Annotated in this window: 51 protein-coding genes (2 of these 51 cut by a window edge); 22 read left to right on the top strand and 29 right to left on the bottom strand. The window is 61.0% G+C overall.

All coding sequences use genetic code 11. From position 1 onward, the window contains the following. From QMK55_RS01725 to QMK55_RS01690, 8 genes are all read right to left on the bottom strand, one after another. Positions 1-1,267, bottom strand: partial view of an amidohydrolase family protein gene (locus QMK55_RS01725; RefSeq protein WP_320328529.1) — the 5' portion only. 122 nt of this gene lie to the left of the window's left edge; the window shows 1,267 of its 1,389 coding nt (coding positions 1-1,267); it begins with the start codon at positions 1,265-1,267; its stop codon lies beyond the left edge, outside the window. Positions 1,268-1,280: 13 nt separating this feature from the next. After that, the gene (locus QMK55_RS01720) at positions 1,281-2,648 is read right to left on the bottom strand and encodes a nucleobase:cation symporter-2 family protein (RefSeq protein ID WP_320328528.1); all 1,368 of its coding nucleotides are present in this window, start codon (positions 2,646-2,648) and stop codon (positions 1,281-1,283) included. A 330-nt stretch (positions 2,649-2,978) separates the two neighbouring features. Next, positions 2,979-4,034, bottom strand: coding sequence for a GTP-binding protein (locus tag QMK55_RS01715; RefSeq protein WP_320328527.1), 1,056 nt, complete (start codon positions 4,032-4,034; stop codon positions 2,979-2,981). Positions 4,035-4,101: 67 nt separating this feature from the next. After that, a complete protein-coding gene (locus QMK55_RS01710) occupies positions 4,102-4,716 on the bottom strand; it encodes a UbiX family flavin prenyltransferase (RefSeq protein WP_262415591.1) in 615 nt (204 codons plus the stop codon). Positions 4,717-4,727: 11 nt separating this feature from the next. Further along, complete coding sequence (locus QMK55_RS01705) at positions 4,728-6,113, bottom strand: UbiD family decarboxylase (RefSeq protein WP_320328526.1); 1,386 nt, start codon at positions 6,111-6,113, stop codon at positions 4,728-4,730. A gap of 243 nt (positions 6,114-6,356) precedes the next feature. Then, on the bottom strand, positions 6,357-7,262 hold the full coding sequence (locus QMK55_RS01700; RefSeq protein ID WP_003224037.1) for an amidohydrolase family protein: 906 nt from the start codon (positions 7,260-7,262) through the stop codon (positions 6,357-6,359). A 4-nt stretch (positions 7,263-7,266) separates the two neighbouring features. After that, positions 7,267-8,196, bottom strand: coding sequence for an amidohydrolase family protein (locus QMK55_RS01695; RefSeq protein ID WP_320328525.1), 930 nt, complete (start codon positions 8,194-8,196; stop codon positions 7,267-7,269). Between the two features lie 318 nt (positions 8,197-8,514). Next, on the bottom strand, positions 8,515-9,405 hold the full coding sequence (locus QMK55_RS01690; RefSeq protein ID WP_320328524.1) for a LysR substrate-binding domain-containing protein: 891 nt from the start codon (positions 9,403-9,405) through the stop codon (positions 8,515-8,517). Positions 9,406-9,523: 118 nt separating this feature from the next. Between QMK55_RS01690 and QMK55_RS01685 the strand changes: the two genes are divergently transcribed. The 7 genes from QMK55_RS01685 to QMK55_RS01655 all read left to right on the top strand — a co-directional run bounded on the left by QMK55_RS01685 (position 9,524) and on the right by QMK55_RS01655 (position 16,301). After that, the gene (locus QMK55_RS01685; protein WP_320328523.1) at positions 9,524-9,988 is read left to right on the top strand and encodes a (2Fe-2S)-binding protein; all 465 of its coding nucleotides are present in this window, start codon (positions 9,524-9,526) and stop codon (positions 9,986-9,988) included. Further along, positions 9,988-12,201: a xanthine dehydrogenase family protein molybdopterin-binding subunit gene (locus QMK55_RS01680; protein ID WP_320328522.1), complete on the top strand. Its 2,214-nt coding sequence runs from the start codon at positions 9,988-9,990 to the stop codon at positions 12,199-12,201. The genes QMK55_RS01685 and QMK55_RS01680 overlap by 1 nt, the downstream gene beginning before the upstream one ends. A gap of 6 nt (positions 12,202-12,207) precedes the next feature. After that, positions 12,208-13,101, top strand: a complete 894-nt coding sequence (locus tag QMK55_RS01675) for a LysR substrate-binding domain-containing protein (RefSeq protein ID WP_320328521.1) — start codon at positions 12,208-12,210, stop codon at positions 13,099-13,101. A gap of 184 nt (positions 13,102-13,285) precedes the next feature. Then, positions 13,286-14,782: a helix-turn-helix transcriptional regulator gene (locus QMK55_RS01670; protein ID WP_102357206.1), complete on the top strand. Its 1,497-nt coding sequence runs from the start codon at positions 13,286-13,288 to the stop codon at positions 14,780-14,782. Positions 14,783-14,917: 135 nt separating this feature from the next. Beyond that, positions 14,918-15,175 carry a DUF1652 domain-containing protein gene (locus tag QMK55_RS01665; protein WP_320328520.1) on the top strand — a complete coding sequence of 86 codons (258 nt, stop codon included), beginning with the start codon at positions 14,918-14,920 and terminating at the stop codon, positions 15,173-15,175. Between the two features lie 610 nt (positions 15,176-15,785). Next, positions 15,786-16,007 carry a hypothetical protein gene (locus tag QMK55_RS01660; protein ID WP_146011302.1) on the top strand — a complete coding sequence of 74 codons (222 nt, stop codon included), beginning with the start codon at positions 15,786-15,788 and terminating at the stop codon, positions 16,005-16,007. Positions 16,008-16,055: 48 nt separating this feature from the next. Next, positions 16,056-16,301, top strand: a complete 246-nt coding sequence (locus tag QMK55_RS01655; protein ID WP_320328519.1) for a hypothetical protein — start codon at positions 16,056-16,058, stop codon at positions 16,299-16,301. A 180-nt stretch (positions 16,302-16,481) separates the two neighbouring features. On the opposite strand, the gene QMK55_RS01650 is transcribed toward QMK55_RS01655, so the two are convergent. Beyond that, positions 16,482-17,249 carry an SDR family oxidoreductase gene (locus QMK55_RS01650; protein ID WP_007965755.1) on the bottom strand — a complete coding sequence of 256 codons (768 nt, stop codon included), beginning with the start codon at positions 17,247-17,249 and terminating at the stop codon, positions 16,482-16,484. A gap of 22 nt (positions 17,250-17,271) precedes the next feature. Further along, a complete protein-coding gene (locus QMK55_RS01645) occupies positions 17,272-18,339 on the bottom strand; it encodes a phosphotransferase family protein (RefSeq protein ID WP_102357203.1) in 1,068 nt (355 codons plus the stop codon). 190 nt (positions 18,340-18,529) lie between these two features. Here QMK55_RS01645 and QMK55_RS01640 point away from each other — a divergent pair, with 190 nt between their 5' ends. After that, positions 18,530-18,925, top strand: coding sequence for a DUF4280 domain-containing protein (locus tag QMK55_RS01640; RefSeq protein ID WP_025111444.1), 396 nt, complete (start codon positions 18,530-18,532; stop codon positions 18,923-18,925). Between the two features lie 115 nt (positions 18,926-19,040). Here QMK55_RS01640 and QMK55_RS01635 read toward each other — a convergent pair whose 3' ends face one another. The 11 genes from QMK55_RS01635 to tssB form a co-directional block, all read right to left on the bottom strand. Beyond that, complete coding sequence (locus tag QMK55_RS01635) at positions 19,041-19,583, bottom strand: toxin-antitoxin system YwqK family antitoxin (RefSeq protein WP_320328518.1); 543 nt, start codon at positions 19,581-19,583, stop codon at positions 19,041-19,043. Positions 19,584-19,595: 12 nt separating this feature from the next. Then, positions 19,596-21,605, bottom strand: coding sequence for a type VI secretion system tip protein VgrG (gene tssI, locus QMK55_RS01630; RefSeq protein WP_102357200.1), 2,010 nt, complete (start codon positions 21,603-21,605; stop codon positions 19,596-19,598). An 83-nt stretch (positions 21,606-21,688) separates the two neighbouring features. After that, complete coding sequence (locus tag QMK55_RS01625; RefSeq protein WP_102357198.1) at positions 21,689-22,570, bottom strand: F-box protein; 882 nt, start codon at positions 22,568-22,570, stop codon at positions 21,689-21,691. A 57-nt stretch (positions 22,571-22,627) separates the two neighbouring features. Then, positions 22,628-23,590 (bottom strand): hypothetical protein, encoded by a 963-nt coding sequence (locus QMK55_RS01620; RefSeq protein WP_102357197.1) that lies wholly within the window; start codon positions 23,588-23,590, stop codon positions 22,628-22,630. Between the two features lie 30 nt (positions 23,591-23,620). Further along, complete coding sequence (gene tssH, locus QMK55_RS01615) at positions 23,621-26,161, bottom strand: type VI secretion system ATPase TssH (RefSeq protein ID WP_320328517.1); 2,541 nt, start codon at positions 26,159-26,161, stop codon at positions 23,621-23,623. Position 26,162: 1 nt separating this feature from the next. Beyond that, positions 26,163-27,188: a type VI secretion system baseplate subunit TssG gene (tssG, locus tag QMK55_RS01610; protein ID WP_320328516.1), complete on the bottom strand. Its 1,026-nt coding sequence runs from the start codon at positions 27,186-27,188 to the stop codon at positions 26,163-26,165. Beyond that, entirely contained in the window at positions 27,152-28,945 is a 1,794-nt protein-coding gene (tssF, locus tag QMK55_RS01605) for a type VI secretion system baseplate subunit TssF (RefSeq protein WP_320328515.1), read from the bottom strand. The genes tssG and tssF overlap by 37 nt, the downstream gene beginning before the upstream one ends. Continuing rightward, positions 28,929-29,372, bottom strand: coding sequence for a type VI secretion system baseplate subunit TssE (gene tssE, locus QMK55_RS01600; RefSeq protein ID WP_102357190.1), 444 nt, complete (start codon positions 29,370-29,372; stop codon positions 28,929-28,931). Before tssE ends, tssF begins: the two co-directional genes overlap by 17 nt. Positions 29,373-29,387: 15 nt before the next feature. Beyond that, a complete protein-coding gene (locus QMK55_RS01595; protein ID WP_102357189.1) occupies positions 29,388-29,882 on the bottom strand; it encodes an Hcp family type VI secretion system effector in 495 nt (164 codons plus the stop codon). Between the two features lie 182 nt (positions 29,883-30,064). After that, positions 30,065-31,549 (bottom strand): type VI secretion system contractile sheath large subunit, encoded by a 1,485-nt coding sequence (gene tssC / locus QMK55_RS01590; protein ID WP_320328514.1) that lies wholly within the window; start codon positions 31,547-31,549, stop codon positions 30,065-30,067. A 29-nt stretch (positions 31,550-31,578) separates the two neighbouring features. Beyond that, complete coding sequence (gene tssB / locus QMK55_RS01585; RefSeq protein ID WP_102357186.1) at positions 31,579-32,121, bottom strand: type VI secretion system contractile sheath small subunit; 543 nt, start codon at positions 32,119-32,121, stop codon at positions 31,579-31,581. A gap of 225 nt (positions 32,122-32,346) precedes the next feature. Here tssB and QMK55_RS01580 point away from each other — a divergent pair, with 225 nt between their 5' ends. Genes QMK55_RS01580 through tssA form a run of 5 tightly spaced genes read left to right on the top strand, consistent with a single transcriptional unit; the run spans position 32,347 to position 39,854 of the window. Continuing rightward, on the top strand, positions 32,347-32,793 hold the full coding sequence (locus QMK55_RS01580; RefSeq protein WP_025111456.1) for a hypothetical protein: 447 nt from the start codon (positions 32,347-32,349) through the stop codon (positions 32,791-32,793). 46 nt (positions 32,794-32,839) lie between these two features. Then, positions 32,840-34,171, top strand: a complete 1,332-nt coding sequence (tssK, locus tag QMK55_RS01575; protein WP_320328513.1) for a type VI secretion system baseplate subunit TssK — start codon at positions 32,840-32,842, stop codon at positions 34,169-34,171. Positions 34,172-34,189: 18 nt separating this feature from the next. After that, positions 34,190-34,954, top strand: coding sequence for a DotU/TssL family secretion system protein (locus tag QMK55_RS01570; RefSeq protein WP_102357183.1), 765 nt, complete (start codon positions 34,190-34,192; stop codon positions 34,952-34,954). After that, positions 34,951-38,775, top strand: coding sequence for a type VI secretion system protein (locus QMK55_RS01565; RefSeq protein ID WP_320328512.1), 3,825 nt, complete (start codon positions 34,951-34,953; stop codon positions 38,773-38,775). Before QMK55_RS01570 ends, QMK55_RS01565 begins: the two co-directional genes overlap by 4 nt. Continuing rightward, complete coding sequence (gene tssA, locus QMK55_RS01560) at positions 38,772-39,854, top strand: type VI secretion system protein TssA (RefSeq protein WP_102357180.1); 1,083 nt, start codon at positions 38,772-38,774, stop codon at positions 39,852-39,854. The genes QMK55_RS01565 and tssA overlap by 4 nt, the downstream gene beginning before the upstream one ends. Here the strand turns inward: tssA and QMK55_RS01555 are convergent. The 5 genes from QMK55_RS01555 to QMK55_RS01535 all read right to left on the bottom strand — a co-directional run bounded on the left by QMK55_RS01555 (position 39,851) and on the right by QMK55_RS01535 (position 43,423). Beyond that, positions 39,851-40,819 carry a 2-hydroxyacid dehydrogenase gene (locus tag QMK55_RS01555; protein WP_320328511.1) on the bottom strand — a complete coding sequence of 323 codons (969 nt, stop codon included), beginning with the start codon at positions 40,817-40,819 and terminating at the stop codon, positions 39,851-39,853. The genes tssA and QMK55_RS01555 overlap by 4 nt on opposite strands. Positions 40,820-40,991: 172 nt before the next feature. Next, the gene (locus QMK55_RS01550; protein WP_102357178.1) at positions 40,992-41,420 is read right to left on the bottom strand and encodes a hypothetical protein; all 429 of its coding nucleotides are present in this window, start codon (positions 41,418-41,420) and stop codon (positions 40,992-40,994) included. Between the two features lie 15 nt (positions 41,421-41,435). Then, positions 41,436-41,936: a DUF4822 domain-containing protein gene (locus QMK55_RS01545; RefSeq protein WP_320328510.1), complete on the bottom strand. Its 501-nt coding sequence runs from the start codon at positions 41,934-41,936 to the stop codon at positions 41,436-41,438. Between the two features lie 372 nt (positions 41,937-42,308). Beyond that, positions 42,309-42,833 (bottom strand): cysteine hydrolase family protein, encoded by a 525-nt coding sequence (locus QMK55_RS01540; RefSeq protein WP_320328509.1) that lies wholly within the window; start codon positions 42,831-42,833, stop codon positions 42,309-42,311. Positions 42,834-43,039: 206 nt separating this feature from the next. Beyond that, the gene (locus tag QMK55_RS01535; RefSeq protein WP_102357173.1) at positions 43,040-43,423 is read right to left on the bottom strand and encodes a tautomerase family protein; all 384 of its coding nucleotides are present in this window, start codon (positions 43,421-43,423) and stop codon (positions 43,040-43,042) included. 291 nt (positions 43,424-43,714) lie between these two features. On the opposite strand from QMK55_RS01535, the gene QMK55_RS01530 reads away from it, so the two are divergent. From QMK55_RS01530 to QMK55_RS01515, 4 genes are all read left to right on the top strand, one after another. Next, positions 43,715-43,909, top strand: coding sequence for a hypothetical protein (locus QMK55_RS01530; RefSeq protein WP_102357172.1), 195 nt, complete (start codon positions 43,715-43,717; stop codon positions 43,907-43,909). 51 nt (positions 43,910-43,960) lie between these two features. Then, a complete protein-coding gene (locus QMK55_RS01525; protein WP_178082144.1) occupies positions 43,961-44,131 on the top strand; it encodes a hypothetical protein in 171 nt (56 codons plus the stop codon). A 254-nt stretch (positions 44,132-44,385) separates the two neighbouring features. Then, entirely contained in the window at positions 44,386-45,666 is a 1,281-nt protein-coding gene (locus QMK55_RS01520; RefSeq protein ID WP_102357170.1) for an HAAAP family serine/threonine permease, read from the top strand. Positions 45,667-45,746: 80 nt separating this feature from the next. Continuing rightward, complete coding sequence (locus QMK55_RS01515; RefSeq protein WP_102357168.1) at positions 45,747-47,393, top strand: SulP family inorganic anion transporter; 1,647 nt, start codon at positions 45,747-45,749, stop codon at positions 47,391-47,393. A gap of 168 nt (positions 47,394-47,561) precedes the next feature. Here QMK55_RS01515 and acnB read toward each other — a convergent pair whose 3' ends face one another. Further along, positions 47,562-50,171 carry a bifunctional aconitate hydratase 2/2-methylisocitrate dehydratase gene (acnB, locus tag QMK55_RS01510; RefSeq protein WP_102357167.1) on the bottom strand — a complete coding sequence of 870 codons (2,610 nt, stop codon included), beginning with the start codon at positions 50,169-50,171 and terminating at the stop codon, positions 47,562-47,564. Between the two features lie 467 nt (positions 50,172-50,638). Here acnB and QMK55_RS01505 point away from each other — a divergent pair, with 467 nt between their 5' ends. Then, a complete protein-coding gene (locus QMK55_RS01505) occupies positions 50,639-51,109 on the top strand; it encodes a DUF1289 domain-containing protein (RefSeq protein WP_100848178.1) in 471 nt (156 codons plus the stop codon). A 137-nt stretch (positions 51,110-51,246) separates the two neighbouring features. Here the strand turns inward: QMK55_RS01505 and QMK55_RS01500 are convergent, their stop codons facing one another. Continuing rightward, positions 51,247-52,110: a universal stress protein gene (locus QMK55_RS01500; protein ID WP_102357163.1), complete on the bottom strand. Its 864-nt coding sequence runs from the start codon at positions 52,108-52,110 to the stop codon at positions 51,247-51,249. A 158-nt stretch (positions 52,111-52,268) separates the two neighbouring features. On the opposite strand from QMK55_RS01500, the gene QMK55_RS01495 reads away from it, so the two are divergent. From QMK55_RS01495 to QMK55_RS01485, 3 genes are all read left to right on the top strand, one after another. Next, a complete protein-coding gene (locus tag QMK55_RS01495; RefSeq protein ID WP_095047457.1) occupies positions 52,269-52,877 on the top strand; it encodes a tRNA-(ms[2]io[6]A)-hydroxylase in 609 nt (202 codons plus the stop codon). Positions 52,878-53,024: 147 nt separating this feature from the next. Beyond that, a complete protein-coding gene (locus QMK55_RS01490) occupies positions 53,025-53,732 on the top strand; it encodes a response regulator (protein ID WP_102357160.1) in 708 nt (235 codons plus the stop codon). Then, positions 53,733-55,019 (top strand): ATP-binding protein, encoded by a 1,287-nt coding sequence (locus QMK55_RS01485; protein WP_320328508.1) that lies wholly within the window; start codon positions 53,733-53,735, stop codon positions 55,017-55,019. It abuts the gene before it with no gap. Between the two features lie 119 nt (positions 55,020-55,138). Here the strand turns inward: QMK55_RS01485 and QMK55_RS01480 are convergent, their stop codons facing one another. Then, entirely contained in the window at positions 55,139-55,627 is a 489-nt protein-coding gene (locus tag QMK55_RS01480) for a GFA family protein (RefSeq protein ID WP_320328507.1), read from the bottom strand. Between the two features lie 583 nt (positions 55,628-56,210). Between QMK55_RS01480 and QMK55_RS01475 the strand changes: the two genes are divergently transcribed. Beyond that, a protein-coding gene (locus QMK55_RS01475; protein ID WP_320328506.1) for a LysR substrate-binding domain-containing protein crosses the window boundary here: on the top strand, positions 56,211-56,810 show its 5' portion. It continues 285 nt past the right edge of the window; the window shows 600 of its 885 coding nt (coding positions 1-600); it begins with the start codon at positions 56,211-56,213; its stop codon lies beyond the right edge, outside the window.

Raw genomic sequence — 56,810 nt, 5'->3', positions numbered from 1 at the left:
TCACTGTGATCGGTTCCCCCGCGACCACCGGCGCGACCGCACTGTCGTGGAAGCCGAAGAAGCGTGGGTGATCGAGGCTGTAGATCACCAGGTCTGCGGCTTGACCGACTTCCAGTGTGCCGACCGCACCCAATCCAAGCACCTGCGCACCACCCGCCGTGCCCCAGTGGATCACGTCTTCGGCGGTGGTCGCCGAGGCGCCTTGTTCGGCGCGGTGGATCAGCCACGCGGTGTTGGCTTCGCCGACCATGCTCCCGGACTCGTTGGATGCGACGCCATCGACGCCGAGGGAAATCGGCACGCCAGCCTCGTACATCTGCGGCACGGGGGCGACGCCGCTACCGAGGCGGGCGTTGCTTACCGGACAGTGCGAGATGCCGGTGCCGGTCTGGGCGAGCATGCGGATTTCGCCCGGTTGCAGGTGCACGGCGTGGGCGAACCACACGTCCGGGCCGAGCCATTCGTGTTCGGCGACGAACTCCACCGGCAGGCAGTTGTATTTCTCGCGGCAGAAATTCACGTAGTGCTGCGTTTCCGACAGATGCGTGTGCAAACGCAAACCGAGGCCGCGTGCGGTGTGCGCCAGTTCGCGCAGCAGGGTCGGCGGCAGTGAGAAGGTCGGCGTGGTTGGCGCCACCACGACTCGGCGCAGAGCATCCGGTGTGTCCTGGTGATACAGCGATTTCAACCGTTCGATGTCGCCGACCATTTGCTCGAGGCTTTCCGGTTGCAGCGCGGTTTTCGAGAAACCCGGATGGGCGCTGGCGGACTCCAGCGCGCCACCGCGACAGAGCACGAAGCGCAGGCCGAATTCATCGGCCAGATCGAACAGCAAGTCACCGGTCTCGGTGGTGCCGTGCGCGTGGTAGAGGTAGTGGTGATCGGCGCAGGTCGTCACTCCGGACAGCAGCAACTCGACCATGCCCAGGCGTGCGGCGATCCTTGCCAGTTGCGGGGTGAAGCGGTTCAGGCGCGGGTAGGGCACGCTCGCCAGCCAGCCCTGCAAATCCTGATTCAAACCTTCGGGCACGGCTTTGAGCAGGTTCTGGAACAGGTGGTGGTGGGTGTTGATCCAGCCCGGATAGACCACGCAGTTGTGTGCATCGATCAGCCGTTCACCGGGTTGTGGCTCAAGGTTGGCGGCCATTTCGGCAATGCGTCCGTTGACCACGCGAATGTCCACCGCACCGGCCCGGGCACGCGGGCCGCGCAGGCCGGTCATCACCGCGACGGGGCTCTTGATCAGGATGTTTTGAAGTTGAGTCATGGGCAGGCTCCAGTCAGAGAATGTGCGAGGCGGATTTGCCGGGTGTGGTGTCTGGCACGCTGACGCCGTTGAGCGCCGCGTTGAGCAGCACCGACACCAGGCAGGCGATCACCACACTGCTGTGCAGGAACGGCTGTGACCACTCGGGCATTTGTTTGAACAGGGTGGGCGCGAGCACCGGTACCAGCGCGGCGGCGATGGTGAAACCGACGATCAGCACGTTGAAGCGATTGCGTTCGTAGTCGACCTTGGCCAGGGTCTGGATGCCCGCCGCCGCGACTACGCCGAACATCGCAATGCCGGCACCGCCCAGTGCCGCAGTTGGCATCGAAGCGATGATCGCCCCGGCCTTGGGCACCAGCGCAATCGAGCACATCAACAGGCCGCTGACCGCCACCACCCAACGGCTGCGCACGCCGGTCAGGATCACCAGGCCGACGTTTTCCATGAAGGCAATGAACGGGAATGCGGCGAACATCCCGGCGATGGTGCTGGCCAGGCCATTGGCGCGCAGGCCGTTGATCACCTGCTTGTCTTCCACCGGTTTGTCGACGATGTCGCCGATGGCCACGAACAGCCCCATCGACTCGACCATCTGCACGATCATCACCACCACCATGGTCGCGATGGGAATAATGCTGAAGGTCGGCAGGCCAAAATAGAACGGGTAGGGCACGGTCAGCCATGGCGCGTCTTCGACGCTGTGAAAATTACCCATGCCCAGCGCGTACGCCAGCCCGGCGCCGATCAGCATCCCCACCAGCACCGCCATGTTGCGCAGCAGCGGGCTGCCGTAGCGGTTGACCAGCAGAATGGTCAGCAACACCACCACTGCCACGCCGAGGAATGCCGGGGCGCCGAAGTTGCTTGAGTTGCGCCCGCCGCCGACCCATTCATAGGCGATCGGGAACAGCTGCAAGCCGATCACAGTGACAATGCAGCCGGTGACCACCGGCGGGAAAAACCGCCGCAATCGGCCCACGAACGGCGCCATCAGCATGGTGAAGATACCGGCGCCGATCACCGCGCCGCAGACTCCTGCGAACCCTACCTGGGGGTCGCTGCCAATGGCGATCACCGGGCCGACGCTGCTGAACGCCACGCCTTGCAGAATCGGCAGGCGTACACCGAATTTCCAGAAACCGACGGTTTGCAACAAGGTGGCGATGCCGGAACAGAACAGCGTGGTGCTGATCAACACCACGGTGTCGGCGTGGGACATCTTCAGGGCACTGGCGACAATCAACGGCACGGCGATGGCGCCGATGTACGAGACGGCCATGTGTTGCAGGCCGAGGGTGAGCATCTGTCGCACCGGCAGAATGCGGTCGACGGGGTGGACGGTGGACGCGGTTTTCGCTGGGGATGTGGCTGACGACATGGGGAATCACCTCTAGCTGTTGTTATTCGGTACAGAGGGGTATTCGTCTGATGCCTGCTGCAGATGCCCTGTAGGAGTGAGCCTTTGTGGCGAGGGGATTTAGCGAAACGTCGCACCGCCCCGATCGGCTGCGCAGCAGCCGCAAATCCAGCACATGCGGTTTGTCTGGTAAACCGCGAGTTCAGGTTTTGGGGGGCTTCGCAGCCCATCGGGGATGAATCCCCTCGCCACAGGTGTCCTCATCACAGGGTTCATTCCACAGATTTACAGTGCCATTGGGCATCAGTCATTCGTGCCCGGAACCGCCATCCACCGGCTCCGATGCCTTGTTCAGCCTGCCAGGCAGGCGGCAAAGCCCTGGTTCAGCGCCGCACGATCCAGGTCGCGGCCGATGAACACGATCTTGCTAGTACGCGGCTCCGTGCCCCAGGCGGTCGAGGCGCGGAACTCCACCAGGCTGTGCACGCCTTGCAGCACGTAGCGCTGGTCTTCGTTGGCCACGGCGAGCACGCCTTTCATACGGTACAAATTGTCGGCCTGGGCGGTGCGCAGCTCGCTGATCCAACGATGGAACGCCATCAGGTTGACCGCGCCGTCCACGGCAATGCCCACCGATGACACGCTTGGATCGTGCTGGTGATCCGGCGCTTCATCAGCGTGCTCATGGTGATGATCGTGGTGGTCGTGATCGTGTTGTTCGGCGCCGATTTCCATCAGCTTCTGCGTGCACTCGAACGCGCCGATGCCGAGAATTTTCGTCAGATCGATCTGCGCGTGGGTGCAGGTCACCAAGTCCGCCGTGGCGTTCAAACCGCGGATCTTGCCGCGCAGGTTGTCCACTTCATCCGCAGTGACCAGATCGACCTTGTTGATGACGATCCGGTCGGCGCAAACGATCTGATCCACGGCCTGATTGTCGACGCCATCCAGTTGCAGATCCTCCAGGTGCCGGGCGATGTGCTTGGCGTCGACCATGGTCACGATGGCGTCGAGTTCGACTTCGTCGGCAATCGGGTCGTTGATGAAAAAGCTCTGCGCCACTGGGTACGGATCGGCCAGCCCGCTGGTCTCGATCAGGATGTGATCGAGGCGCACCGGGCGTGCCACCAGCTCGCGGACGATGCGCACCAGGTCCTCGCGGACTTCGGCGGTGCAGCACACGCAGCCGTTGACCATCTCGTAGATTTCTTCGGTTTCCGAACTGAGCACCAGATCGCCGTCGATGCCGACCTCGCCGAACTCGTTTTCGATCACGGCGATTTTACGGCCATGGTTTTCCTTGAGGATGTAGTTGAGCAGGGTGGTTTTGCCGGCTCCGAGGAAGCCGGTGAGGATGGTCACGGGGATTTTGGTGTTGGGGGTTGGGGCGTTGAAGGGGATGTTCATATGGAGGCTCCTTGATGGACGCGGATTTGCTCTGGGTGGGAGCGGGCTTGCTCGCGAATGCGGTGGGTCAGCCACCATCATTGTTGAATGACCCACCGCATTCGCGAGCAAGCCCGCTCCCACAGGGTTCTCGGTGTTCTTTCCAGCGGGTGGCGACCCCGGCATCGAGGCCAAACAGGTCGAGCACCCTGCCGAGACTGTGATCGACCATCTGCGCAAGGCTCTCGGGGCGGGCATAGAACGCCGGCACCGGCGGCGCGATGATCCCGCCCATCTCGGTGACCGCCGTCATGTTGCGCAGGTGGGCGAGGGTCAGCGGCGTTTCGCGGGCCATCAGCACCAGGGTTCGGCGCTCCTTGAGGGTGACGTCGGCGGCGCGACCGATCAGCCCCGACGAGGTGCCGGTGGCGATCTCCGCCAGCGTGCGCATCGAACACGGCGCAACGACCATGCCCAGGCAGCGGAACGAACCGCTGGCGATGCCGGCGGCGACGTCGTCGGCGCGGTGGTAATGGCTGGCGAGCGCGGTGACGTCGGCCAGTTTGTAGTCGGTTTCGTGGGCCATGGTCAGCAGCGCGGCGCGGCTGATGATCAGGTGGCTTTCGATGTCCAGTTCGGCGAGCAATTGCAGCAGGCGCACGCCGTAGATGAAGCCCGACGCGCCGCTGATGCCGACCACCATCCGCTGGCGGCTCACGATGCCAGGCCTTTAAGCAAAACCCGCGCACGTTCGAGCACGTCCTGATCGAGCTGCGCCTTGATCCCGTCGAAGCCCGAACCGCGAGTGGCATCCAGGCCCATGCGTGAAGTGGTGCCGTTGACCGAGGACGACGGATCCAGCGGACTGCCGGGCAAACCGTCGATCATGAACAGGTCCAGATGCGGCTGGAAATGCGTGGCCAGCGCCCACAACACCTGGCTGTCGTCCGTGATGTCGATATCGCTGTCCACCGCGATCACGTTTTTCAGGTACGGGTCCCAGCCGAGCAGGGCGAGCATGATCTGCCGCGCCTCGCCATCGCGGCTTTGATCCAGCGCCACGTAGCAATGAAAGTGCGTGCCGGAATTCGGGTAATGCACGGCGGTGACGGCGGGGAAACGCGCCTTGAGCTTCTCGCTCATTTCCGCTTCGCGGGGCAGCCGGGCGAGGGTCAGGTGTTCGGCGTAGCGGCCGCCCATCACGTCGACCAGCCAGGCGTCTTTGCGCTTTAACAGGGTGTCGACACGCAATACGTTGTTAGTCGAACGATCCGAGGAATAGCCGCTGAACTCACCGAACGGGCCTTCTTCGGCGTAAGCCGCGGGATCGATGGCGCCTTCCAGCACAAACTCGGCGTAAGCCGGTACGCCGATGCCGTAGCGTGGGGTTTTCACCAGTTCCAGCGGCGCACCGAACAAGCCGCCAGCCACTGCGCGTTCATCGCTGCCGTAGGGCAAGCGCGCAGCGGCGGCGAGCATGAACAGCGGATGTGCACCGACCACCATCGCCACGCGCAATTCTTCGCCGCGCTCGCGGGCGGTCTGCAGCATCCGCCAAAGATGCCCGCGTGAGTGCAGGCTGGTGGCGAGCGCCTGACGGGCGTGGCGCATCGAGCGGTGGTAGCTCATGTTGGCGATGCCGGTCAGTGGGTCCTCGGCGACGATGATCGCGTTGGTGATGTACGGGCCGCGGTCACTGTCGAAATGCTTGAGCATCGGCAGCAGCGCCAGATCCAGTGCCTCGCCTTCGAACACTTCATCGAGGATCGGGCCGCTTTCCACATAGCGCGGGGCTATGGGCTGGTTGGCGCGGCTCTGGAAGGTTTCGTGCAATTGCGCCGGGGGGACGCCGAACAAGCGGGCAATGCGGGTCCGCGAGGCGAACAGGTTGGTCGCCACCGGCACCTTGAGACCGCCGACGTTTTCGCAGATCAGCAGCGGATCGCGACCTTGGGCGGCGAGGGCATCGACCAGGGCGGTGACGTCCTGATCGGCAGAAACGGCTTGGGTGATGGTCAGCACATCGTCCGGGTACTCGCGGCGATAGGCATCGATGAACACGTGAAAGTCCTGAGAATCGCCGAGCGTCGAACGGGTCATGGTTTCACCTCGTAAAAAGCAGGCACGCAGGGGTGAGAAGGCGTTCGATCGAGCAGCCGTTGGCCTGCCGGTCGAGGGAGCGCCGGGTCATCTTCGTGCCTGTAAAGTCGCTGTGTGCCTGGGTTGAACACCCATCCCTTGTGGGAGCGGGCTTGCTCGCGAATGCGGTGGGTCAGCACCTTCATTGCTTAATGACACACCGCTTTCGCGAGCAAGCCCGCTCCCACATTGGAATGTGTCTACCTAGAGGTACGTGGTGGTCAGGCGTATATCGGCCTCAACCAGATCCTTGGGCGGCGGCGTCGGTTCGATCCCGCACAACCGGGCGATGTTGTTGCCCAGGTAGTCCTCCAGATGATCCTCATCGATGCCCAGCCCTTGCGGCGCCGGTGAGCACAACACCTCAAGTTCGCGCAGCCACATGCCCGGTTCGTTCGGCGGCGAGTCGGTGCCGAAGACGATCTTGTTGCGCGGCAGTTCCTTGGCGAACTCGACGATCCGCGACTGGAAGCACCAGCCCGATTCGCAGTAGACGTTCGGCGTGTCCATGGCCATCCAGAATGCTTCGAACGAGTAGTTGCCGCCGGTCTGGATGCCGAAGTGGCCGATGATGAAGTTGACCATCGGAAACTCGCGGATGATCGGGTAGAACATCGTCGGGATCGTGTACGGGCCGTCGCCGGTGTGGATCAGCACGACGATGTTGTACTTGGCGCAGACCTTCATTGCCGGCCGCAACCAGTCCAGCGCCCGGTCCGGGCGATAGCCGTGCATGTTGGCGTGCAGCTTGAGCATCTTGAAGCCGTATTCCTTGATGTGGAATTCCAGCTCCGCCGCACCGTTTTCCGGTCCCCAGCGCGGGTTGAAGTTGAAGTTGCCGATGAAGCGGTCCGGGTACTTCACGCACAGTTCGGCGACGTAGGACATGTAATCTCGCACCCCCTCACGGCCCCGGCGATTGCCGTCGCGATAACCGGTGTTGCCCGGTGGCGGCTGGATGAAGCCCATGTCGATGCGGCGCGGTTTGCCGTTGATCATGTACGGGCCGTCCATCAGCTTGAGCATGCGCTCGCCGGTGAACGGTTCGCCGGTGTGGCGCCAGGCCTCGTCGACCAGGTTGGTGGGATGCAGATGGGTGTCGATGATCATCGGTTCAGCTCCTGGCCAGTTGAGTGGTGACGGGACGCTTGAGTTGCGCCTCTGCTTCGGAAACGGAACGCGGTGGCGGGGTCGGTTCGAGGCCGATCATCCGCGCGGTGTTGTTGCCCAGGTACTCTTCGAGGGTGTCCTCGTCGAGGTTCAAGCCCTGTGGCGGCTCGTGGCACAGCACCTCAAGCAGGCGCAGCCACATGCCCGGTTCGTTCGGCGGTGTGTCGGTGCCGAAGAGGATCTTGTGCGTTGGCAACACCTTGGCGAACTCGACGATCCGCGATTGCAGGCACCAGCCCGATTCGCAGTAGACGTTGGGCAGTTCCATCGCCCATTGCATCGGCTCGAACACGTAGACGCCACCGGTCTGCACACCGAAGTGGGCCATGATGAAATTCACATTGGGGAATTCCTTGATCATCGGCACCCATTCCGACGGGATGCTGTACGGCCCGTCGCCGGTGTGCAGCTTGACCGGGATGCCCAGCTCGGCGCATTTCTCGAAGCACGGGCGCACCCAGTCCAGTGCGCGGTCAGGCCGGTAGGCGTGCATGTTGGCCTGCATCTGGACCATCTTGAAACCGTGTTCCTTGACGTAGCGCTCGATCGCCTCGACGCCGTTTTCCACGCCGCAGCGCGGGTTGTAGACGAAGCAGCCGATGAAACGATCCGGGTAGGTCTGGACCATTTTCAGGGTGTAGGCCATGTAGGCGTCGATGGATTCGCGGCCCGAGAGTTCGCCGTCGGTCCAGGTGTAAATGGTGTTGCCCTGCGGCGGCTGGATGAAGGCTTTGTCGATACGGCGAGGCTTGCCGTTGACCCTGTACGGGCCATCCATCATCTCCAGCAGACGCTCGCCGGTAAACGGGTCACCGTCATGCCTCCAGGCGAGGTCCACGAGATCCGTGGGATAGCAGCTGATATCGATGATCATTGAAGTCGATCTCCTGATAGCGGGGAAGGGAGCCTTGCGGCTCTCGGCATCCACGCCCCGGGCAATCGGCCATTTCTATGCGCAAGACTCGCGCATTCCCTCGCCTGTTCGCATCCGGCCCGGGTGGGTGGTTGCTGAGGGCGAGTATTGGAAAGGGGGGAGGGGTTCGTACAATATTAATTGGGCGCGGTGGTGATACTTGGGCGATATGGTTTTGGTTTGTGCTTCTGTGGAAACTGGACCGGCGCTATCGCGAGCAGGCTCACCCCTACAGGGGAACGCATTCCAACTGTAGGGGTGAGCCTGCTCGCGATAGCGTCAAGTTTGTGTACGCAAGGCCAGTTCTTTAATCACTTCAACCACCGGCGCCACCCGCTCGGCCTGCCCATGTGGCCACACCGCGTAGAGGTTGTAATGCGCGGCAATCTGCGCCTCGTTCAACGCCACCAGCCGCCCACTGCGCAACGCATCGGCAGCCAGTAAACCACGCACCAACCCGGCGCCAACCCCGGCTTCGGCAGCCGCAATCAGGTTCGCCGCATTGTCGAAAATAACCCGCGCGGGCGGTTCGGCTGGCGCCATTCCGGCCGCGTCCAGCCACGGAATCCACGACCGTCGCGTATAGCCCAGCAGCGGCAGTTCAAGGATCTGCGCCGGGCTCAACGGCACTTGCAAACCATGGCGCTCAAGTAACTCGGGCGAAGCCACCGCCAGCACCCGGTCGCCACAGATCTGCGTCATCTCGCAGTCATCCCAGTCGCCATAACCGTAACGCAACGCCAGATCGACCCGCTCGAACGTGCTGCGATCACTGCGCGGCATCGACAGTAGCGTCACCTCGTAATCCGGCAGGCCGTCGAGCAGTTCGGGCAGACGCGGGTTGAGCCAGCTCTGCGCCAGTTCGCTGTCCACATCCAGAGTCAGGCGCTGCGCCACGCTGCGGTTTTTCACCGAGGACAGCGCCCGGTCGATCTGCGCCAGCCCATCCGACAGCACGCTGGCAAACAACTGCCCGGCATCGGTCAGATTGCTGCCGCCACCTTCACGCACGAACAGCGGCTGGCCGATGAAATCTTCCAGCGCGCGGATCTGCTGGCTGATCGCGCTGTGGGTCAGGTCGAGCTTGCGCGCGGCGCTGGAGAAACTGCCGCTGCGCGCCGCGTGGATAAACGCACTCATGGACTGCACCGACGGGTATCGCTTGTACATGTTGTTAGTCCTGCTTACAGCGGTTGGCAGAAATCGTCGCTGGCCGCGTTTTGCCCGAGGTTCCAATAATCGGTGACCAGGCCCGCACAAAGACGGGCCGCTCTTTTGGAGCCTGACAATGATTGCATTCACGGTTAACGGCGAACGACGCGAGCTGGATAAAGCGTCCCCCTCCATGCCCTTGTTATGGGTCCTGCGTGATCAACTGAAACTCACCGGCACCAAATTCGGCTGCGGCATGGGCCTGTGCGGTGCCTGCACCGTGCACCTGGACGGTGTCGCGGTGCGTTCCTGCCAGTTGCCGCTGGCCGCCGTCGCGGGCCACAGCATCACTACCATCGAAGGCTTGTCGCCGACGCAAAGCCATCCGCTGCAATTGGCCTGGGTCGCCGAAGATGTGCCGCAATGCGGCTACTGTCAATCCGGGCAGATCATGTCCGCCGCGGCACTGCTCAATACCGGCGCGGCGGTGACCGACGATTCGATCCGCAATGCGATGACCGGCAACATCTGCCGCTGCGGCACATACGGTCGGATCAACAAAGCGATCAAGCGCGCGGCAAATGCGCCGAAGGAGGCGTGATGAGCCTGCGCGACGACACCTTGATCGAACCGTCACGCCGGGTGTTTCTCAAGCAAGCGGCGACGGTGGCTTCGGGTCTGGCTATTGCCCTGTATCTGCCTTCCGGCATTGCCGCCACCGACCCGAAAGCCCCGGCGCCGGCCAGCGAATTCGAGCCCAACGCCTGGGTGCGGATCTTTCCCGACGGCACGGTGAAACTGGTGGTGCACAAACACGATTCCGGCACCGGTACGCAAACGGCGCTGGCCGCGTGCGTGGCCGAGGAACTGGATGTGAACCCGATGACCGTGCAGGTCATTACCCCGGAGGATCCGTTTTTCGACACCTACATTCACCCGATCTGGAAAGTCTTTTCCACCGGCGGCAGCACCAGCGTTTCCCTCGAATACGATCGCTTGCGCATGGCAGGTGCCACAGCACGAACACTGTTGATCACGGCAGCGGCGAAGCAGTGGAAAGTCAGCCCCGACACCTGCACCACCGAAGACGGGCGGGTGCTGCAAGCGTCGAGCAAGCGCAGCCTTGGTTACGGCGAACTGGTGGGTGTCGCAGCAAACCTGCCAGCGCCAACCCACGTCACCTTGAAAGACCCGGCGCAGTTCAAGTACATCGGCAAACTGCGGCACAAGCGTGACGCGGCGGCCAAGGTTTGCGGGCGGTTCAAGTACAGCATCGATGTGCAGTTGCCGGGGATGCTGGTGGCGGTGATTCAGCGGGCGCCGGTAGTCGGCGCGAAGGTGATCAGCGTCGATTCGGCGGCAGCGTTGCAGGTGCCGGGCGTGCGCAAGGTGCTTGCGATTCCGGGGCGGCCGGATGTGCTCGGCGGCAATCTGGAAGGCGTGGCGGTGCTGGCCGATACATTCTGGGCGGCGCAGCAGGGCCGCAAGGTGCTGGAGATCAAGTGGAGTGATTCGCCGCTGGCCGGGTTCGACAGCACGGAACTGGCCAAGGCTCAAGCAGCCGCCATTTCCGATCCGAAAAGCCAAACCATCAAGGCCATGACTCATGGCGATGTCGGCGCGCAATGGCTACAGGCGACGAAGCTGATCGAAGCCGATTACACCATGCCCTACAAGGTGCAGAACCCGCTGGAACCGATCTGCATCACCGCGCAGGTCAAGGACCAGGCGATCATCTATTGGGGCGGCGTGCAGGTACCGTCCTCGGCGCTGGAAGCGGCGCAAACCGTGTGTGGTATCGACAAGGACAAGGTCACCATCAACGAGCTGGTGTCCGGCGGCAGCTTCGGTGCGCGGGAGGCCAAATACTGGTTGTTCGAAGTGGCGTATCTGGCGCAGCAAAGCGGTGCGCCGGTGAAGTTGCTCAACAGCCGCGAAGACGAAATGCACGCGCTGTTCAATCACCCGGCGACGCTGCACCGGGTCAAAGGCGCGCTCGACGCCCAGGGCCAACTCAACGCACTGCAACTGCATGCGGTGTCACCAGCGTCGCCGGAGCAGTGGGAGCCGGGTTACTTCGAACGCCCGGATCATATGGATTACAGCACCACTGAAGCGATCACCGCGTGGGATTTCGCCTACCGTCCGCCGCATCTGGAACTGAACTGGGTCAAGCACGAAAGCCACGTGCCCAGCGGCTGGTATCGCTCGGTGAGCTTCATTCCCAACGTGTTCGCCGTGGAGAGTTTCATGGATGAACTGGCCCATGCGGCGGGCGCCGATCCGCTGGCGTTCCGGCTGGCGAACATGCAGGAGCGGCCACGGCATGTGGCGGTGCTGAAACAGGCTGCCGAGCGCGCCGGGTGGGGCCAGCCGTTGCCGCCGGGCACCGCGCTGGGGATTGCGACCAATCAGGGTTACACCAGTTTTATCGCGGTGGTGGCGCAGGTTGTGACGGTCGATGGCAAGCCGAAAGTCGAGAAGCTGACGTGCGTGGTCGATTGCGGCCTGGCCGTGTCGCCCGGCGGCGTCGAGGAACAGATCTACGGCGGCCTGATGTGGGGCCTCGGTCATGCGTTGTTCGACCGGCTCGACATCCAACAGGGCAGGGTGGTGCAGAGCAACTTCCACGACTACCGCGTGACCCGGATGTCGGACATGCCAGCCACGGACATCCTGGTGCTGGACGGCGAACCGGGCAAACCCGGTGGCGTCGGCGAGTTGGGCAGCCCGTCGGTGGCGCCGGCGATAGCCAATGCCTTGTTCGCGCTGACCGGCGTGCGCCAGCGTTCGACACCGCTGACTCTGGGATAAGCCGCCATGGACCTGCGCCTGCTGCGCTATTTCATGGCCTTGGCCGACGAGCTGCATTTCGGCCGGGCCGCCGAGCGCCTGCACATCTGCCAGCCGCCGCTGAGCCAGCAGATTCGTCTGCTGGAAGAGGAACTCGGCACGCCGCTGTTCGAGCGCAGTCATCATCGGGTCGAGTTGACAGCGGCGGGGCAGATGCTCAAGGAGCAGGCGCCGCTGGTGTTCGAGCAGCTCGAACGGGCGCTGGACCTGACCCGTCAGACCGGGCGCGGGCAGCTCGGCGAGCTGGAAATCGGCATGATCAGCTCGGTCATGGTCGGTGTGCTGCCCAAGGCCTTGCACCTGTTTCGCGAGCGCTATCCGCAGGTGAGCTGGCGGCTGCACGAAATGACCCCGGCGGCGCAGGTCAAGGCGCTGAAGGAAAAGCGTATCGACGCCTGCGTGTTTCGCGTCGGTTATGACGAACCGCTGTTGCGCAATGAACTGCTGATCTATGAGCCGATTCACGTGGTGATGCCGGCGGATCATCCATTGGCTGGCCGCGAGCTGCTGGCGCCGGCGGATCTGGCGCGCGAGCCGTTTGTCGCGCTGGAACTGAAGCAGTCGCGGTTCGCCAATTTTCTCTATCAGTGCTGCATTCAGGCCGGGTTCACCCCGCAGATTCGCCAACAGGTGATCGAGGTGCAGACCTTGCTCAGCCTGGTACGGGCCGGGTTCGGTGTGGCGCTGTTGCCGGCTTCGATCGAGCAGTTGGCGCCGGCGGGGCTGGTGTTTCGCAAGCTGACCCCGGCGCTGCCGGAAGTGCCGCTGTACGCGACTTACCGCGCCGATGATGCTTCGCCGGTGCTCAAGCTGTTTCTCGATACGTTGCGTGAACTTGTCGAAACCTCAGGCCAACGCTAATCCCCCTGTGGGAGCGGGCTTGCTCGCGAATGCGGTGTGTCATTTGACATATGGGTTGCCTGACACACCGCTATCGCGAGCAGGCTCACTCCTACAACGGATTTGTGGTGTTGTTGAAGTGGTCGGCACGATCACGCACGGCTGCGGTCGTAATCTTCACACGTGCATTCCCTGTGGAGATCCAATGAGCCAGGAAGTCCTGACCCGCGAAACCAATCGTCGGCAGTTGCAGCAGATCATCGCCGGGCTGTCCGACGGGGTGATTCTGCTGGAGCTCGATCAGAGCATCCTCTGGGCCAATGAGGCGGCGTTGGCCATGCACGGCGTCAGTCGGATCGGTGAGCTTGGCACTAACGCCGATGAGTACGCCAAGCGCTTCACGCTGCGTTATCGCAACAACCACCTGCTGCCGCCGGATAACTACCCGATCAGCCGCGTCGCCCGCTGTGAAGTGTTCAGCGACGTACTGATCGAAATGTGCGCGGTGAATGACCCGGAACGCGTCTGGGTGCACAGCGTTCGCAGCATGGTGCTGACTGACCGCGAGGGGCAGCCGGAGTCGCTGGTGCTGATCATGAGCGACGTCACCGACTGGGCCAACGCCGAGCAGCGCTTCGAGAAAACCTTCAATGCCAACCCGGCGCCGGCGGTGATCTGCCGCCTCAGCGATTTGCGCTACATCAAGGTCAATCCCGGTTTTCTGGAGATGACTGGCTACACCCGCGATCAGGTGATCGGCACTTCGGCTTATGAAATCGACATCTTTGAGCAGGCCGAGAAAAAGGATCTGGCGATTCAGCGTCTGCGCGACGTCGCGACCATCCCGCAGATGCAGGCCGAACTGCGTCTGCCCGATGGCGGCAGCAAGCAGGTGATCGTTGCCGGGCAACCGCTGCAACTCAATGACGAGGACTGCATGCTGTTTTCCTTCGTCGACATGGAACTGCGGCACAAGGCCGAAGTGGCGCTGCGCCAGAGTGAAGAACGCTTTGCCAAGGCGTTCCGCCTGACCCCGGTGCCGATTCTGATCTGCAGCGCCGACGAGCAGCAGGTGATCGATGTCAACCAGGCGTTCCTCGACACGCTGACTTACGACAGCGAAGACGTCGTCGGTAAAACCGTGACGCAGCTGAATTTCATCGATGACGACGGTGCTCGCGCCCGGTTGCTGACCGCGCTGGCGAAAAACGGTCGGGTGGACCGGGTCGATGTGCAGGTGCGCAAGAAGGACGCGGACCTGCTGGAGTGCGCGGTGTCCGCCGACACCGTGAATATTCAGGACACGCCGTGTTATCTGCTGGTGCTGATGGACATCACCGAGCGCAAGCGCACCGAGCTTGAGCTGGTGGCGGCGATTGAAGAGGTGATGAAAGACGCTTCGTGGTTCAGCCGTACGCTGATTGAGAAACTGGCCAATGTGAAGAAGGTCAACTCGCCACAACTGCCCAGCGTGTCGTTCACCGACCTGACGGCGCGCGAGCGTGATGTACTGGGGTTGATCTGTGAGGGGCTGGCTGACAAGGAAATTGCGGCGAGGCTGAAGCTGGCGCCGAACACCGTGCGCAATCATGTGGCGACGGTGTATTCCAAGCTCGATGTGCACAGCCGTAGCGAGGCGATTGTCTGGGCGCGGGAGCGGGGTTTGTTTTCGGGTGAACGGGGTGGCAAGGGGCAGCGGTAGGTGCAAATGCACTAGTTGAACCGGTGCAAATGGAGGTGTTGGTGCGCGGGGCCGGTTCTTAGTCTGGTGGAGTGCGATACGAGCCTGTTGGCTTGGGATCGTGCTCCCTTCGAAGCCGCTAAAGGAACAGCCTCCATGATGAATCTTGCGCAGTTGCGCGTACGCCTGGAGCAGAGTTTTTCGCCGCTGGCGTGTGAGTGTCTGGTGGATGGTGATCATTCGCTGACGGTGAAGTTGTATCACCCGGGGTCGGGGCAGGTGGATCTGGTGATCAGTGGGTTGAAGCTTGATGCGTTGCGTACGCCGGAGGCGGTGGCAGCGTTGGTGGATGAGTTGCGGTATGAGTTGGAGAGTAATTCTTTGCGGTCTTCTCGGGATCCGGATTTGGTTTAGGTTTTGGGTTTTTGGGTTTTTGGGTGGATCCGTTGCTGCGGTAACGGCTGCTTAGGGTTTCGCCCTGACGGCGAGTCACTTTTTCCAGACGCCGAAAAGTAACCAAAAAGGCTTGCTCCTACGTACGGCCCGCTCGCTGGGGCTCGGGGTCCCTTCGCTCCGGGATCGATCCGGGCGCAGCGCCTACGGTTTGCTTCGCTGCACCTCCTCTCGCTGTGTTTGGCTTCGCCAAACGGTCGCTGCGCTCCCACCCCCGGATCAATCCCTCCGCTCAGCCTTCCGACGTCGCCGGCACGGCAAGATCAAGAGCTTTCGGCGAGCTGACACTCGGCCATTTGAGTGGGGCGGCTTTGCCGCATGGGTATACACAAATCAAAACTGTGGGAGCGAGCCTGCTCGCGAAAGCGGCCTCACGATCACCCCATTCCCCCTGAATTCATTCCACCCGATCCTTCCCCGCAAAATCGACAGCCCATTTCCCCATCCCCCTCCATTTCACTGGCGCTTACAGGGTGGTCGGCTATAAAGAATGAGTGGTCAGGTCTTCTGTCATCCGCTGCAGTTGTGCGTGATTGCGGAAGTGGTTCTTCCATTTATCGCGGGTCATCCTATGAATACTTCTGGGAAACGCGTGTATCTGCCGTTGTCGCTGGCTTTCTCCGTCGCGCTGCTCAATGGCTGCGCCAGTCCTCCGCCACCGCCTCCTGCTGCGCCTCCACCACCGCCGGTGCGTACCTGTCAGACCCTGGAAAATACCCAGGTGTCTGGCGATATGTACGTTGACGAGCAGGTCACCCGGCATATCACCACCACTCGCTGTGTCACGCAGTAGCGTGGGGCGGCGTTTGCGTTGAGGGCTCGGGTCGAGCGGATTGTGCTGGTGGCCGGTCTGGTCGGCACCGCGGTCTTGGCCGTTGAAGGCGCGATTGTGGCGATGCGCGTTCAGCTCGATCTGCTCGGGGTGATGGTGATTGCGTTCATCGTGGCCCGAGTGCCTGACGTTGCGGTTGTTGTCGGTAGACTTTGGGTGGCAGTTGCCCAAGATCATCGATGCCTGAAATACAACCCATGTGGGAGCGGGCTTGCTCGCGAAAGCGGTGTGTCAGTCAATAAACCGGTCGGCTGACACACCGCATTCGCGAGCAAGCCCGCTCCCACAGTAGATTGGTGGTGGATGGAGGATTCGGGGCTGGTCGAAATCAAGGGTGGGAGTGGGCTTGCTCACGAAGGGGCCGGCACATCCCGCATCAATGTTGACTGAATCGACGCCTTCGCGCTCCCACAGGGTTATTGATTGTCAGCTGAATCAGGACAGGAACCCACCGTCGACATTCAGTGAAACCCCGGTGGTGTAGCTCGACGCGTCGCTCGCCAGGTACAACACCGCGCCAGCCATTTCACTCGGGTCGGCCACGCGCTTGAGCGGGATCTGCGTCAGCGCCTGCTTGAGAATCGCGTCATTTTTCACCAGTGCCGAAGCGAACTTGGTGTCGGTCAGGCCCGGCAACAGGGCGTTGCAGCGGATGCCGAACTGCGCACACTCCTTGGCGAACACTTTGGTCATGTTGATCACCGCTGCCTTGGTCACCGAGTAGATGCCCTGGAACACGCCCGGTGAAATACCGTTGATCGACGCGACGTTGATGATGCTGCCGCCGCCGTTTTCGCGCATCAGCTTGCCGGCTTCCACCGACATGAAGAAGTAGCCACGAATGTTCACATCGACAGTCTTCTGGAACGCGCCGAGGTCGGTGTCCAGCACATTACAGAACTGCGGGTTGGTCGCCGCGTTGTTCACCAGAATATCCAGACGTCCGAACTGTTCCTTGATCCCGGCGAAGACCTGACTGATCTGTTCCATTTCACCGATGTGGCAGGCCACGGCGGTGGCTTTGCCGCCGGCCGCGATGATCGCGTCGGCCACGTGCTGGCAGCCTTCGAGCTTGCGGCTCGAAACGATCACGTGGGCACCTTGCTGGGCCAGCAGTTTGGCGATGGCTTCGCCGATGCCGCGGCTGGCGCCGGAGACGAAAGCGATTTTGCCGTCGAGGTCGAACAACTGAGTCTTGGACATAGGGGTTCCTTGGTGTGGGCCGTCAGAGGCTCGATTTCGCAATGACCTGCAGGCTCATGTGCTCCAGCAGTTTGTTCATGTGAATGAACTGCGCGAAGCGTTTGTCCTGGGTCTGGCCGTGGTAGAAGCGGTAGTAGATCTGCTGCACGATGCCGGCCAGGCGGAACAGGCCGTAGGTGTAGTAGAAGTCGAAATTGTCGATCTGGATGCCCGAACGCTCGGCGTAGTAATCGACGAACTCGCGACGGGTCAGCATGCCCGGGGCGTGGCTCGGCTGGCGGCGCATCAGTTGCACCGGTGCCGGGTCGCCGGCTTCGATCCAGTAGGCGAGGGTGTTGCCCAGGTCCATCAGCGGGTCGCCGAGGGTGGTCAGTTCCCAGTCGAGCACGCCGATGATCTGCATCGGGTTGTCCGGGTCGAGGATCACGTTATCGAAGCGATAGTCGTTGTGGACGATGCTCGAGGTCGGGTGGTCGGCCGGCATCTTGTCGTTGAGCCAGGCTTTGACCTTTTCCCAATGCGGCGCATCCGGGGTCAGGGCTTTTTCGTAGCGTTCGCTCCAGCCCTTGATCTGGCGGGCGACGTAGCCTTCCGGCTTGCCCAGATCGCCGAGGCCACAGGCGTTGTAGTCGACTCGATGCAGTTCGACGAAACGCTCGATGAAGCTCTTGCACAGCGCTCCGGTTTTCGCTGCATCGAGGCCCAGTTCCGGCGGCAGGTCGGAGCGCAGGATGATGCCCTTGACGCGTTCCATCACGTAGAACTCGGCACCGATCACCGACTCGTCGGTGCAGTGCACGTAGGCTTTGGGGCAGTACGGGAAACCGTCGCGCAACTGATTGAGGATGCGGAATTCGCGGCCCATGTCGTGGGCGGACTTGGCCTTGTGGCCGAACGGCGGCCGGCGCAGAACGAATTCCTGCTGCGGGTATTCCAGAAGGTAAGTCAGGTTCGACGCACCGCCGGGAAACTGGCTGATCGCAGGCAAGCCGGTCAGGCCCGGAATGTGCGCCTTGAGGTACGGATCGATCAGGCTGGCATCGAGTTCTTCGCCAGAGCGGATCCGGGTGGACTGGTCAGTAAGCGCCATGCTTATCCCTTCTGCTTATTTTGGAGGCCAGACATCATTGGCTAATCTAATGGGGCGCTCGGACGGTCACAAGCGCGGGTCGGTCTTATAGGTTAGCGTGTTGCCGGATAATCACCTTTGGGAATGTGCGCGACGGGCCACGGCAGACTAAGGTTTAGCGGGTATGCCGTGTCCAGCAAGGAGCTATGAAATGGGCTGTCCGCAAGTCTGTGCCAGCGCCACCCTGCAATGCAGTTTCGGCGCCGCCCCGGCGGTGCTCAACGTGTTGCCGGTCAACCGCACGCTGACCGGCGGGATGCCGGCGGCGAACATCATGGATCACATACCGCTGGTCAATATCCTGCCGTTCGGGGTGTGCATGAGCATGGCCAATCCGATGGTGGCGGCAGCGACGGCTGCGGCGCTGGGCGTACTGACGCCGATGCCGTGCATCCCGGCGACCGCCACGCCGTGGATTCCCGGCGGCGCGCCGACACTGTTATTGGGCGGCATGCCGGCGATCGATGCCAACAGCACCTTGATGTGCAACTGGGCGGGGGTGATCAAGATCGTGATGCCGGGGCAGATGCAGATGCTCATCCCCTGAGAACTGTACTGAATGTGCGGGCCTCATCGCGAGCAGGCTCACTCCTACAAGTACGATGTTGACCCTGTAGGAGTGAGCCTGCTCGCGATAGCGTCGGTCCAGCCTGCAGAAAGCTTCATGCCTGCTGCGGATCCGCCCACCGCTGATACCACCAGCGCACCCGGGAAATCGGCTTGCCATCCTCCCCCAGCGGCCGCCCATCCTCGGCAAACCCTTGCTCAGGCTCCATCAACTGGCCGTTCAGATACCGCGCTTCTGCTGCCGGTTTGCCGTTGGGATGGAAGCGCTGATAACGCCCCTCACGCACGCCATCGCGATAAAACTCAGCCTCGGCCACCTGTCCATCGGCAAAGTAATTGAACGCCTCGCCATGCAACAACCCGCGCCGATACGTGGCCTTGCGCTGCAACCCGCCCTCGGCTGAATAGAAACTCGCCACCCCTTGCAGCTTGTCGTGCACGAACGGCATCTGCGCCGAGACCTTGCCGTTGGGGTGATAGAGCAGCGACATGCCCTGCAACTCACCCTGGTGGTAATTCAGATCGGCCTGCTGACGCCCGTCATCCTTGATCTGCAACGCGCCATCGAGCTGGCCGTCCTGCAGATGTCCCTTGAGTTGCTTGTCATCCTGCTGCAAATCCAGCGGTGTGATCGCCATGCCTGCTCCCGGTCAGTTGACCTGCACCAGCCCACCCTTGATGGTCAGCATGCCGCCGCCGTCCACGGTCTGCGAGGCCGCGCCCTTGTTGGTCAGGCTGATGCCAGCGTCGTTGGTCAGCGTCGTTCCGGCCTTGTTGTCCAGCGAAGTGCCGGCCTGATTGGTCATCGCGGTGCCGGCCTTTTGCGTGATCGAGGTGCTGGCCGAAGTTGCCAGGTCGGCACCGCTCTTGAGGGTGAAACTGCCGCCGCTTTGCAGGGTGAGGGTGCCGCTGACCTTGATCGTCAGGTTGCCGTCTACCGTCAGGCTGTAGTCGCCGGTGACCTTGTCGGTGTAGTTGCCGCCAGTGCTGTGGTTCTGGTCGGCGCCGACTTTTACCGTGCGGCTGTCCTTCACATCGAGGCTGTCGCTGCCGGTCTGAATCGTCACGCTGCGTTTGCCCTTTTCCAGGGTCACGGTCTCGTCGCCGTCCTTGACCGTGCGGGTGCGGGCGTTCTGCACGGTGAGGGTTTCGTCGTGACCGACGGTGGCGGTGGTGTCGTTCAGTACGTTGATCTTCAGATCTTTCTGCGCCTGCAAAAAAACCTCTTCAGCGTCCTTCTTGTCCTCGAAGCGCAGCTCGTTGAAACCGCCACCACCCTTGGACGATTGAGTCTTGATCCCCGATTGGGTCTGATTGGCCGGCAGCGCGTAGGGCAGGGCGTTGTCGCCGTTGTACACGCAACCGGTCACCAGTGGCCGATCCGGATCGCCGTCGATAAAGGTCACGATGACTTCCTGACCGATACGCGGCACGAACTGCATGCCAAACCCCTTGCCGCTCCAGGGCAACACCACGCGCACCCAGCAGGAACTGCTCTCATCGTTCTTGCCATCGCGATCCCAGGGGAATTGCAACTTGATCCGCCCGTATTCGTCGGTCCAGATTTCTTCGCCGGACTTGCCGACGACGATGGCGGTCTGTGGATGCATGCGCGGTTTGGGCGTGAGGCGTTGCGGGCGAAAGGGTGTGGCTTTGGGGATTGCTTCGAAGCGGTTGCGATAGCTTTCATGACTGGCGTCGTGGGTCACCCGCGTGACGACCCAATCGATGTTCAGGCTTGCGTCTTCGTGGCCGTCGAGGGTGAACCAATGGCCCGGAATCAGCCAGCGGCAGTCGCTCTCGCCGACAAAGCGTTTTTCCTCACTGCGCAAACCGTCGACGCGTTGCTTGGTCAACATATCGCCGCGAGCCTTGGCGTTGTAACCGCCGGGATGCTCATAGATCGAACGCGGCCCGGCCACCGCTTCGGCCTGGCCATAGAGCGAGGTGGTCGGCGTGGTGAATTCGTAATCCGTCGCCTTGTACACGCCGGCCACGGCTTGCACACACACCTGGCCTGAGCGGATGCCATGCAACTCACGCTCGCCCATTTGCTGGCCCAGATATTTGACCTTCGGCCCGTTGGGGATCTGTACGAAAGCATCGTTGCTGTCACCCAGCACCAGCGTGTGCTTGCCGTCCTCGTGGGTGAAAAACCAGAAGATGCCTTCCTCTTCCAGCAGCCGCGAGACAAAAGCAAAATCGGTTTCGCCATACTGCACGCAGTATTCGCGGGGCGTGTAGCTGCCGGTCAGCGAGAGTTTGAAATCGGTGAAACCGTGGGCCTTGAAGATTGTGGTGACGATGTCCGACGTGGCGAGGTTCTGGAACACGCGGTTGTTGCTGGCCAGGGTCAGCCACCAGAGCCAGGGTCTTAGCAACAACTGATAGCGCTCGGCGGTGGCGTCGGTGGGGAGTTGGCGGATCTCGGCGACCAAGGCATCGAGCGGACGCATCACAGAGTCGTTGTGAAAAGTTGTCGTGACGTGGCTGGCGACGGCGCTGGTGAGGGTGAGCGAGGTACCGTCGTTGAGGCCGTTGAGGGTTTGCGAAGCGAGCACGTTAAGGGCTTCGTCGCCGCAGAGCGACTCAGGGAACAGCGCCGACAGCGAGGTGGCGGTGAGGGCAAGCGTGGTGCTGCTGTCGGTGGCACGGGGCATGGATCGATCCTTGAGTGGAGATACTGCGTTAATTCATCTTTTGAATAATAGGGGGGGTATTGAATGCTTAAAGACTACCGTATTCAGTCCCAGCGCCCATACTTCAATGAGCCAAGCAGCATGGCTGCTTCATCGATGGTGTCCATGATCATGTCAATCTGCTCCTGCATTACAAGATTCAGGTTTTCGGCAGTTAATGCTTGGCCGTTGTACGTGATTAGTAAGCTGTCGAGTGTGTTGTTGTTTCTGTTCCACAGGTCTGGGATGAGTCGGCTTCTAATGTTTGTATAGGGGGCTCTTGGAGGTCTTAATATAATCAGTTGATGGTTTTCAGCGTTTCTTAATTTGTGCGGTGTTTCTTCGGGGGCTGCTAAGTCTACGGTATATCCAGCGGAAAGGATTTGCAGTATTTCTCTTGCGTAAATGGCGGGTCTGGTAATCAAGGCTCGATGGTTTACATTGCCTTCGATAAAATTTGATTGCTTCGTAGGGAGCGATACTAGAAAGAATGGCAGTCTGGAGTAAATGCCGCCCAGTATCCAGGCTGCTGTTTTTTCCACGGTCCAAAATGGGGTGATCTGGTTGTGTTCAAGATTGAATCTTGATCGGCCCTGTGCTGTTGAGGGTACGGTGGATTTTTTCTCTTTTGTAGTTAGATTGTCTTTGTCCGAGTTTCGGTATAAAAAAATTTGCTGGAAAGTTCTGGGTGATACTCTGATTCCGAAACATTGCTCAAGCGTAAGGTGGGCTGCCACGGAGTGCTGTAATGCGGTAATGGGGGTTACTGTTTTTCCGCGAGGAGTGACCGGCGTGGCGTCGGAAATATACTGGATGTTGGACAGTAGCGTTATTGAGCGTAGTGCGTAGAAACGCTTGCTTGTCTGGGCTATTCTGGCCAGATCCATGTCAGACAGATAATCAAGGATTGCAATGATCAAACTTTGATGAAGATCCGTTATGTCCATGGTCCTTTCCTGCTAAAAGCAACTGTGCTTATGGTCCGTCAGCCAAATGTATATGGCTCAGTGATGGAGTCCCCGATCAGTGAGGTGATGTGCAAGAAAACCTCTGCATGAGTCGCAAGGGAGCATTAAATCGCCTTTGCTTCTTTTGTTATTGAGTGCGTAGTGTTCCGGCATGAGATCAGAACCCAACCATACGACAACCACGCTGTCATATTGAAATGCCCGGTCCGCGAACAGTTTTGATTCGGCGCAGTTTTTAACGGTCAGCTTCGCTGGTTTGCCTGAGGGTGTTTTGAATTCGTTGACGAAAGTTGACCATAAGTCATTGGCGGCCGGTAATAGTGATATCTCGCCACCGCTAAATAGTTGCAGGGTATTTTTCGCGGCTGTAGTTTGGTCAATCGAGCTCTCGGCGTTTTCTTTTTTTCCGGAGAAAGCGATTTTTATGGTGTTCTCGCCTTTTAGCTTTCCTACTGCGAAGCAGCCTGATGGCAACTCTATGTCTTTGATGAGGTGAAAGAATGCGCGGGCGAAGTAAAGTGTTTGGTCATTTGGAGCTGGGCAAAAAGTAGTCAGTGGGATGGTTGAGTCGCTTAGGCCTTTGTTGCACACGTCATCAAATGTTTCTTTGTCAAACAGGCTGAGAATGTTTGTTCTGGTCTGCTTTTCATTTGCTAGAGCGAGTGCGTATTCGTTAATTATCGATTGTGGTGCGGCGATGCCAGTGGTAGTTGCGTGCTTCGTATTTAATAGCGCTTTTTTATTCCAGGCGGCAAACACGATTTCTTTACAGGCGCTGGCTGCGGTTGTGAGTTCGGCGGTTTTTATTATTTCGGGCGCTCTCAGGTAACTGCCTTCAGCAAGCGCTGAAGGTGCCGCTACGGTATGGTTTACTTTGCACGTTTCACATTCTATTTTTCCGTCAATAGTCGTTTTTGCAATATAGGTGAAACAAGTGGCTGCTGGCGGTGGATAGACTTTGTAGGTTTCATTTTTCCAAATAAGGTTTACGTCTGCCATTTGAAAACTCCTTGTATTAAAGTTGATGCGTTATTCCAACACCCACTCCGCCAACTTCCCCGTCACCTGCGTCATCAACACATTCTCGACATCCCGCGCACCCGCCGCGCTGCACTTGGCGAGCACCGCCTTGACGATGCCCGAATCAAACTCGAACTGCTTGCCGGTTGCAGCCTTATAGCGCCCGCGCAATTTCTCCAGCTTCGCCAGCACAATTCCTTCCAGCGTCGCTTCATCCAGCGGCCGATAGGCGACCACGGTCATGCGCGCCAGAAACGCCGGGCGGAAGGCTTGCAGGAGGACTCTGTGCAGGGCCTCGTTGAAGGCTTCCGAGCCGAGTTGCGCCACGGGCGTATCCAGTAAAAGCTCCGCGCCGACGTTGCTGGTGGCGAGCATCACGGTGTTTTTGAAGTCCACCACCAACCCGGTGCCGTCCTCCATCAAGCCCTTGTCGAACACGTTGTAAAACGCTTCCAGCACATCCGGGTGCGCCTTTTCGATTTCATCCAGCAACACCACCGAATACGGTTTGCGCCTGACCGCTTCAGTCAGCACGCCGCCGCTGCCATAACCGACATAACCGGGCGGCGCGCCTTTGAGTTGGCTGACGGTGTGCGCTTCCTGGTATTCGGAGAGGTTGATGCTGATCAGGTTGCGTTCGCCGCCATATAAAGCATCCGCTAGCGCATACGCGGTTTCGGTTTTGCCGACGCCGGTGGGGCCGACCAGCAGGAACACACCGACCGGTTTTTGCGGATCGGTGAGCCCGGCGCGATAAGCCTGCAAACGCTGGGCGATGGTGTTCAGCGCGATGCTTTGGCCCATCACCCGTTGGCCCATGCGCTGGCCGAGTGTGCGCACGGCGTGGGCTTCGTCAGCGAGCATTTTGCCGACGGGGATGCCAGTCCAGCCTGCAATGACGGCGGCGACGGTTTTGGTGTCGACTTGCTCGGGCACCAGCGGATCGTCTTGGCGGATCGCATCCAGTCCCGCCTCAAGGCGCAGCAACTCAGCGGCCAGATGATCGATGCGACTGTCAGTCGCTTCATCGGGTTTGTCACTGTCGGCGCGCTCACTCAAGTCGAGCAACTCTCGACGAGTGTCGAGCAGTTCGCGCACGGCTACACGCTCTTCACCCCAACGGGTTTCCAGTTCGCGGATGGCTTGAACGTTGCCGCCAGATTCGGTTTCCAGCAGGGTAATGCGCTCACGGTGATCCAGCCCCGTGGCTTGCTCACGCCGCAAACGCTCGACTTCATCCTTGAGGCTGTTTTGCCGGTGACGCAGGCTCTCCAGTGGTGGCGGAACGTCGTGCTGGCCGAGGGCGACCCGGGCGCACGCGGTATCGAGGACGCTGATGGCTTTGTCCGGCAACTGGCGACCGGAGATGTAGCGGTGCGAGAGTTTTACCGCCTCATGGATCGCGGCGTCGAGCACCTGCACGCCATGGTGCTGTTCCAGTTTGGCGGCGACGCCACGGAGCATTTCCACGGCGGTGATTTCGTCCGGCTCTTCGACCTGCACCAGTTGGAAGCGGCGGGCGAGGGCCGGGTCTTTCTCGAAGTATTTCTTGTATTCCATCCAGGTCGTGGCGGCGAGGGTGCGCAACTCGCCTCGGGCCAGCGCTGGCTTGAGCAGGTTGGCCGCATCGCTGCCACCCTCGGCACCGCCAGCGCCGATCAGCGTATGGGCCTCGTCGATGAACAAGATGATCGGTTTGTCGGCGCTGCGTACCGCGTCGATCACGCCTTTCAAACGCTGTTCGAATTCACCTTTGACCCCGGCGCCAGCCTGCAACAGACCGAGGTCGAGCACGCGCAGACTGACTTCTTGCAACGACGGCGGCACGTCCCCGGCGGCGATGCGCAGGGCCAAGCCTTCGACCACAGCGGTTTTGCCGACGCCGGGTGCGCCAACCAGAATCGGATTGTTCTGCCGGCGCCGAAGAAGAATGTCGATGCACTGACGGATTTCGCCATCACGACCAACAATCGGATCAATGCGCCCGGCGTGGGCGTCGGCAGTCAGATCCTGAGTGTACTGATCCAGCACCGAGTCCTGCCGTGGCACGGGATTTCCAGAGGACACGGAACGCGGGCCGACATGTTCGCGAGAGTTTTCCGTCCACTCCAGCAGATTGGCCCGTAGTGCTTCTTTTGGAATCCGCAGCAACGACGAAGCACTGTTGAGCAACAGACTGCGGCGCTCATCGCGGTCGATCAACGCCAGCAGCAAAAGCCCGGAACGAATACTGTCGAGCCCCAGCACGCTGGCCTGCACCACCGCATCTTCCAGCAACCCCAGCGTGTGCGAGGACAACGCCGGCGTGCGCGTGCTGCCAGCCTTGAACAGGTCCAGCGCCTTGTTGATCTCCGCCGTCAGCGCATCGCGTTCCAGACCGAAACGCGGCAGCAGAAAAGCAAAGTCCCCGCCCTCGATGTCGAGCAGTTCCAGCAACAGGTGTTCGATCTCGACAAAGTGATGCCCGCGTTGCAGACAACGCTGGGCGGCGCGTTCGAGGGCGCGGCGGTTGTCCGGGTTGAGGCGTCCAATCAGGCTGGCCAGTTCCATTTCAGGTGATCTCCAGCTGACGAAGACGGGTTTCGATGCGCTGCACCGCGAGGCTGGCCTGACGCTGCAAACCGCCGTTCCAACTGAGCAGGGCCGGCGTCTGACGCCCGAGTTTCATTGGCCCGGCGCCGCGTATCAGCAGCACCAGCGTGACGTCCAGATCCGGGCCGAAGTACAACGCCGCGAGGCTGGCCAATGCCGGGTGGGTCTCGCCGTCCGGCAGAAAATTCGCGGCCCGCGCCGAGGGCAGCGGGCCGAGGGTCAGGCGGATACCGGCGTGTTCATCCCATACCCGACTGCCGGCCACCGCTGTGCGACCCAGTTGCAGGTTGCGCCCGCCGGGCTTGATCACGCTGCGACTGGCCAGCGGAATTTCGCGCCAGGCGCCTTCATAGGCACTCAGTTCCACCGGCACGGCGAACTGCTCACGGACAATCGCCGCGAACCCGGCCAGTGAGCGCCGGCCATCGGCGAACAATGCGGTGCAAGCCAGCACCGCGCAGTCGGGAACCGCCTGGCGCTCCTGCAAGGCCTTGGGCAACAAACCGGTCAACGCACGCAGTTGCGCCTGTACCGGCGAAGCCCTCGGCGAGACAAAACCCAAGGCTACGCGGTGTTTGCGCATGACCTTGTAGAGCAGGCTGAGCAGTCGATGCTGGAACAGATCGAGGAACGCGGCCGGCGCGTGATCCTTGGCGCGTGCCCGTTGTTGCAGCCATTCCTGATAGGCGTAGGGCAGCGGGCCGTCGGGACCGCCGAGGCCGAACATCGGGGTGTCGAGGGTCAGCGGCTGGCCGGGTTCTTCGTGCAGGTTTTCGATCTGACTGGTGGGGAACAGCGGCGTCAGCGGTCCGCGCAATTTCAGCGCTTCGGCCTGGGGCGAGGTGCCGCTGCCCAGGGATTCGGCCTGCGGTTGCTCGCGCTCGAGCAGCAGCAACGCCTGCAGCCATTCGAACGCCTGCGGATCGCGGCGCAGTCGTTGGCTCAGGCTCAGAGCGACAGGGGCATGCCGGCTTGGGGTTGCCATGCCTTGACCTCCTTGTCGGCCTGCATCAACACCGTGCGCACAAAGCGATTGGCCGTGGCGTACACCGAAAAGAACTGTGCCAGCACTGCAGAAAACAACACCGCGCTGCTGCCGACGAAGTGCTGTGGATCAAGCTGCAACTGCACCTCCAGGCCATTGCGCCAACCGCGCCAGGCGTCGGCGCCGACATGGCCGATCACCCGTTCGCAACGCAGGCTCAACAGCCCCTCGATCTGCCGCAGGGCGCTGGCCTCGTCGCGCAGGTTGTGCAGGTGCAGAATCTCTTTCAATGCGTCGAGTGCCTGCGGGCCTTCGACCAGCGACAAGTGATTGAGGGTCAGTTGCGACACCAGCCGCCAGCGTGAGTCACCGTCCAGGCGCGGCAGACTCTGTGGGCTCGGTGGATTGCGCAGCCGCGCCCAGGCCACCGGCCCGGGCCGTTCGAAACCCAGCGGCGTGCCGGCCAGCAGGCTTTGCGCCAAATGTCGATTGGTGCACAACAGTTCGGCGGTGAGGCTGTAGTCGGGCAGGTCGGTCTGCGGTTCGAAACGGGTGTCGACTACACTCACCAACAGGTCACTGCCGAGCCGGTTCGGGGTCATGCCGCTGACCCTTCGTGCGTGCCAGTAACACTGTTGATCGCCGCCGCTGTGCTGGCTGCCGTAATACGCCGGCAGCCGCTGCACCCCGGCGCTGGAACTGGCGCGCATGACGCGAATGCTGTGGATCTCGACGCTGTTTTCGCGGTGGCTGTCGGCGATCAGCCGGTACTCGCTGCGGGTGCCATCCGGGCGCAGCGGTTCGGAGGTACGCGGGAACAGATTGATCGCCGGAGCGCAGCCGAGTGCGATGTCACTGGCCTGCAAATGCACACGACTGGTCGGGGCGCGGTCGAAAACGATGTACAGGTACAGCGTCCGGCTGTCGCTGGAAACGCCGCTCAATGGCAGATCGAAGAAATGAAACTTGTCCGGGAAGGCAAAGTATTCCGCCAGCAGGCGCATGCCCGGGTGCACGCCGTCCTCGTCGGGCAGCAGCACTTCGTCATCGCTGAAACCGACGATCTTCGGCAAGCCTTTCACCGGCGTCGGAATGCTCCCGGGCGAGCCGGCCAGCACTTGCACCGCATGTGCTCCAAGCAGGTCATACAGGCCGGCGTTGATCACCGGCGATGCCGCCAGATGAATGCGCAGGTGCTCGATGCCAAGTGCTGACCATTGGCTCTCACCAAGGCAACGCAGGCTCAGGCGCAATGCCGAACGCGATTGCGCCACACCGGTCAACGCTTGCGCCTCATCGCTGCCAAGCAGCAACGCTTCGCTCACCTCGATCGGCCACAAATGCACAGCGGCCGAGGTGCGAAAGTGAATGCTCTCACCTTTGCTGGTGGTGACGAACAGCGGTGTGTCGCGGGGCAGTGGATAGCCGCCGTCGAGGTTGCCTTTGCTCGGGTCCGGTTCGAACTGGACGATGGCGCAGGACGGCAGCGGCCGCACCGCCAGCGGATAAAGCTGTTCGAGCAAGGCATCGCTGAATTCGGCGTAGTCGTCGTCGAGTCGGCGTTGCAGGCGTGCGGCGAGCAGGGCAAAGCCTTCGAGCAAGCGTTCGACATGCGGATCCGGACACTCGCCGGGTGACAGTTCCAGACGTCGCGCGACCTTCGGGTAGCGCTCGGCAAACTGGCTGCCGGCGTGGCGCAACCAAGTCAGTTCGCGCTGGTAATAGTCGAGCAGTTGCGGGTCAATCGAGTCGCTCATGGCGCACCTCCAGCCCCTCACCACCAGGCTCGATGACAAACGCCACGGGCCAGTATTGCAGGCCGCTGCGCAGTTCGCCGACCAGGCGAATGCTCAGTTGTTGCGGATGCTCGGGAAGGGCATTGACCTGGACCTCGCCCAGTTTCAGGCGTGGTTCGAAATGGGTGACGGCTTCGCGGATATCCCGCGCCAGCCGCCGACGGTCATCGCTGCGCTGCTGTTGCAATGCGCTCCAGTCAGCGATGCCGTAGTCGATCACGCTGGGTGGTTCGGTCAACGTGCGCGGGCCACGGCGGGTGTTGAACAGGCGCCCGAGCTCGGCGTGCACCGAGTCGAGCAGATCCTGCCGATTGAATTCCCGCGCCCCCTGCGCCTCGCTGGACGCGAGGCGTTCGAACAGCGGCGGGAGAATGCCAGTGCCGGCCATGGCCTATGCGTCCGGTCAGGCTGACTTGTTGGCAGCCATGTCCCAGGTCGAGGCGGCCGTACCTTCCTTGGTGCCGTCGTCTTTCTGTGCGGTAAGTTCCCATTTGATCTTGGTGAAGTTCAGGGAAATGGTTTCCACCGGTTTGCCGCCGGTGCCACCGCTGACACTGACGTTCGACAGCACCACGTTGGTCAGGGTGTAGATGATGAACGGCATCAGTTGCCCGCTGCCCTCGGCGGCGTTGCGGCCGATGGTGATCTTGGCTTCGGGGATCGGTTTGCCGGCGCAGCAGTAGCCATTGAGCGACGGCGTGGAACTGTCAACGAACTTGGTCAGGGTGAACTCGCCGACGTGAGGTTTGCCGGAGGTCCGTTCCGAGTTGCTGACGTCGTTGGTCACCTGCATCGCCACATTGTGGCTGTAGGACATGACTTCGATCTTGTCCGTGTAACCCTCGAGCAGGCTGTCACCTTTGATGTCGCCGCCGAGGTCGAGAATGATTGCATCCATCGCTTGAAACTCCTGAAGAAAATTCACATTTGGCAAATGAGCTGAGCACTGAACCTGTGGCGAGGGGATTTATCCCCGATGGGCTGCGTAGCGGCCCCAGCAAAACAGGGCCGCTGCGCGCGCCAACGGGGCGGTGCGACGTTTCGCTAAATCCCCTCACCACAAAGGTTTGCTTTTAAGCTTTAGGCAGCAACCGGTGGCGGCAACGTCGCCACCAGGCGGATCGATGCCGTCAGTTCCTCAAGCTGGAAGTGCGGCCGCAAAAACACCGTCGCCTTATAGGCGCCCGGTTTGCCGGCCACTTCGGTGACGTCAACTCGCGCCTCACGCAACGGGTACTGCGCCTTGATTTCCTGCGGCGCGTTGTCGTTGATCAGTACGTAGTCGGCGATCCAGTTGTTGAGGTAGCTCTGCACGTTATCGCGGGTCATGAAGCTGCCGACCTTGTCGCGCATGATTACCTTCAGGTAATGGGCGAAACGCGAGGCCGCCAGCACGTACGGCAACATCGCCGAGATCCGCGCGTTGGCGTTGGCCTCGTTGGTGTTGTAGACCTTGGATTTGTTGGTGGTCTGGCCGCCGAAGAACACCGCGATGTCGCTGTTCTTCTTGTGGCACAGGGCGATGAAGCCGAGGTCGTTGAGCTCTTTTTCGCGGCGGTCGGTGATCGCCACTTCGGTCGGGCACTTGAGCGACAGGTCGCCGGAACTGGTACGGAAGGTATGCGCCGGCAGGCCTTCAACCGCACCGCCGCCTTCAGCACCACGGATCGCCGCGCACCAGCCGTACTTGGCGAAGGCTTCGGTGATGCGTTGCGACAGCGCCCACGCGGCGTTGCCCCACAGGTACTTGCTGTGGTCGGTGCCGTTGACGTCTTCAACGTAATTGATGCCTTCGACCGGCGAGGTTTCCGGGCCATATGGCAGGCGCAGCAGGAAATGCGGCAGCACCAGCGACACGTAGCGTGAGTCTTCGCTCTCGCGGAACGAGCGCCACTTGATCAGCTCCTGGCTCTCGAAGACTTTCGACAAGTCACGGGGTACCGCCAGTTCGGTGAAGCTGTTCATGTCGAACAGGCGCGGGCTGGCGGCGGCAATGAACGGTGCGTGCGCGGCGGCGGCGACGTTCGAGAGTTTCTCCAGCAGACCGATGTCCTGCGGGTGCCGGCCGAAGGTGTAATCACCCACCAGCAGGCTGAACGGGTGCCCGCCGAAGGTGCCGTATTCCTCTTCGTAGATCTTCTTGAACAGCGCGCTCTGGTCGAACTCGACGGCTTTTTCCAGGTCGTTCTGCAGTTCTTTCTGCGTGACGTTGAGCAGGCGCAGTTTCAGGCGGGTACTGGTTTCGGTGTTCTGCACCAGCATGTGCAGGCCACGCCAGGACGCTTCGAGTTTCTGCAGATCAGGGTGGTGCAGCACCTCGTTGAGCTGGGCGCTGATCAGTTCGTCGATCTGGCTGATGCGGTCGTTGATCATTGCCACGGTGTCCTTGTCGATGGCCATGCCTTCGTCAAGCACCTGGGTGGCGAACTCCGCGAGCATGTCGCGGGCGTAATCTTGCTGACTGTCATCGTGGGCCATGCGGCCCTCGGCGATGATTCGGTCAAGCAGGGATAAAGTCTCGGCTGCAGCATTGTCGCTGGCTTGATTCTGGGCGGCGGCGGGCATGGCGAATTCTCCCCTCGTTAAGTGGACGATCAGGCTTGCGGTTCGGCCGGGGCCTCGGCGTCAGCGGCCGGGGTAGCGGTGTCTGGGCGAGCCGACTTGATTTCCTGCAGGCCTTCGGTGTTGGCGATGACGTCGCGCAGCAGCTTGTCCAGGTCATCGTTGCCATCGAGTTTGGTCAGCAGGTCGCGTAGGCGCTGGCGTGCCTCGAACAGGCGGCGCAACGGGGTGACTTGCTCCACCACCTTGACCGGGTCGAAGTCGTCGATGTGTTTGAAGTTGAGTTCGATGTTGAGCTTGCTGTCGTCACCGCTGAGGGTGTTGTTGACCTGCAAGGTGGCGCGTGGACCGATCGAAGCGAGCACTTCGTTGAAGTTGTCACGGTCGATTTCGGTAAAACGCCGTTCAGTCAGTTTTGCCAATGGTTCGAGCGGCTTGCCCGAGAGGTCGGCGAGAATTCCGACGACCAACGGCAATTCTTTTTTCTCGATGGCATCGCCGATTTCGACGTCGTAGGTGATTTGCACTCGGGGCGGGCGAACCCGGTCGAGCTTGTGCTGAGTACTTTCTGCCATGGTGGCTGACTCCGATGCGAAGGCGGGCGCAATGCATCGGGAGGCCCGTTCATCGCTTTCCCTTACTGGACCGTAGGTTAGAAAGGGTGGCAGATGACCTGTCGTTCCTTTGACAAACCTTCCTCATTCGGCTGCAGGAACCGAACTATCCAAGACGCTAGAACAGGTCTATAAAAAAGCAAGCAAAAACGATTTTTGACTGCTACGGGAAAAGGAAAATTCATTTTGTGCGGACGATTTTTTGTAGCGTTTTTGTTGGCGCTGCTGACCGGGTGTTCATTGTTCGGGCCGAAAGTGGATCTCGACAGCCTGACCCTCGACGTCGCGCCGAAGGCCAATGACGACACACCGATTGCCGTGGATTTCATCGCGGTCAATGACCCGGACCTGCTCAAGCAACTGTCGGGAATCAGTGCCAGCCAGTGGTTTGCCGAGCGCGAGCAGTACCAGCGCGACTATCGTCAACTGATGAGTGTGTGGGGAGTGGAGCTGGTACCGGGGCAATTCATCGACCGCCAACCGTTCCCGTTGGGGGGCAAGAAGGCCGCTGGACTTTTGGTCTTCGCCAGCTATAACACACCCGGAGCACACCGCTTGCGGCTGGATGATCAGAGCGAAGCGTGGCTCAAGTTCGACAGTCGCGAGATGAGCCTGGTCAGCAAGGAAAACTGAAACACACCGTCCGCCGCCGGTTCGCGGTGCAGTCGAAGGGAGTCGTATGAGTCTGCTACCTGACGCGGTTTGCTGGCACGAAGGCATGCAATTGCTGCCCCAGCATTTTCAGTTGCAGGGCCTGCGTGCCGAAGCCCTCGGCGCGCACCTGGCGCAAGCATGCAACCCCTGGTTCTGGGGCGTCAGCCACATGGACTTCGACCCTTCGGCGCTCAGCGCTGGCGTGGTACGACTGCTGTCGTTGCAGGGGACGATGCCCGACGGTTTGCCGGTCAATCTGCAAGCCGGCAGCGGGCCGATACTGGAGCTGGATGTCAGCGCGGCAATCAGAGCCACCGACGATGCCACCGTCACCGTTTACCTGGCGATCAGCCCGTTGTGGCGCGCCGGGCAACTGCTGCCGCTCAAGGGGCGTTTGCAGTCGGTGGTCGGCGAGGCGTTACCGGATCTCACCAGCGGCGAATTTCCTGAATCGATCACCGTGTGGCGGCCCAATCCGCGCCTGTGTACGCAGGCGAACAAGGCCGATTCGATCTGTCTGCCGCTGTTGAAAGTGCGCAAGGAAGGCGGCGGTTTCCTGCCATTGGCCTATACACCGCCGACTCCGGTGCTGTTGCCCGACGCGCCGTTGGGCCGGCGTGTCGCCGGATTGTGCGCACGGGCGCGGGAGAAATGCATGTTCCTCGGCGGGCGTCTGCGTCAGGCGCAACAGGCTGGCAATCAGGACGATGCGCTGGAGATTCGCCGGCAATTGACCGCGTTGTGGGCACGCCTGCCGGAAGTCGAAGGTGCACTCAACAGCCGCATCGCCCATCCGCAGAGTGTGTATGTGCAACTGCTGGGTCTGGCTGGCGCGTGGTCGGCACTCGATCCGCTGGCCGGGGTGCCGGCGTTCGCGCCGCTGGATTTTCTCGAGTTGCAGCGCGGTTACGACGCGGTGCTGCAATGGCTGGAAACCACCCTGGAACTGATCCGCGCCGGTTATCGCAGCCTGCCGTTCGAACGTGGTGAGCAGAGCTTCTCCATTCAGTTGCCGGATGAGCAGCCGAGCCAGCGACTGGTGATCGGCCTGCGCATGCCCAACGGTGCCAGCGAGCAGGCCGCTGGTGACTGGCTGCGCGGCGCGATCATCGCTTCAGCGCCGCACATTGCCTTGCTCAGCCGCCAGCGCATGAGCGGTCTGACTCACCAGGCGATGAGCCGCAGCGAGCAGGTGGCGTATAGCGTCGGTGAAGACACGCGGCTGTTCGTGGTCACTGCCCAAGGGGCGTGGTTCGACGCGCAACTGCCGTTGATGATTGCCGCGCCCGCCGCGAAGCTGACCAGCAGTCCGTGGCAAGTGGTGCTGTTTGTCGCCCAGAACAGCGAAAGTGCCTGATCACACAAGGAACGCCGTATGTCGCAAGGAAGTGCCGCAAGCCTGGGGTTGCAGGACGCACCGCTGAGCAGCGCGTTCCGCCAGACCTGGCAGCAATGGCAGGTGGACTGGAGCCAGTTGCCCAAGGACAGCGAAGACGAAGCGGCGCTGGTCGACACTGTGGTCGAGTTGTCGACGCAGGCTTCGCAACGATTGTGGCGCACGGCGTATTCGCGGGTCGGCGATTCGGCCACCGAACAGGTCAAGGCGCTGGTTTACGCGTTTGTCGCACTGGTCGATGAAACGCTGCTGTTTACGCCCTGGCCCGGGCAGGCCGCGTGGCAGGACAAGCCGCTGGAGTCGCGGCTGTACGCCAGTCGGCAGGCCGGTGAGCAACTGCCGGCGGCGATTCAGACTCTGCTCGACGAACAGCAACCCATCAGCCGCGACCTGGCCAACGTCTATCTGCAATGCCTGATCCTTGGCTTCAACGGTCGCCTGCGCGGCGAACACAGCCAGGCGCAACTGGAGAAATGGCGCCTGGCGCTGTTCAACTTTGCCTGGCAGGACGATGCCAGTTACGCGGATGTCAGTCAGCGGCTGGCGCAGCCCTCACTGATCGCGCCGTTGCAACTGCCGGTGCGCAGCGCATTGCCGGACGGTTTTCGGCTGGCGCTGGGCATTGTCGCGATGGTGTTGCTGCTGACCGGCCTCGGGCAGTTTTTCTGGCGTGACATTCGGTTGGAGCTTGAGCCAGTGCTGCAAATCAGCGATCCGGCGATCACGTCGGAGCAAGACTCATGAGCGTCCTGACGATTGTCGCTTGGGTGGTCGCGCTGCTGTTGCTGCCGGTGATCATCGCCGTGGCCGTATGGTGGTTGCGTACCCAGAGCGGCGCGGCAATTCGCAGTTTTTATGCTGCGGTGCGCCACATGGAGCAAGAGCAGGGCAGTCACGATCGCTACCAGATGCCATGGCTGCTGTTGCTCGGTGATGAAGCCCAGGGCACGCAACTGGTCAGCGAGTGGCGTTTGCAGCCGACCGACAAACCGGCGTGGTTCGGTCGCTGGTGGTCCGATCCCGAAGGGGCGGTGCTGGTGGTGCCGCAGGCGTTGTTCCTGCCCGATGACGGCATGCACCTGCAGCGTGGCGGCTGGTGGCGTCTGCTCGGACTGATTTTGCGTCTGCGCAGCAAACGCCCGCTGGACGGAGTGGTCTGGACAGTGCCGGCCAGTCGCCTGGGGAGTCTGGAGCAGTCCACCCAGCTCGGTCTGGCGGCGCGCCGACGTTTCATTGATCTGCTGCAACGCTTCGGCTTGAGTGTGCCGGTGTACGTGATCATCACCGGTCTTGAGGAATTGCCCGGGTTTCAGGAACTGATCAGCGCGCTGCCCGACGAGGCGCGCGAGCGCACCCTGGGTTGGTCGACACCCTACGCCCGCGACGCGGTGTGGCAGGGACAGTGGAGCGATCAGGCGCTGGATCGCCTGCACCGCGCGGTGTCGGAAGCGGTGATCGAAATCGGCACCTTGTCCGGGCACTTGAGTGCTGATCTGTATGCCTTGCCGGAGCGTCTGGAGACATTGCGTCGCGGCTTGCAGAGCGTGCTCGAACCGGTGTTTCAGGGCAACGCCCAGGGTGAGGCACCGTGTTTTCGCGGCGTGTATCTGACTGCCAATCAGCCGTCGGACGATGCGCTGGACGGCTTTTCCGCTGACGACAGCAGCTTGCAGCGCAGTGCGTTCATGCGCCCGTTGTGGCGCGAACGACTGGTGGGTGAACGCGGCCTGGCCCAGGGCGTGCCACGTCTGCTGCGTTTGCGCCAGCGTTGGCAGCGGATCACCGCCGGCGTCGCGCTGGTGGTCGGGGTGGTGTGGGCGGTAGCGATGGTCTGGATCTGGCGCGACTCGGTGCGCGATGCTCACGAACTGGCGCGGCTGATGCAGGGCGCACAGAAGAGTTATGTCGCGGTCACCGACGAGGCGCACCGGATCGAGCCAACCCGGCGCAATGTGCAGAGCTTCTGGCGGGTGCTGGAGAAAGCCCCACACTGGCATTACGTGTCGCTGGTATTTCCGACCTCGTGGTTTTCTTCTTTCGATACCCGGATCGAACAGGAGCTGTTTCGCTCCACCCAGCGCCACATGCTGGTACCGCTGCACGATTTGCTGGTCGCGGAACTGGCGAAAATCAAGGCGATCCGCAGCACCGACCGGCGCAACAGCGTGGAAAGCGAAGACCCGGCGCAGTGGCAGAACTATCAGAAGGCGACGGACCTGGTGGATCGGGCATTGCGTCTGGAACAACAGAATCAGCTGTTCGGTGAAGTGCAGAACAACCAACGGGTGCCGCTGGATGATCTGGTGCAACTGAGCAACAGCGCGTTGTCACTGAACCTCAACGCCGCCACCTTGCCCCACGCCGCTTACTACAATCGGCTGCTGGCGGCGGGCGACAGCGGCGACTTGCAGGCGCTGGACCTGAGCGTGGAGCGGCCGCTGATCGTCAGCAACTTCACCGGGCTGATGGAGCGCTGGCTCGATCAGTATTTCCTCGCCGACAACTTCGTCAGCAAGGCCGGTTACCTCAAGCTGCATCTGGAGCAATTGGAGGCGGGCAGCGGCAACAGCCTGAGCGAGCTGGAGGATCTGCGTGCGCTGATCGACGATCTACAAGCGGCCATCGCTCTGACCAACTCGACGTGGAGTCGCGGCAAGGGCCAGGAACTGGTGCCGGGCTATCGCGATTTCCTCGACAAGGTGCGCAAGAGTTCATTGCTTGGGCCGGCTGTCGAGCAGCAACTGGACCAGCAGGCGGGCAAGCTGCAACAGAGCTTTCGCGATCAGTGGATCGCCCAGGTCGGTTCGCGCGGCAACCTGCTGGTACAGCAGGGCAGCGGGCAACTGGCGCTGCAGGAACAGGTGGTCAAGCTCAACAACGCGGTGCAGGCGCTGTTCAAGCGTGACTTCGTGTCGGTTGCCATGCGCGCCAGTCAGGACAACGTCAACCTGCAGGGCCAGACCGTCGACGGCGACGACCTCAATACCTCGCTCAGCTACTTCGCCAGCTACAAGAGTTATGTCGCCGAAGAGTTGCCGCGCATCCCGCCGGCGTATCGCGAAGCCTTGCTGCAAGCCGCCGAAAGCGCCGCCGCTCAGGCGATGTGGCTCAGCCTCAAGGATCACAACGACCAGACTCAGCCTTATGCCGTGTTCAATGTGAAGGCCGAACAGGCCATGGCCCTGCAGAAAGCCTTCGTCGAAGTGCACCGCAGCGATCTGGCGTCGCGTCTGCAAGGGGCGTTGAACCGGCGGGCACTGGCGCAGATCGTCAGCGGCCTGGAGGAAATCACCGCACAGCCGTTGTTCGGCGGCCGTACCGAAATCAGCCAGTGGGACGGCTCGAAAAACCTCGGTCTGCAACTGTACGGCGCCAGCGATGTGCAGGACCTGAAGCTGAGTCTCAAGCAGCAGTTCAACACCATGCTCGGCATTACCGAACGGCGTACCTCGGCGTTGCAGTGGCTGACGACTCAGCAGGGCAATCTGTCGGCGCTGGATTACGAGCGGGTGACCCAGTTCAGCGCACTCAACGACGAACTGCTCAAGTACAAGGACGCCAACCCGGCCAGTTCTCCTGCGCAGATCGAACAACTGGTCAGCCGCGACTTTGTCGAGATGGACACCGGCACCTGCGTGCAGACGTTGCAGACGGCCAACATCGCCGGCGGTCGCGGCACCCTGGCGATGCGCGCGGTGGAGTTGCAACAGAGCGCCATGCAGCGCTGCCAGTTCCTGCAACAACAGCAGGCTGCGGCGGCGTGGAACGAGCTGGCGACCTATTTCAATCAATACCTCGCCGATCGCTTTCCGTTTGCCAACGGTGTGCAGGCGCAAGATGCCGACCCGGCGCGGGTCCAGCACTTTCTGGAAATCATCGACAAGCGTCTGGCGGTGGCCCAGGCCGGACTGGTCCTGAGTCAGACCCCGGAGCGGCTGGCCGCCGAAGATTTTCTCAATCGCCTGAAGCAGGCCAGCGTATGGCTGACGCCGCTGTTCGTGCGCGACAAGAGTGGCATCCTCGGGGTTGAGCTCGACGTGCGCTGGCGCACCGACCGCGAAGAAGAGAAGGGTGCCGATCAGGTGATTGCCTGGGGCCTGCTGGCGGGAAATCAGCAGATCAGCTACCCCGGTGCCGAACAGCCGAACCTGCGCTGGATGGTCGGTCAGCCGATTCGCCTGACCTTGCGCTGGGCGCGTAACGGCAAGGAGCGCCCGGTTAACGATCCGTTGCAACCGAACCTGGTGGTGCGCGACATGGAGGCCGGTTGGGAGTACGGCGGGCCGTGGTCGTTGCTGCGCCTGATGCGCGCGCACTTTTCCGTGCAGCGTCAGCCGAACCTCGATTACACCGATTTTCCGCTGGCGTTGCGCCTGCCAGTGACGGCGGCGACCGACAGTGTCACCAGCGAATCTACCCGGATGTTCGTGCGCCTGTCGCTGATGAGTCAGGGCTCGAAACTGCCGCTGGCGATTCCGCCGCTGCCGACCCGCGCACCGCGTTCGCCCTATCAACTGAGTGGCGCCACCGCCGCTCTGGACGCCCGTAAAGAGGAGGGGTTGTGAGCCTGCCATCGACGACTTTGCCGGACCTGATCGATCAGTTGCTGGCGCCCATCAGCGCCGAGCAACCCTGCGGGGTGGATTTGCGCTACGAGCGCGAGTACGACCAGTTGCGTGACCTGCGCCGCGAGGACGACACCAGCCTGCCGACCGGGGTCTGGCAGTCGGCAGTCAAACGGGCGAACTGGCCGGACGTGGAAGCGCTCACCACGAGCCTGCTGCTGGAGCGCAGCAAAGACCTGATGCTCGCTGCGTGGCTGGGCGAGGCGTGGCTGCATCTGCAAGCGCTGGATGGTTTGCCCGGCAGTCTCGCGCTGATCGCCAGCCTCTGCGAACGCTACCCCGAGCAATTGCACCCGCAGGCCGAGGACGGCGACCAGTCGTGGCGGGTGATTCCGCTGGAATGGCTGGTGCGCCGCTACAGTGAAGTCCTGCTGACCCGGGTGCCGCTGTTCGGCCCGCACCACAGTGATTTCGAGTTCTACACCCTGGACGTCTGGCGCCGCTTGCAGGTGCAGCAGGTCAAGGCCAACGACAGCAAGAACGCCAAGACCTCGGCTGACACCGCGCGCAACGAACAAAAAAAACTCGGCGACCAGATCCGGGTCACGCCCATGGCGTTCTGGCTGCGCATGCAGGGCAATCTGCTGTTGAGCTTGCAGCATCTACAGCGATTGGACGCCTGGAGCGAAAGGTATCTGGGTGAGCAGGGGCCGGGGTTTCACCCGTTGCAGGAAACCATTCAAGCGTTGCTGACGCTGGTTCAGGAGTTCATTGCCATGCACCCACAACAGCCGGCACCGCCACCTGCGGTGGTTGAGGTCCCTGTCGCCGTGGCACAACCGGTTGAAGAGGCGCCTGCCGCGCAGGTGTTCCGCGAGCCGGCCAGTCGTGAAGAGGCGTACCGACAATTGCTGCTGATTGCCGAATACCTGGCCCGCACCGAGCCTCATAGCCCCGTACCGTATCTGATACGACGCGGGGTGGAGTGGGGCAACAAGCCGTTGAGTGAATTGCTCGGCGAGTTGATCTCGGCGGACGCCGAATCGCGTCGTTTGTGGACCTTGCTCGGGGTGCTTTAGTGCACCCGCTGATTACCCAGGCGCGGCGGTAGCGCAATCGGGGTCAGCACCGGTTCTCCGGAAAAGAACGCCACCAGGTTTTTCCCCACCAGTTCTACCGTGCCTTGGGTGGCTTCCGGTGACAGGCCGGCGACGTGCGGCGTTAGAATCACGTTGCTCAGGCTTTTCAGCGCATCCGGCACCTGCGGTTCGTGATCGAACACGTCCAGCGCGGCACCGGCAATCCGCCGTTGCTCCAGGGCGATGATCAAGTCGGCGGTGGCGATGACACTCGCTCGGGCGATATTGACGATGAAGCCCTTCGGGCCCAGTGCATCGAACACCGGACGGGTCACCAGATGCTGGGTGCCGATTCCGCCCGGCGTGGCAACGATCAGAAAATCCGAGGCCCGCGCCAGTTCGGTCGGCGTCGAGCAGAACGCGTACGGCACATCGCTGCGCACCTGCCGGTTGTGGTAACTGACCTGCATGTCGAAACCGAGGTGGGCGCGCCTGGCAATCGCCATGCCCACCGCGCCCAGCCCGAGAATCCCCAAGCGTTTGTTGGCCAGCGACGGACGCATGATTTTCGGCCATTCACCCCGGCGCACGGCGGCGTCGCAACGCGGAATGTCACGCACCAGCGCCAGCAGCATCGCCATGGCATGGTCGGCCACCGACGAGGCGTTGACTCCGGCGCCGTTGGTCACGGTGATCCCGCGATCGCTGGCGGCCTGCAGGTCAACATGCTCGTAACCGGCGCCGATCACGGTGATGATCTTCAGGATCGGCAGGGCGGCGATTTCATCGGCGGTCAGGCCCAGCGGACCTCGGGTCAGCACCGCGTCGATTCGCGAGCCATGGGTGGCGATGGCTTGCGCCCGTTCGGCAGGGGTTGGCGCGAGGATCAGATGAAAACCCTGATGCTCGAGAATCGGCAGATAGTCATTGATGGTTTCAACCAGTACCAGAACGGTGGCGGGCATTACGCGGCTCCTGTGATCGTCGGCGGGGTTGCTTCGCGAAAGTTGTTGCAGAGTGCTGATTGCGGAGCGGCTTGGCAATCGTTGTCATTCGCGCGGTGCTGATTTGATTCTGGACGGCTTCGCTCAAGAAGCAAGGGCGCCGGCACACCGGCCATCCAGTGTGCCGACCTGATCATGGGGCTGCCTGGGCTCTGGTTTGCTCGGCCAGGGCAATCGGTTTGAAATCATAGGTCGGATAGAACTCGGTCCGGTAACTGCCCCACGCGGTATTTTCCAGGGCAAGGTTGACTTCCGCCAGACGCGAAGCCGGAAACCGCACGGTGACCACCTGGCCGATGCCCATCATGATTTTCCAGCTCACCACTTCAACGCCGGCCGGCGGAAAGGTTTTATAGAAACCTTGCCGGGTGAGCTGGGCTTTGATTTCACTCAAGGGGCGCGACTGGTCGTGTTTCAGGAATACGGTGAGCATCATCGCGTTGTCCGGAGTGGCGACGGCATTTTTTGCCAGTGGAGTAGTGGCTTGCGCATTGGCAGCCGTGTAGTGGAGTGAAGAGATCAACAGTGACGAAACCAGAAATGTTTTAAGTGTTTTTTGCATGGTGAACTTCCTTTTTTATTGTATGAAGGCTGATGTCGTTTCTACTGTTCCGGTGTAAGGCGCGTGAACGACGTAGATGCGTACAAGCGGGTTGCTTTCCACCATTTCGCGTGGCACTTCCCGGGAGTAAGTGAACTCATTTTTATTCAGTGCTTCCAAACGTCGGTCAATCGTTTTGGTGGTGCCGATATCCGGGACAAGAACATGTTCGTTGTGATCGCCGGTGACAAAGAAATAACCACCGCCGCCATTGTTGTATTTTGAATTTCCAGTGTCGGTGTAAAAGAACTCATAACGATTGCGTTCGGGATCCCAGGTCGATATGCCAACGACGCCGGGATAATTGTCTTTTACGTCGGTTTCGGCAGCGCCTTCGATATAGACCCGGGTGGTCAGCCATCGAGGTGAGGAGGCTAGTTCGCGAACGTCGATACTCGCCGGGGCCTGCTGGGCCACGCTGGCGAAAGGAAACAGCAATCCTGCAAGCAACAGGCAGGTCAGAGCACTTTTTTGCATACGGTATCCTCTTTATGAAAGTTTTCAGTTTATGGACTGATCAAGTGTTCTAACGTCCAGCCGTGAAAAATATAGGCCCGACTGGCAGCGGTTTACAATGGCAAGGTAGTTGCTTGTAACATAATGGTTGTATTTGGATCTTGGTAATGTTTTGTTGCTGTTTTTTGAGTTGTTTTAAGTTGTAGGATTAATCTGAGGTGTCGGGCTTGTTTGGGTGTTAAAGCGTTGTTTTTTTGCGCGATGAGTCGGCTGTTGCTGTTGATAAACATCATTGGTAACAGTAAGGGCTTAAACAGGCTTGTAGGAAAACAAATGCAGTTGCAGATTGCGCATTGACGCCGCCGCACTTTGGTGCGGCGGCTCAGATTCGATTCAGAAAGTCACGTCGGCACTGTTGATCAGCCGCACGAACGCGCCACCGAGGGTGGCGTTGTGGTGCTCGATGATGGCTTGGGCAGGCAGCGCCGGGGTGTCCATGCAGGTGTGCGCGTCGGTCACCAGCAGCGCCTTGAAGCCCAGATCGGCAGCGGCGCGGCAGGTGGCATCGATGCAGAACTGAGTCTTCATGCCGACGAGGTACAGGTCGTCGATCTGTGCAGCATTGAGCTGCGGCGCCAGATCCGTGCCGTGGAAAGCGTTGGGCCGGGATTTATCAAACAGGTGGTCGGCGTCAGCCTTGAGTTCGAGTTCCGGCAGCAATTGCCAGAAGGCGCTGCCAGCAGCAATCGGCGAGCCCGCCGGGCCGGTGTGGCGTACGGCATAGATCGGCACGTGTTGCTGGCGTGCCTGGTGGATCAGGTGCTGGATGTTGGCGAGCACACGTTCGCCGTCGTGGGGTTTTTCCGGACCATGGAACAGACCGACCTGCATATCGATGATCAACAGTGCTGCGGACATGGTGTTTCTCCTTGAGGGCTGCAAGTGCCGCACGGACGGGAGAAACAACAAGGCCCCGTCCATTGCTGGCGGGGCCTTGGGTTCACTGCGCTGGATTCACCTCAGGCAGCCACACCACGACCCGCCAGTGGCGGTCGTGGTGGTACGGGTGTGGTGCAGCGGGCGAATGTTCATGCGCCGATCATGCTGGCGGCGACGAAGGGCTGTCAACTGGCGTATTGAGCGATGCCGTTGCCGAACGACCAATTCTCCTTTTTGACTTCCACCAGATTGATGAACACGTCTTCCAGGCGAATGCCCAGTTGTGTGTTCAGGCTTTGCGCAATGGTCTGGTACAGGGCCTTTTTCTGCTCCAGCGTCCGGCCTTCGTTGAGGGTGATCTGGATGATCACCAACTGATCGCTGCGCTGGATGCCCAGGTACTGCGGGTCGAAGATGAAATGCTCGGCATCATGTTCGTTGAGAATCTGGAAGTTGTCGTGTTCCGGCACGTTAATGGTGTGACGCATGGCGGCGTAGATCTGCTCGCCAATGCGTTTGGCGAACGTGGGATCGGCGTGTTTTTTGATTTCGACGCGGACGAGGGGCATGGGCAGAGACTCCTTGGGGCAGGGGACTCATTCACGCTAGATGATCTGGGCGAAATTGAAAGTATCGGGTGGGTGAACCGATGCATTCGCGAGCAGGCTCGCTCCCACCTTTGGAAGGTGATCACCTGTGGGTATGAGCCAGCTTGCGAAAGCGTCGGAGGCTACCTACGAAACTTGCGGATTCTGCCTACGAAGTTGGCGGATGCATCTGCTATCGGAACGGCGATGAACACGAAATCATGTGGGCACAGAGCAGCCCGGGCAGTCACTGCCAACAGCCAAGGAAGGCGAATGCTTCAAAACAATCGAGAACATCTGGAACTCGAACGGCTACTGAGCGAAACACGCAAGCTTGCGGCTGAACGGAAAAAGCTCATGGCAGAAGAAAAAAAGCTGAGGTGGGAGACGTATTTTTATCCACTCGCGGTAGTCACTGGGGTGTTAACCGCGACAGCGGCAGTAGTAGGCCTTTCACTTAAGTTTTGAGTGTTCGCGTTTCTCACTATTCAGAGCCATGTCCCCAATAAGGAAATCACTATGAACACATTTGACCGTCAGGCCATGATTGAGCGAGCGGATCGAGAGTACGATGAATGCGTTGAAAAAATGCGCATCAAACACAAAGGCGAAATGGTTCCAATCTTGGGACTGTTAGGTTTCGGCCTTTTTTGCATGTCACTCGGATTCCTCCTGGCCCGATCGATCTGACCAAGTCTTCCCGATCGCACATTGCACTGAAGCTTGCCAGAAAGCGACATGGCGCATACCTGTTGCCGACAACCATTTTCCCGAAAGCGACAACCCGCTGATCTGCTCCGTACAACCATTCCTCAGCTAAGTCTTTGCTTCTGCTCATTTATCGCGGAGAATCGCGCCCCTGTTTCGGCCGGAGCATGTCTGTCGGTTTTTTCCGACGCGTCCTGACCGAGTGGCAAGTGACCGGAATGCGGAGATCCGACCGGATGAATGATCAGGCCAATAGCGTCGACGAACGCTATGTAGCGGCAGCACCAGCTGAACTGTCGAGCTGGAATCGCCATGACACCACGTGGATGTTGGGACTGTTCGGGACGGCCATTGGCGCCGGTACCCTGTTTTTGCCGATCAACGCGGGTCTGGGGGGCTTCTGGCCGCTGGTGATCCTCGCGCTGCTGGCCTTCCCGATGACATTCTTCGCTCACCGCGGTTTGACCCGCTTCGTGCTTTCCGGTCGCGAAGGCGCCGACATCACCGAGGTGGTCGAGCAGCATTTCGGCATCAAGGCCGGTGCACTGATTACTCTGCTGTACTTCTTCGCCATCTTCCCGATCCTGCTGATCTACAGCGTCGGCCTGACCAACACGGTCGCCAGTTTCCTCGAGCACCAACTGCACATCACGCCGCCACCGCGCGCGCTGCTGTCGTTCGTGCTGATCCTCGGCCTGCTGGCGGTGGTGCGTTGTGGCGAACAGGCGATCGTCAAGGCGATGAGCCTGATGGTGTATCCGTTCATCGTCGCGCTACTGTTCCTGGCGGTGTACCTGATTCCGCACTGGAACGGCGGCATCCTGACTACTGCTTCGCAAGTACCGGCGCCGTCGGCGCTGTTGCACACAATGTGGCTGGCGATTCCGGTGATGGTGTTCTCGTTCAACCACTCGCCGATCATCTCGGCGTTCGCGGTGGATCAGAAGCGTCGCTACGGTGCTAACGCAGAACAACGCAGTTCGCAGATCCTCTGCCGCGCCCACCTGTTGATGGTGGTGATGGTGCTGTTCTTCGTCTTCAGCTGCGTGCTGACCCTGTCGCCGGAACAACTGGCCGAAGCCAAGGCGCAGAACCTGTCGATCCTGTCGTACCTGGCCAACCACTTCAGCAACCCGGCCATCGCGTTTGCGGCGCCGTTGATTGCATTCGTGGCGATCTCCAAGTCGTTCCTCGGCCACTATATCGGGGCCAGCGAAGGCCTCAAGGGCCTGATCGTCAAGACCGGCAAGCGTCCGGGCGCCAAGGCGCTGGACCGTATCGTGGCGGCGTTCATGCTGGTCGTGTGCTGGATCGTTGCGACCCTGAACCCGAGCATTCTCGGGATGATCGAGGCCGTCGGTGGTCCAGTGATCGCTGCGATCCTGTTCCTGATGCCGATGTACGCGATTCGTAAAGTGCCAGCGATGGCGCGCTATCGCGGTCAGGCCTCGAACGTGTTTGTCACCGCAGTAGGTCTGGTGGCTATTTCGGCGGTGATTTATTCGCTGACGGCGTAAGCCAAAGCGTTAGAGACTCAGCTACAGTGGCCGCTGTGCGTGATGCGCACAGCGGCTTTTTTTCGTCTGGAGACAGTGGATTGTCGAGCGCGCCCCAACCTGTAGAACCACCCAATCGCTGGCAGGACATCCTCGCCGGCCTGTCGATTGCCGGTCTGCTGTTGCCCGAAGCGGTCGCGTATTCGACCATCGCCGCGCTGGCGCCCCAGGCCGGGGTGATTGCCCTGTTTGCCGGGTTGCTCTGCTACGGGCTATTTGGCACCAGCCGCTTTGCCATTGTTTCCGCCACGTCTTCATCGGCGGCGGTGCTGGCGGCGGCCACCGCGACCATGGCCAATGGCGACCCGCAGTTGCGCGCGACGCTGGCGGTCGGGCTGGTGCTGGTCACTGGCGGCCTGTTCCTGCTGGCGGGTATCTTTCGTTTCGGCAGCGTCACCTCGTTTATCGCCAAACCGGTGTTGCGCGGATTCGCCTTCGGCCTGGCGCTGACCATCATTCTCAAGCAGGTCGCCAGTGTGGTCGGCGTGCACCTGACTGATGCCAATCTGGTGCGTTTCGCCCCGCAACTGCTTGAACAATTGCCGCAATGGAACTGGCCGGCCGCCGCTGTGGCAGCCGTTGCGTTGGTACTGTTGGGGTTGTTTGCCCGCTTTCCACGGGTGCCCGGTGGTTTGCTGGTGGTGGTAATCGGCATCGTTGCCGGGCAATGGCTGAATCTGCCGGCACATGGTGTGCCGCTGATCGGCTTGATCGACCTGAGCCTGGAGGTGCCGAACCTGCCGGTGCTGCCGTTCGCCGATTGGCTACGGCTGGGCGAAGTAGGGTTTGCGCTGGTGATGATTCTGTATGCCGAGTCATACGGCTCGATCAGTTCGTTCGCGCTCAAGCACGGTGATCGTGTGACCTCCAACCGTGACCTGCTGGCGTTGGGTGCATCGAACCTGTTGTCCGGGCTGTTTCATGGCATGCCGGCGGGGGCAGGGTATTCGGCGACGTCGGCGAACGAGGCGGCCGGGGCAACTTCACGCTGGGCCGGGGGCGTGGCGGCGCTGGTGGTGCTGGTGATCGTGTTGACTGTATTGCCGTGGATTGCCCTGACACCGGAACCGATTCTGGCCGCCATCGTCATGCATGCGCTGGGCCGTGGCTTGAGTCTGCAACCGCTGGGGCGTTACTTCGTCTGGCGGCGGGACCGGGTGCTGGTGTTGTGCGCGGTGGGAGCGGTGCTGGTGCTGGGGATTCTCGACGGGTTGCTGGTGTCGGTGGCCATCAGCGTGTTGCTGATGCTAAAGCAGATGTCGGCGGCGGATATTCAGGTACTCGGGCGGATCGACGGCGGGCATGACTTTGTCGATCTGCAGCGGCATCCGACGGCTGTCTCTGAGCCGGGGGTGTTGATTGTGCGGCCCAGTGAAGCGTTGTTCTTTGCCAATGTGGAGCGGATTCTCGGCGCGGCATTGCGTCTGATTCGGCATTCGGACGCGCCGGTGCACACGGTGATCCTCAGTCTTGAAGAAACCCCGGATCTGGATGGCACCAGTATCGAGGCGATGCAGGAGTTTTTTCTGCGGGTGCATCAGGAAGGCAAGCGGCTGATTCTGGCGCGGCTCAAGCATGAAGCGCTGGCGGTGTTGGAGGCGTTGCCGGAGGTGACGGCCAACGGGGTGATCCTCAGTGGGTTGAGCGTGGATGGCGCGGTGCAGCAGGCCCGCAAGCTCAACCCATAATCCCCTGTAGGAGTGAGCCTGCTCGCGATAGCGTTGTGTCAGTCGATAAAAATGTAGCTGACACACCGCTATCGCGAGCAGGCTCACTCCTACAAGGGATCGGTATTCAAGGCATAAAAAAACGCCGCTCATCTCACGATGGGCGGCATTTTTCATTGCGTTGCAACGTTAGGCTTGAACGACCGGGATCTTGGCGTTCGCAGCAGCTTCACGGAACTCGGCGATCTGGTCGAAGGACAGGTAGCGGTAGACATCGGCCGCCATGCTGTCGATCTTGCCAGCGTATTCCATGTACTCCTCGACGGTCGGCAGGCGACCCAGGATCGAAGCAACGGACGCCAGCTCAGCCGAAGCCAGGTAGACGTTCGCGCCGTCGCCCAGACGGTTCGGGAAGTTACGGGTGGAAGTCGAGACCACAGTGCTGTTCGGCTCAACGCGTGCCTGGTTACCCATGCACAGCGAGCAGCCTGGCATTTCCATGCGCGCGCCAGCCTTGCCGTAGATGCCGTAGTAGCCTTCTTCGGTCAGTTGGTGAGCGTCCATCTTGGTCGGTGGCGACAGCCACAGACGGGTTGGCAACTGACCCTTGACCTGATCCAGCAGTTTACCGGCAGCGCGGAAGTGACCGATGTTGGTCATGCACGAACCGATGAACACTTCGTCGATCTTCTCGCCAGCAACGCTGGACAGCAGACGGGCGTCGTCCGGGTCGTTCGGCGCGCACAGTACAGGCTCGCTGATGTCGGCCAGATCGATTTCGATGACTTCGGCGTATTCGGCGTCGGCATCGGCTTCCATCAGTTCCGGGTTGGCAACCCAGGCTTCCATCGCTTGAGCACGACGTTCCAGGGTACGTGCATCGCCGTAGCCTTCGCCGATCATCCAGCGCAGCAGGGTGATGTTGGAGTTCAGGTACTCGGTGATCGACTCTTTCGACAGCTTGATGGTGCAACCGGCAGCCGAACGTTCTGCGGAGGCGTCGGACAGTTCGAACGCCTGTTCCAGGGTCAGACCTTCCAGGCCTTCGATTTCCAGGATGCGGCCGGAGAAGGCGTTTTTCTTGCCTTTCTTCTCCACGGTCAGCAGACCGTTCTGGATGGCGAAGTAAGGAATGGCATGAACCAGGTCACGCAGGGTGATGCCAGGTTTCATCTTGCCTTTGAAGCGCACCAGGATCGATTCCGGCATGTCCAGCGGCATGACGCCGGTGGCAGCGGCGAACGCGACCAGACCGGAACCGGCCGGGAACGAGATGCCCATCGGGAAACGGGTGTGCGAGTCACCACCGGTACCGACGGTGTCTGGCAGCAGCATGCGGTTCAGCCACGAGTGGATGATGCCGTCGCCCGGACGCAGGGAAACGCCGCCGCGGGTCATGATGAAGTCAGGCAGGGTGTGGTGGGTGGTTACGTCGATCGGCTTCGGATACGCCGCGGTGTGGCAGAAGGACTGCATCACCAGGTCAGCCGAGAAGCCCAGGCACGCCAGGTCTTTCAGTTCGTCACGGGTCATTGGACCGGTGGTGTCCTGAGAACCTACGGTGGTCATCTTCGGTTCGCAATAGGTGCCAGGACGAATGCCTTTGCCTTCTGCCAGACCACAAGCCTTGCCGACCATTTTCTGCGCCAGGGTGTAACCCTTGGTGCTTTCGATCGGTGCATCAGGCTTCTTGAACAGGTCGAACGCAGGCAGACCCAGTTCGGCGCGAGCCTTCTCGGTCAGGCCACGGCCGATGATCAGCGGGATACGACCGCCAGCACGAACTTCGTCCAGCAGCACCGGGGTCTTCATTTCGAAGGTGGTCAGGACTTCGTCAGTGCCGTGTTTGCAGACTTTGCCAGCATGTGGGTACAGGTCGATCACGTCGCCCATGTTCATGTTGGTAACGTCGAACTCGATTGGCAGTGCGCCGGCATCTTCCATGGTGTTGTAGAAGATCGGAGCGATTTTGCTGCCGAAGCAGAAACCGCCAGCGCGCTTGTTCGGCACGTAAGGGATGTCGTCGCCGAAGAACCACAGTACCGAGTTGGTAGCGGATTTACGCGAGGAGCCGGTACCGACCACGTCACCGACGTAGGCGATCGGGAAGCCTTGACCGCGCATTTCTTCGATCTGCTTCATCGGGCCGGTCTTGCCTTGCTCGTCCGGAACGATGCCGTCGCGGGCCATTTTCAGCATGGCCAGGGCGTGCAGCGGGATGTCAGGACGCGACCAGGCGTCTGGCGCCGGGGACAGGTCGTCGGTGTTGGTTTCGCCGGTGACCTTGAACACGCGCAGGCTGATCTTGTCGGCCAGCACCGGGCGCTTCTTGAACCACTCGCCGTCAGCCCAGGATTGCAGCACGGCCTTGGCGTGAGCGTTGCCGTTCTTGGCTTTTTCAGCCACGTCGTGGAAGGCATCGAACATCAGCAGGGTGTGCTTGAGTTCTTCGGCAGCCACTGGCGCCAGCTCGGCGTTGTCCAGCAGTTCAACCAGGGTCACGATGTTGTAGCCGCCCTGCATGGTGCCGAGCAGTTCTACAGCGCGCTTCTTGTCCAGCAGAGGGGAGGAGACTTCGCCTTTGGCCAGAGCCGACAGGAAACCGGCTTTGACGTAAGCGGCTTCGTCCACTCCAGGTGGTACGCGATTGGTGATCAGGTCAACGAGGAAAGCTTCTTCGCCAGCCGGAGGATTCTTCAGCAGCTCGACCAGGCCTGCAGTTTGTTCGGCGTTAAGCGGCTGGGGAACGATACCCAGGGCTGCACGCTCTTCGATATGTTTGCGGTAGGCTTCAAGCACAGTTATTACCCTCATCAGTGGTCCCAAATGGGTGTCCGGGACGCTCATCCCGAAATTGCCGTACTCATGCACCTCACGACGTTGTGGGTCGTCTGGCCAGAATTACCGGCAATTCCTTACAGAAGCTGCTTTCAAAGTTTTACGCCTGCAGAACGGGGAGCTGATGAGGGTTGGCGTTGGGCTTTTCCCCGCTGGAAAAACCCTTCGCCAACACCGCTCTGAAGGAACGACTGTGCTCGTGACGCTTTGAAAACAGCTTCTAACGGACATTGGCGCCTTAAAAGGCTGGCTGATTCTACGGCAAAAAAAATTTAAAGGTAAGTCGGACTCTATTGGACTTTGGTGGCGTTGTGCGCGGGCGGGTCAAACCGCGATCCAGCGCTTGTCCCTGACGTTTGAGGGGTGATCAATGCCCGACAAAGGGCTAACATGCCGGCCTGTTCCGCGTTTCAGTGTTTTGCCAATTTATGCCCAATCAGACCATCAAGACCCCCTGCGTCGGCCTCTGCTCCACTGTTTACGGAGATCTGGTGTGCCGCGGCTGCAAGCGTTTCCACCATGAAGTGATCAACTGGAATGGTTACGGCGAGGAAGAGAAACGCGCGGTGTGGTTGCGGCTGGAACAATTGCTGTCACAAGTGATGGCGGGCAAGGTCGAGATCTTCGATTCGGCGCGTCTGCGCCAGCAACTGGAACAGCGCAAGATCCGCTTCGTACCGCATCAGTCGGAATATTGCTGGGCCTATCAGCTGATTGCGCGCGGGGCGCGGGTGATCATTAATCTGGAAGCCTACGGGATGGTGTTGCTGCCGGAGTTCCGCGACTGGAACCTGCCGGAGTTACGCGATGCCATTGATCGGGAATTCTTCCTGCTGTCGGAAGCGCATTACCAGCGCTACATCGCCCCGGGCTTCCTGAAAGACGCCTTCGGCGCCTGAAGATCAAAAGCTTCGCGAGCAAGCCCGCTCCCACAGGGGAATGCACTCCTGCAGGCGAATGCGTTCCTGCAGGAGAATGCATTCCAAATGTGGGAGCGGGCTTGCTCGCGAAGACAGACTTTCAAACGCCGCAGTTCTTAATGCTTCACCGCCAGCTCCACCAGATGATCCTCAACCTCCTGCGGCTTGAGCACCAGTACGTCGCTTTCCAGCGCATCCAGCACCACTTCGGCGGTATTGCCGATCAGCGCCCCTGACAACCCGGTCCGCGCCACGGTGCCGATCACGGTCACCGCCGCCTGCAGCTTGTGCGCCATGAACGGAATCAGCACATCCGCCGGGCCTTCCTCGATGTGCAGATGGGCTTCATCGACATCGAATTCCGTCTGAAACGCCTTGCACTGCTCGCGATAACGCGCCTCGATGGTTTCGCTGAGCTGTAAGGTCGGGTCGGCTGCCGAGAGCATCGGCGACGGATGCGCACTGATCACATGCAGATGCCCCTTGGCCAGACTGGCGATGTCATAGCCATGATCAATGATGGTGGTGTGCAAATGCCGGTGTTCGCCATCGGCGTTGCCCACGTCAACCGCCGCCAGAATCACCCGGTCCTTCCACGGCGTGCCGGTTTTCACCAGCAGCACCGGGGTCGGGCAGTGGCGCAGCAGTTTCCAGTCAGCCGGGGTCAGCAAGGCTTTTTTCAGCGCGCTGTCAGGAAAGTGCTGTTTGATCACCAGCCCGCAGCCTTCGGCCTGCTGCACATCGATGATGGTTTCGTGCAGGCTCTCGTTCCACGCCTGTTCGGTGGTCACGCTGTAGCCGTCGGCGATCAGCGCGGCTTTGAGCACGCCGAGCATGCCAGCGTGGTCGTGCTTGCGGTCACACACCAGCAGGTGCAGATGAGCCTGGGTCACGCCGGCGATCAACTTGGCGCGCTTGAGCGCCAGGCTTTCCGAATGTTCGGGTTCGATGACCACCAGAATGCTGCGAATGGCTTGCATGAGCGGAGTCTCCAGCAAAGAAAAGGCACGGCGTTGCACAACTATAGTTGCTGCTCATCGGCCTGCGACTTGATGCATATCAACGCCTGCGACTGGTGGTCTGCGGGCAGGCCGGTATAATCGGCGCCCTTCGCGCCAATACCTTTACCGTGAGCCCCATGATCCTGCCCGAAATCCACGAATTCCTTGGCTGCCGCACGCCCGACGCCTGGGTCCAGGCTGCACTGGCCGATCAGGAAACCCTGCTGATCGATCACAAGAACTGCGAGTTCAAGGCTGCCAGCACCGCGCTGAGCCTGATTGCCAAGTACCATTCCCACGTCGACCTGATCAACATGATGTCGCGTCTGGCCCGGGAAGAGCTGGTGCACCACGAGCAAGTCATGCGCATCATGAAGCGCCGCAAGATCGAGTTGCGCCAACTGCATGCCGGCCGCTATGCCTCGGGCCTGCGCAAAGTGGTGCGCAGTCACGAACCGGTAAAACTGGTCGATACCCTGGTGGTCGGCGCGTTCATCGAAGCACGCAGTTGCGAGCGATTCGAGGCGCTGGTGCCGCATCTGGACGAAGAACTCGGCAAGTTCTATTTCGGCCTGCTGAAAAGCGAAGCGCGGCATTTCCAGGGTTACCTGAAGCTGGCTTACCAGTACGGCGACGCGAAGGACATCGCCCAGGTGATCGAAAAGGTCCGCGCTGCCGAGCAGGAACTGATCGAATCGCCGGATGAAGAGTTTCGCTTCCACAGCGGTGTGCCGGTCGCGGCCTGACACACAAACTGTTAAAAACTCTTAAGAGTATGAAATATCACCGAAAACCGGCCCCAGTGGCCGGTTTTTGCTGCCTGCAACAACGCCACACCGGCGATTGCCGCCATAATGTCGACCACTTCACACATGGGTTGGCAGACGGTCGTTATGGATAACCTGGGTTTTGGCAAGGTCCTGGTGGTCGAGGACGATGAGCGTCTGGCCACGCTGATTGCGCACTTTCTCGAACAGCATGGCTACGAGGTGCGCGCGGTGCATCGCGGTGATCTGGCGATAGCCGCGTTTCTCGAGTTCCAGCCCAAAGTGGTGGTGCTCGACCTGATGCTGCCAGGGCAGAGCGGGCTGCACGTGTGCCGGGAAATCCGCAGCGTGTCGGACACGCCGATTGTCATCCTCACCGCCAAGGAAGACGACCTCGACCACATTCTCGGCCTGGAATCCGGCGCCGATGACTACGTGATCAAACCGATCAAACCGCCGGTGCTGCTGGCGCGGCTGCGCGCGTTGCAGCGGCGCCAGGTACCGGAAAGCGGGGTGGTCAGCTCGCTGGAGTTCGGCCGGTTGAGCATCGATCGCAGCTGTCGCGAAGTACGCCTGGCCGGCGAAATCATCGAAATGACCACCATGGAATTCGAACTGCTGTGGCTGCTGGCCAGCGCCGCCGGCAAGACCCTGTCGCGCGATGACATCCTCAACCGCATGCGCGGCATCGCCTTCGACGGGCTCAATCGCAGCGTCGACGTGTATATCAGCAAGTTGCGCAACAAACTCAAGGACAACCCCCGTGAGCCAGTCTGCATCAAGACCGTGTGGGGCAAGGGCTATCTGTTCAATCCGTTCGCGTGGGAGCTGTAGATGCTGCGGTTATTCCTCGGGCTGTTTCTGGTGATGACGGTGGGGCTGGTATTGGCCCTGCAAACCGTCGAGCACACCTTCAACGCGTTGCTCGACAATCAGATGCAGGCCTACAACCGTGAAGCGGTGCGCGGGCAGGCGTGGTCGCTGGTCGAGCACATGCGCGATCAACAAGGTGCGGCGCGCGAGCAACAACTGGAGGCGTTGCGCCCGCACTACGGCTTGTCGCTGAAGCTGGTGGAAGCCGATCAACTGGCCCTCAGCCCTGAGGAAAAGTCCGAACTGGCGCAGAATCTGCTGGTGATTCGCGACAACTACACCGAGTTCATCAGCAACATCGACGGTGGTTCGCAGTTGCTCAGCATCAAGCTGCCGCCGGAACCGAGCCTGATGCCGTTCTACATCGCGGTGGCTTACGCGATGCTCGCGGTGCTGATCGGCATCGTGCTGTTTTTCTGGGTGCGCCCACACTGGCGCGATCTGGAGAAACTGCGCCTGGCCGCCGAGCGTTTTGGCGATAACGACCTGTCGGTGCGCATTCAACTGTCCAAGCGCTCGAACATCCGCGACCTGGCCGAGCACTTCAATCTGATGGCGGCGCGCATCGAGAGCCTGATCGCCAATCAGCGTGAGCTGACCAACGCGGTGTCCCATGAACTGCGTACGCCGATTGCGCGGCTGTCGTTCGAGCTCGATCAGCTCAAGCAGCAACCGGACGCCAGCCAGAACCGCGAACTGATCGCCGACATGTACGCCGACCTTGGCGAGCTGGAGGAAATGGTCTCCGAACTGCTGACCTACGCCAGCCTCGAACGCGGCGCGACGGTGATCAAGCGCGAAAACATCCAGGCTGCCAACTGGCTCGACAGCGTGGTCGGCAGCGTCGCGCTGGAGGCGGAAGCGGCGGGGGTGCAGTTGCTGATCGGTGATTGTCGGATCGACACCGTGCGCATCGAACCGCGTTTCATGGCACGAGCGGTGATCAATCTGCTGCGCAATGCCATTCGTTATGCCGAACAGCGCGTTGAAGTGACGCTGGTGCGCAGCGGCGATTATTACGAGGTGCGGGTCAACGACGACGGCCCGGGTGTGCCGGTGGACGGTCGGGAGAAGATCTTCGAGCCGTTCTCGCGGCTGGATGCCAGCCGTGATCGGCGCACGGGCGGTTTTGGCTTGGGGCTGGCGCTGGTGCGGCGAGTGTCGCAATCCCATGGCGGGCAGGTTGAGGTCGGGGAATCGGTTTGGGGTGGGGCGTCGTTTCGGATGACTTGGGCGCATCTGGATTGATTTGCGTTGCCAGTCCCGGCTTCTTCGCGAGCAGGCTCGTTCCCACAGGTTGAATGCATTCCAGATGTGGGAGCGAGCCTGCTCGCGAAGAGGCCATCAATCACACCACAAACCCCTGCTCATTTAACCAACCCCAACCGCTCATGCCACTGCGCAATTGACTCTTGGGGATAAACCTCAAACTGCTTGTCTCCGGGCTTTGCGTTCACCTCAACCCACGGCGCCTTCGAACCGAGCATCAAGTGCGTGTGCTCCGGCGGCACCGGCAACGGCGTGTCGATGGCCGAGGCGAAGGGGTGGATCAGCTCCGGCCATTGCGGGCTGAACAGCCATAAACCGCTGCCGCACAGTGAGCAGAAATGCCGTTCGGCGGTGCTGCGGTGTGCACGTTTGTCGCCTTCGTCCTTCATCTTCGCGTGGTAGATCGAGATGTGTTTGCGCCCCTGAACCTTGAGGCTGGCCGAGTCGCCGCCGAGGTTGATCGCATAGCCACCACCGCCCTGGGTCTTGCGGCAGATCGAGCAGTAGCAGCGTTGATAAGGGTAGGGGTGGGCGCTGGTCAGGCTGAAGGTGACGGCGCCGCAGTGGCAGGAGCCTTCGAGGTGCATGAGGGGCCTCCGGTGGGCTGAAGTGGTGCGGTTCAGCCTAGAAGGTTTGTGGCGATCATGCTGACGCCTTCGCGAGCAGGCTCGCTCCTACAAGGGAACGCATGCCCCTGTAGGAGTGAGCCTGCTCGCGATGAACGATAACGCGGTCGCACTGGACGCCTTCGCGAACTGGCTCGCTCCCACAGGGGGAACGTATTTCAAAATGTGGGAGCGGGCTTGCTCGCGAAGAACGATAACGCGGTGCCACGGGACGCCTTCGCGAGCTGGCTCGCTCCCACGGGAGAGCGTATTTCAAAATGTGGGAGCGGGCTTGCTCGCGAAGAACGATAACGCGGTGCCACTGGACGCCTTCGCGAACTGGCTCGCTCCCACGGGGGAGCGTATTTCAAAATGTGGGAGCGGGCTTGCTCGCGAAGAACGATAACGCGGTGCCACTGGACGCCTTCGCGAACTGGCTCGCTCCCACGGGAGAGCGTATTTCAAAATGTGGGAGCGGGCTTGCTCGCGAAGAACGATAACGCGCAGCCACTGGACGCCCACCGCCAGCCCGGTCAGCATGTCCCACAAAAAAGGCACCCACCCCATGCGAAAACTCCCCTCACTGGCCGCCCTGCGAACTTTCGAATGCGCCGCCCGCCACGCGCATTTCGGCCGGGCCGCCGCCGAGCTGTGCGTCACCGACAGCGCGGTCAGCCACCAGATCCGTCAGCTCGAAGAACAACTGGGTGTCTCGCTGTTCATCCGCGAAGGCCGGCAGATCCGTCCGACCATCGCCGCCGGACGGCTGATGCAGAGCCTGCAGCAGGCCTTCGAACTGATCGGCGAGGCCTGCGATGAACTGCGCGATCCATCCTCGCTGGCGCTGTTGCGCCTCGCGGTCACCGCAGAGCTGGCGCAAAAGTGGCTGATGAACCGCCTCACCGATTTCTATGCGCGTTATCCGCACATCACCCTGCATCTCTACGAACAGCCGATCGACGCCAGCGCGCCCGGTGAAGACATCGACCTGGCGATCACCTACGGCACCGGCCCGGTGGACAGCAGCGCCTACTTCGTGCGGCCGTTGCCGGCGCTGCAGTTCTTCCCGGTGTGCAGCCCCGGGCTGTTCAACCAGGGCAACCTGAAAGCCCCCAAGGACCTCGCGCGCCACTGCCTGCTGCACGATGACCAGGACGGCAAGACC

Source organism: Pseudomonas sp. P8_229, from assembly GCF_034008635.1.
Classification (GTDB): Bacteria; Pseudomonadota; Gammaproteobacteria; order Pseudomonadales; family Pseudomonadaceae; genus Aquipseudomonas.
This window is presented reverse-complemented; position numbering and strand designations above follow the sequence as displayed.

What these genes read in the sequence shown, in the direction of transcription:
- QMK55_RS01540 (WP_320328509.1), bottom strand. Translation starts at nt 42,833, where the DNA reads ATGTCCGCAGCACTGTTGATCATCGATATGCAGGTCGGTCTGTTCCAT.
- QMK55_RS01645 (WP_102357203.1), bottom strand. Translation starts at nt 18,339, where the DNA reads ATGGCGCTTACTGACCAGTCCACCCGGATCCGCTCTGGCGAAGAACTC.
- QMK55_RS01700 (WP_003224037.1), bottom strand. Translation starts at nt 7,262, where the DNA reads ATGATCATCGACACCCATCTGCATCCCACCAACCTGGTCGACGAGGCC.
- QMK55_RS01635 (WP_320328518.1), bottom strand. Translation starts at nt 19,583, where the DNA reads ATGGCGATCACACCGCTGGATTTGCAGCAGGATGACAAGCAACTCAAG.
- tssK (WP_320328513.1), top strand. Translation starts at nt 32,840, where the DNA reads ATGAGTCTGCTACCTGACGCGGTTTGCTGGCACGAAGGCATGCAATTG.
- QMK55_RS01620 (WP_102357197.1), bottom strand. Translation starts at nt 23,590, where the DNA reads ATGGCAGACGTAAACCTTATTTGGAAAAATGAAACCTACAAAGTCTAT.
- tssB (WP_102357186.1), bottom strand. Translation starts at nt 32,121, where the DNA reads ATGGCAGAAAGTACTCAGCACAAGCTCGACCGGGTTCGCCCGCCCCGA.
- QMK55_RS01550 (WP_102357178.1), bottom strand. Translation starts at nt 41,420, where the DNA reads ATGCAAAAAACACTTAAAACATTTCTGGTTTCGTCACTGTTGATCTCT.
- QMK55_RS01695 (WP_320328525.1), bottom strand. Translation starts at nt 8,196, where the DNA reads ATGATCATCGATATCAGCTGCTATCCCACGGATCTCGTGGACCTCGCC.
- QMK55_RS01535 (WP_102357173.1), bottom strand. Translation starts at nt 43,423, where the DNA reads ATGCCCCTCGTCCGCGTCGAAATCAAAAAACACGCCGATCCCACGTTC.
- tssI (WP_102357200.1), bottom strand. Translation starts at nt 21,605, where the DNA reads ATGCCCCGTGCCACCGACAGCAGCACCACGCTTGCCCTCACCGCCACC.
- QMK55_RS01710 (WP_262415591.1), bottom strand. Translation starts at nt 4,716, where the DNA reads ATGGTGGTCGGCATCAGCGGCGCGTCGGGCTTCATCTACGGCGTGCGC.
- QMK55_RS01625 (WP_102357198.1), bottom strand. Translation starts at nt 22,570, where the DNA reads ATGGACATAACGGATCTTCATCAAAGTTTGATCATTGCAATCCTTGAT.
- QMK55_RS01690 (WP_320328524.1), bottom strand. Translation starts at nt 9,405, where the DNA reads ATGTACAAGCGATACCCGTCGGTGCAGTCCATGAGTGCGTTTATCCAC.
- tssE (WP_102357190.1), bottom strand. Translation starts at nt 29,372, where the DNA reads ATGGCCGGCACTGGCATTCTCCCGCCGCTGTTCGAACGCCTCGCGTCC.
- QMK55_RS01675 (WP_320328521.1), top strand. Translation starts at nt 12,208, where the DNA reads ATGGACCTGCGCCTGCTGCGCTATTTCATGGCCTTGGCCGACGAGCTG.
- tssC (WP_320328514.1), bottom strand. Translation starts at nt 31,549, where the DNA reads ATGCCCGCCGCCGCCCAGAATCAAGCCAGCGACAATGCTGCAGCCGAG.
- QMK55_RS01660 (WP_146011302.1), top strand. Translation starts at nt 15,786, where the DNA reads ATGAATACTTCTGGGAAACGCGTGTATCTGCCGTTGTCGCTGGCTTTC.
- QMK55_RS01570 (WP_102357183.1), top strand. Translation starts at nt 34,190, where the DNA reads ATGTCGCAAGGAAGTGCCGCAAGCCTGGGGTTGCAGGACGCACCGCTG.
- QMK55_RS01485 (WP_320328508.1), top strand. Translation starts at nt 53,733, where the DNA reads ATGCTGCGGTTATTCCTCGGGCTGTTTCTGGTGATGACGGTGGGGCTG.
- QMK55_RS01545 (WP_320328510.1), bottom strand. Translation starts at nt 41,936, where the DNA reads ATGCAAAAAAGTGCTCTGACCTGCCTGTTGCTTGCAGGATTGCTGTTT.
- QMK55_RS01555 (WP_320328511.1), bottom strand. Translation starts at nt 40,819, where the DNA reads ATGCCCGCCACCGTTCTGGTACTGGTTGAAACCATCAATGACTATCTG.
- QMK55_RS01640 (WP_025111444.1), top strand. Translation starts at nt 18,530, where the DNA reads ATGGGCTGTCCGCAAGTCTGTGCCAGCGCCACCCTGCAATGCAGTTTC.
- QMK55_RS01490 (WP_102357160.1), top strand. Translation starts at nt 53,025, where the DNA reads ATGGATAACCTGGGTTTTGGCAAGGTCCTGGTGGTCGAGGACGATGAG.
- QMK55_RS01670 (WP_102357206.1), top strand. Translation starts at nt 13,286, where the DNA reads ATGAGCCAGGAAGTCCTGACCCGCGAAACCAATCGTCGGCAGTTGCAG.
- QMK55_RS01530 (WP_102357172.1), top strand. Translation starts at nt 43,715, where the DNA reads ATGCTTCAAAACAATCGAGAACATCTGGAACTCGAACGGCTACTGAGC.
- tssF (WP_320328515.1), bottom strand. Translation starts at nt 28,945, where the DNA reads ATGAGCGACTCGATTGACCCGCAACTGCTCGACTATTACCAGCGCGAA.
- QMK55_RS01480 (WP_320328507.1), bottom strand. Translation starts at nt 55,627, where the DNA reads ATGCACCTCGAAGGCTCCTGCCACTGCGGCGCCGTCACCTTCAGCCTG.
- QMK55_RS01520 (WP_102357170.1), top strand. Translation starts at nt 44,386, where the DNA reads ATGAATGATCAGGCCAATAGCGTCGACGAACGCTATGTAGCGGCAGCA.
- tssH (WP_320328517.1), bottom strand. Translation starts at nt 26,161, where the DNA reads ATGGAACTGGCCAGCCTGATTGGACGCCTCAACCCGGACAACCGCCGC.
- QMK55_RS01525 (WP_178082144.1), top strand. Translation starts at nt 43,961, where the DNA reads ATGAACACATTTGACCGTCAGGCCATGATTGAGCGAGCGGATCGAGAG.
- tssG (WP_320328516.1), bottom strand. Translation starts at nt 27,188, where the DNA reads ATGGCAACCCCAAGCCGGCATGCCCCTGTCGCTCTGAGCCTGAGCCAA.
- QMK55_RS01705 (WP_320328526.1), bottom strand. Translation starts at nt 6,113, where the DNA reads ATGACCCGTTCGACGCTCGGCGATTCTCAGGACTTTCACGTGTTCATC.
- QMK55_RS01505 (WP_100848178.1), top strand. Translation starts at nt 50,639, where the DNA reads ATGCCCAATCAGACCATCAAGACCCCCTGCGTCGGCCTCTGCTCCACT.
- QMK55_RS01715 (WP_320328527.1), bottom strand. Translation starts at nt 4,034, where the DNA reads ATGAACATCCCCTTCAACGCCCCAACCCCCAACACCAAAATCCCCGTG.
- QMK55_RS01665 (WP_320328520.1), top strand. Translation starts at nt 14,918, where the DNA reads ATGATGAATCTTGCGCAGTTGCGCGTACGCCTGGAGCAGAGTTTTTCG.
- QMK55_RS01595 (WP_102357189.1), bottom strand. Translation starts at nt 29,882, where the DNA reads ATGGATGCAATCATTCTCGACCTCGGCGGCGACATCAAAGGTGACAGC.
- QMK55_RS01565 (WP_320328512.1), top strand. Translation starts at nt 34,951, where the DNA reads ATGAGCGTCCTGACGATTGTCGCTTGGGTGGTCGCGCTGCTGTTGCTG.
- QMK55_RS01495 (WP_095047457.1), top strand. Translation starts at nt 52,269, where the DNA reads ATGATCCTGCCCGAAATCCACGAATTCCTTGGCTGCCGCACGCCCGAC.
- QMK55_RS01650 (WP_007965755.1), bottom strand. Translation starts at nt 17,249, where the DNA reads ATGTCCAAGACTCAGTTGTTCGACCTCGACGGCAAAATCGCTTTCGTC.
- QMK55_RS01500 (WP_102357163.1), bottom strand. Translation starts at nt 52,110, where the DNA reads ATGCAAGCCATTCGCAGCATTCTGGTGGTCATCGAACCCGAACATTCG.
- QMK55_RS01720 (WP_320328528.1), bottom strand. Translation starts at nt 2,648, where the DNA reads ATGTCGTCAGCCACATCCCCAGCGAAAACCGCGTCCACCGTCCACCCC.
- QMK55_RS01680 (WP_320328522.1), top strand. Translation starts at nt 9,988, where the DNA reads ATGAGCCTGCGCGACGACACCTTGATCGAACCGTCACGCCGGGTGTTT.
- QMK55_RS01685 (WP_320328523.1), top strand. Translation starts at nt 9,524, where the DNA reads ATGATTGCATTCACGGTTAACGGCGAACGACGCGAGCTGGATAAAGCG.